Below are 56137 nucleotides of genomic sequence, written 5' to 3' on the forward strand. Positions count from 1 at the left end.
GACCAAGACCGGGTTGCCGACGGGCGACGGCCCGCAGGACTGGGGTGCCTCGCGCGCGCGGCTAATCCGTGCGGTCGAAGATGCGCTGCGCCGCCTGGGCACCGACCATATCGACCTGCTCCAGCTGCACGCCTTCGACGCCTCCACCCCGACCGAGGAAGTGATGGGCACGTTCGACCTGCTGATCGCTTCCGGCAAGGTGCGCTATGCCGGCGTATCTAACTATCCCGGCTGGCAGGTGATGAAGGCGCAGGCCCTCGCCGAGCGCCATGGCTGGCCGCGGCTGGTCGCCCACCAGGTCTATTACTCGCTGATCGGCCGCGCCTATGAGGCGGACCTGATGCCGCTCGCCGTCGACCAGGGCGTGGGCGCGCTGGTATGGAGCCCGCTCGGCTGGGGCCGGCTGACCGGGAAGATCGGCCGCGATCGCCCGATCCCGGAAGGCAGCCGCCTGCATGCGACCGAGCAGTTCGCGCCGCCGGTCGAGGCCGAGCATCTCTACCGCGTCGTCGATGTGCTGGAAGCGGTCGCCGCCGAGACCGGCAAGACCGTGCCGCAGATCGCGATCAACTGGCTGCTGCAGCGTCCGACCGTGTCTTCGGTGATCATCGGCGCCCGCGACGAGGCGCAGCTGCGCCAGAATCTCGGCGCCGTCGGTTGGGCGCTGAGCGCGGAGCAGATCGCCACGCTCGATCGCGCCAGCGACGTGCTGCCGCCCTATCCGCACACCCCCTATCGCCAGCAGGAGGGCTTTGCCCGCCTGGCACCGAGCCACGTATGAAGAACCAACTCGGCCTGCTGGCCCTCGCGGTCGGTGCGTTCGGCATCGGCGTCACCGAATTCGCGCCGATGGGGCTGCTGCCTGTCATTGCGAAGGATCTGCGGGTCTCCATCCCCGCGGCAGGGCTGCTGATCAGCGCCTATGCGCTGGGCGTAATGATCGGCGCGCCGCTGATGACGCTGACCACCGGACGGGTGCCGCGGCGGATGCTGCTGATCGGCCTCGCGGGCATCTTCACCGTAGGCAATCTACTCGCGGCGGTGTCCGACAGCTATGCGATGCTGCTCGTCGCCCGCGTGCTCACCTCGTTCAACCACGGCGCCTTTTTCGGGGTCGGATCGGTCGTGGCGGCGGGGCTGGTAGCGCCCGAGCGCCGGGCCAGCGCGGTCGCCTCGATGTTTATGGGGCTGACTCTTGCCAATGTGGTGGGTGTACCGCTCGCCACCTGGGCGGGCGAGCATCTCGGGTGGCGCGCGTCCTTCTGGGGCATCGCCGCCCTGGGCGTGCTGACGATGGCAGCACTCCGGCTGACCCTGCCCGCGCTTCCCGCGCCCGCAGGCGGCAACGTGCGCGCAGAGCTCCGGGTGCTCACCCGCAAGCAGGTACTGGGCGCGCTGGCGCTGACCGTGATCGGATCGAGCGCGATGTTCACCGTGTTCACCTATATCACGCCGATCCTGCGTGACGCGACGCATGCCTCGCTGGGCTTCATCACCGCGATGCTGGTGGTCTATGGTCTCGGGCTCACGGCGGGCAACTGGCTGGGCGGCCGCTTTGCCGATCGCTCGGTCGACCGGACCTTGCTGATCACGCTGGCGGGCCTGTCTGCCATCCTGATCGCCTTTGCCCTGCTGATGCCGCAGGCGGGACCGAGCGCGGTGCTGATCTTCCTGTGGGGAGTCGCGAGCTTCGCGCTGGTGCCGCCGCTGCAGGTGCGGGTGATGACCGCGGCAGCGGACGCCCCGAACCTCGCCTCGGCGGTTAATATCGGCGCATTCAATCTTGGTAACGCGTCCGGTGCCGCGCTGGGGGGCGGCGTGATCGCCGCGGGACTTGGCTATCCGGCCGTGGCGCTGGCAGGCGCCGCGACATCGCTGATGGGGCTAGTGGCGCTTTGGACGACCAGCCGCCATAAAGCTGCGCGGCAACCCGACTAGCAATGCGCTTCCCGAGCCGCCGTCGAGGAGGGATGAAGTTCAACGCTTCCTCACCAACGACGTTTGGCGCCGCTCGGCAGAAGTGCCAGCTTGATAACAGCAAGCAGCTTATGAGCAACGACGGCTATCGGGACGGCTCGACACACCTCGATCGATCCATATTGAGCGCGCTGCTGCCGGACGAATGGAAGGAATGGCAATGGCAGCTGTTCCAGGAGCTACCGTTGTAACGGAGGCTGGGAGCGGCATATGGTGGTCGGCAGATGCCATTGGAGATAGCCGGCAGCCTCCCCTTCGCGCCATACAGTCTGCGCCGGCCTTTGGCATGCTCGGTGAGCCGGCTGAACCGAGGGAACGGGGCGCAGCCGTCTACATGCAACGGATCGGTTGCCAATGCCACTTCGCTTGACCTCGCCCATTCTCCGATCAATCAGCGAAGAGATGACGACCAGCCTTTCCCTCGCTGATGCACGGCGGATTGCTCTAGCCGCGCAGGGGTTTGGATCGCGATACCCTTCGAAGGTGGGCGCGGCTCAGTTACGCCGAACTTTAGACCGCCTTGGGCTTTTCCAGATCGACAGCGTTAACGTGCTGACGCGCGCACACTATCTACCAGCCTTCTCACGGCTGGGCATTTACGATCGTGCACTCCTCGAGCGCGATGCATGGGGCCCCAAATGTGGCCGACGCCTTTTCGAGTATTGGGCGCATGAAGCTTCGCTCCTCCCGATAGGTCTGCATCCGCTGTTCCGGTGGCGGATGGCGAAAGCCGAACGCGGCGAGACCGGGTACACTGCGCTCAGGCGCTTTGCGAACGAGCGCAGCACCGAAGCTGATGCGGTGCTCGCGCGGATTGCTGCCGATGGCCCACTCGCCGCCGCCGACTTCGAGAACGGCTCAAGTCGGAGCGGCTGGTGGGAGTGGAGCCACACCAAGCACGCGCTGGAGTATCTTTTCTGGGCGGGGCGCATCACCACCGCAACGCGGCGTGGCAGTTTCGCGCGCCTGTACGATTTGACAGAGCGGGTGATCCCGGCGGACGTCCTCGCACTCCCCACACCGAGTGCGGCGACCGCGCAGCGCCTACTCATCGAGCGCAGCGCACGGGCGCTCGGTGTCGCCACGTCCGCGGATCTCCGCGACTACTTTCGGTTGAAACCCGCCGAGGGGGATCCGGCAATAGCGAGCTTGGTCGAGGAGGGTATCCTTGAACCGGTCAAGGTTGCGGGCTGGAGCCAGAAGGCCTGGCTGCATTGTGAAGCAGCGAATCCACGCCGAATTCGCGGTGCTGCGCTGCTGGCACCTTTTGACCCCCTCGTGTGGGAGCGCGGTCGGACAGAGCGGCTGTTCGGCTTCCGCTATCGTATCGAGATCTACGTACCGCAGCCACTTCGCACCCATGGCTATTACGTGCTGCCATTCCTGCTCGATGAAGCGCTGGTAGCGCGGGTGGATCTCAAAGCCGACCGCCAAGATGGCGTGCTGCGAGCGCAGAGGATCACGCTGGAGCGAGATGCGCCGCTCGAGACCCGCGAGCGCCTGGTCATTGAACTCGAACGAATGGCAGAGTGGCTCGGCCTTGGCGCCTTGTTGCTCGGCGAAACCGTCGTGGCTGAATAGGTCGGCGCGTGTCAGCCGCCGGTGCCCGACAATTTTTCGCGTAGCTGTTCTCCACAATCGGTTGACCGCCACCTTTACTGGAGTCGGAGCGCTTACGTCCGCTTTCGGTGAGCTCGATCGCCCTCTCAAATGTCCGGAAGTGGCCGTATTGCAGAACCGCCACTCGCGCGGCCGGACCGACAGCTTTTGGCGTTAGCTGACATACCGAACGCAGGACTGGAACGGCGTATTTTGGTCGGGAGCCGCCATGGCCGAAAATGGTGGAAACCGGACAGGCCGCTCAAACTCGGAGCTCTGATGCTACCCATTCAGCTACCGCCTCGATGAACGCGCGCACCGCGGGTGGAAGAAATGCGCGATCGGCGTACACCAACGCGACCTGCATTTCGGAGCCAATCACACCTTCGAGAACATGCTGAAGCTCGCCATTCTCCAGATGCGGCGCCACGAAGCTCAGCGGCAGGCATGCGATACCCAGTCCTCTGAGTGCTGCATCCCGCAGGAGCGCGATCTCATTGGCGTAAAAGGTGCCTTCGACAAGAAACTTGCCTCCAGAGATCAAGGGCCAATGCGTCTCAGGCAATTCGCCCCGCATAAAGCCTGGAAGGCAGCGGTGGTCGCTGAGGTCCCGGGGTGTACGCGGAATCCCATGCGCCCCCAAGTAAGTAGGGGAGGCGACGGCGATCACCGGATCGCGGAAAAGTGTTCGCGCGATCAAGCCAGGCTGGATTTGGCTGCTCGCGCGCAGGGCCACGTCGTACGCGCCGTGAAGCAAGTCCACAGCCTGGTTCGAGGTATGAACGTGGATACGGAGTTCAGGGTAGCGCTCGGCAAAATCGCAGATCATTGCATTGAAGCTGGGGCTCATGATCGGCGGCACCGACACCCTGAGCTCGCCGCGCATAACCTCGTCAGATGCCCGAACACTTTGTTCGGCAAGACGGACGGCCTCAAGCGCGATGGACGCTTGGCGGTAAAATCGCTCTCCTACCTCGGTGAGGGTCAGGCTGCGCGTGCTGCGACGAAGGAGGCGACTACCCAAGCGCTCCTCCAAACGCGCCAAGCGCCGGCTTAGGGTCGCGCGCGGCACCCGCAGTTCTGCCGCGGCACGCGACATGGACTTCGCTTCGACCGTCTTGGTGAACGCCACCAGCTCGGCGGTCTCAACGGGATCCTCCATTTGAATCAAATCCTGGCAGCTGATGTCAACTCTCGATGCATTGTTCCACTTAACGATCAAACGCAAATATGGGCGGCCCTGGCAGTGAGTGGCGGCCAAGCCACGCGGGCGCTTCATGCCGCAGTCGAGAGAACAAGCTTATGTCATCTGATGAGAAGAAACTGATCGCCGTCTTCGGCGCAACGGGGCAGCAGGGCGGCGGCGTGGTCCGCGCCTTGAAAGCACGCGGTGCTTTCGCGGTCCGCGCTGTGACGCGCGATGCGAGCAAGTACGATGGCCCCGCCGATCAGGTAGTCCAAGCGGACCTGGATCGCCCCGATACACTCGTCGAGGCGCTGAAGGGCGCGCACGGCGTCTTCCTTGTAACCAACTATTGGCAGGAAGGCACGGACGAGTTGCAGCAGGCGACCGCAGCGATCGACGCTGCCAAAGCCGCTGGCGTTGATCATTTCATCTGGTCAACGCTTCCCAATGTCGAGGCAATCAGCGGCGGCAAGTACAAACTTCCGCAGTTTAGCGGCAAAGCGAAGATCGATGCAGTTGTGAAAAGGGCCGGGTTTCCCCACCACAGCTTCGTCGTTCCACCGGCTTATTATCAAAACTTTTCGGGTCAGTTCGGGCCGCAGCCTCAGCAGGACGGAACGCTGGGCTGGACGCTGCCGATCGATCCCGCGGTCCGGTGCTTCCACCTGGGCGACATAGCTGAACTCGGCGACATCGTTGCAGGCGCTTTCGAACATCCCGACAAGGTTGGTAACGGTGCCTATCTGCCGCTCGTCGGAGACTTCCTGCGTTTCAACGACATTCTCAATGTTCTGCGCCAGCAGGGTCACGAGCTCTCCTTCACCCGGGTCCCTGGCGAGGTGTACGCCACGTTCTTCCCAGGAGCCGACGCACTTGCTGAGACCTTGGCCTATTACGAGGACTATACCTATCTCGGTCCGACCGCCTCCGATCAGCAGATCGCGCTTGCGAACGAGGTAGCTGGCAAGGCGCCCGCCACATTCGCGGAGTGGGCACGCGACAATTTCCGCATCGACGCGGCCCCGCAGCATTGATCGACAAGTTCTGAGACGTGCCGCCGCCCCACGACCGGGGCGGCGCGCAAACTCAGAAGCATCAGACGAATGACCGCTTCTGGGGCGGGAGCCGCTAGTGCGGCAAATCGATTCCCGGCACTGGCGCCGATCAGGAGATTGGAGCCGCTAATGGCCGCTTTCGGCTCAAGCTGTCGTTCCCAGCCGGTGATGGGAACGGCGTAACTTGGTCGACAGCCGTCGGTGGCGAATCTCGCATTCTGGTGGAGTGCGGACGGGCAGCAATGCGACGCAAGCGATATACCGGAGAGAGCCTAGTCGAGCTTGGCTGCTCGACAGAGCGGTGACCATCAGCCATGCAGCGCAGACCTGCGGAACAGCGAAGCCGAAAACAGCCAGGCGCCGCTCCAGATGGTTGAAAATACCCACGTAAAGTGCCCCTGCCGCTGCAGGACTGTCGCCACTGCTATCTGTGCAACGGCGGTCGCAAGCATCGCGACTGCCATGCCGCCGGGTCGGAACCGCGCACCCGCCGCGCAAGCCAGGGCAAGAAGCGGAACCAGGTCAAACCACAGGTTTATGTCGTCACTTTCATTCCCCACGATCCCCACCGCAGCATTGACCCAGAGCAGGAGCAGGCCCGCAGCCAGGGCGATCGCTGCACCACCGCGGTAAGCCCAGCTGCCATTTGCGCGAACGGCCATCTCGAAAGCCAAGCCGACGCCGCCCAGCATCACGATGGCGAATGCGAAGTCCGCCATCGTCCAGTTGACCTTGCTGGTGAACTGCATCGCCACGGCCGGCAGGATGATCAGCAGCACAATCGTGCCCCAGCCCACGATCCGCGCTGGTGCCAGTCGTGCCTTCCGACGTTGCTCGATTGCCTTGTTCATGATCTTGCCTCCACATTGCAGCAGCGCCAACGATGAGCGATCCCGTGATGAGCGGCATGAGAAGGATGTGAGTAATCTCTGAAATGAGCACCGACGCGCGACTGTTCGGGCCGTTCCGTCTGGAATGTGGTGATCGCAGGCTGCTGCGCGGGACCGAAGCGATCGATCTGCCTGCGCGCTACATGGATGCGCTGATCCTGCTCGTGAAAGCGGAAGGTGCCCTCGTCACCAAGGACAGTTTCATGCATGAGGTCTGGCGCGGCGTGCCGGTTACCGACGAAGCCCTCACGCAGGCTATCCGCACATTGCGCAAGGCATTAGGTGATAGCGCCGCTGCTCCACAGTTTATCGAGACCGTGCCGAAGCACGGCTATCGCTTCATTGCGCCGCTCGATCTGCCAGCACCTGCCCGGCAGCCAGAACCGACGGCCATGCTGGTCCGCGACAGCATCGTTGGCCGGACTTCAGCCGGCATTGCCGGTGCGCTGCTGGCAGGCGCCCTGGTAGGTTTGCTGTACGGGTTTGCGGGGGCTACTCACTCTGGCGCTGGCGGAACGGTGTCGCTGTTCCTGGTGATCGCCCTCGTGTCGGCCCTTTCAGCCGGAGCGGCGGGGGCCGGCATCGCCGTCGGGATTGCTTTGTCATACAACGTCCGCCCGCACGGCTGGCACTGGCGGGTGGCTGGCGCTGCGTTGGGCGGGGTCACACTCGGCGCGGTGGCCAACATGATCGGGAGAGATACGATCCGCCTGCTGTTCGGTCAGGCGATCGGCGAGTTTTCCGGTGCGCTGGAAGGTTTTGTCGTGGGCGCCGCAACGGGTCTGGCGCTTGTCCTGACGCAGCAGCGGATCAGATATTCCGCCGGCATGGCTGCTCTGCTGGGCGCTGCCGCGGGTCTCATCGTTATCCTGCTGGACGGACGGATGATGGCTGGCAGCCTCCAGACGCTCGTCAGCGCTTTCCCGTCATCACAGTTCCGCTTCGATGGACTTGGACGACTGCTCGGCGAGCGCGGGTTCGGCGCCAGCAGCCGAATGGTCACCGCTGCGTTCGAAGGCGCGGTGTTCGTCGTGGCTATGGTGCAGGCCATGAGTCACTCTCTTGGCAATGGCGGCTCTCGGCAAGCTCCGGATCTGCCCTGAAAGGCCACAATTGGGCGCAAGCCGCCCCGCTGCGCGAATCAGCGCGGCGACGACTGCCTCAACAAACGGTGATGCGCTCCTGCGATCGGCGGACATTCCTACGCCGGCGGAGAACTGCACCGCTAATGCCGACGCCAGCGATGATCAAAGCCCAGTGATCGGGTTCGGGGACGCCACTCGAGAAGCCTCCAACATATGCGCCACTGAGAAAGCCGGTCTGCTTGGTGATCGGGTCGCGCGTCCCGTATCCAAAATTGGAGTAGTAGGTCGGACCTTGTCCCAAGATGCTGTCGAGCGTGAGTGGCATGCCGTCGTCGGCCTGTCGGAGAACACCACCGATGGAGACCATTTGGTTTTTGCCTGCATTCCCACCGAAAGGCTCAGCCGCGTCGCCAACGGTCGCCTTCCCGGCCAGAAAAAAGGTAAAGACGAGTGACTCTTCACTCATGTTCGACCCAGGAAAGAACGAGAAGCCGCGATAGAGTTCAATGAATGGGGTGTACAAAGCATCGGACGACAGCGGGTACGCATAGCTCCCAAGCGTAACTGCCGCGCTTGAGAGGGATAAATCATAGATCGCATAGCCCTGTGAGGCTTCGAACAGCGCTGCCTTCGCGGGATCGAAGGTGAACGAGAAGCTGAAGGCGCTGCCGAGCGGAACCGAGCCGGTCAGCGGGAGCTTGCCTGAGACCTGCGACAGCGTACCGGATCCGCTATACGTCACGGGAGCCGCTGCGGCCCCGGATGCAGCTGCAATGAAACAGCTGGCTACCATCAAGATCGACGTGCGGCGCATGAAAACTCTCCCCTGTTTTCGAGATCTTAGCACCAGCATGCGTCCGTCAGCCCTGCGCTACAAGCACAGATGGGACGTTAAGATCGCCACGTTGAAGCATCGCCACGTTCCGTCCGAAATCGGGACAACTACTCCAGTCGAGCCCCGCGGCTAATGTCCGTGTCCAGGCACCGTTTTGCACCTCCGAACCATCGACTCTGGAGCGGCCACCAGTGCGGGGTCACGATTTCTGGGCGTTACCGCCGATCAAGCGATCAGCGTTGCGAATGGCCGCTTTCGGCTAAAGCGGTCGTCCCCACCCGCTGATGGGAATGGCTTAAGCTGGTCGGAAGCAGCCGTTCATCGACCGGTCGAGCGCGTTCCAAAGCGACAAGTGCCGGTTGACGCTCTTACCCAGCGATCGACTTGGCCGATTGGTAGCCGTGCGGGCTCAGCCCAGCGCCTGAGCCAGCGCGTCCGCCTCAAGCAGCGCCGGCCGGCCGAACAAATAGCCCTGCGCTTCGGCACAGCCCTCACGGAGCAGCAATTCCCGCTGGGCGTCGGTCTCCAAGCCTTCCGCCAGCACCGGGATCGAGAGGCTGCGGCCGAGCGCAAGGATCGCACGGATGATCGCCCGCGCCTGCTCGCTGCGCTCGGAGTCGGCGAGGAACGACTTGTCGATCTTGATCTTGTCGAACGGAAAGGAATGGAGCGTGTCCAGCGACGAATAGCCGGTGCCGAAATCGTCCATAGCCACCCGCACGCCCAATGCCTTGATCCGGCGCAGGCTGTGCAGCGCGCGGGTCTTGTCGGCAATCAGCGCGGTCTCGGTGATCTCCAGTTCGAGCCGGGTCGGCGCGAGGCCGGTTTCCACCAGGATCGCGGTAATCACCTCCGGCAAGTCCGGCTTGAGCAGCTGCACCGGTGAGAGGTTGACCGCTACCTTGTGCCCGCTCGGCCAGGCCGCCGCCTCCGTGCAGGCGGTGCGGAGCACCCATTCGCCGAGCCGGATGATCTCGCCGGTCTCCTCGGCAATGGGAATGAAGTCCATCGGCGGGATGCCGCCCAGCTTTGGATGCCCCCAGCGCAGCAGCGCTTCATAGCCGACCAGTTCGTCCGACTGGAGCGCGCGCTGCGGCTGGTAGAGCAGCCGCAATTCGCCACGCGCGGCGGCATAGCGCAGGTCGTTTGCGATCACCCGGCGGTGCCTCGCCTGCTCGTCCATGCCCGGCTCGTAATAGCAGATCCGCTCGGCGAAATCGCCCTTGGCGCGGTACATGGCGAGATCGGCATTGTTGAGCAGAGTCTCGCGGTCGCCGGCGTCGCTGGGGAACACCGCCACGCCCATGCTGGCGCCCACCGCCAGCGAACCATGCGCCGCGAAGCCGCCGAGCAGGCAGGCCTCGACGCGGGCGACGAATGCCTCCAGCTCCGCCGGGTTCTCGAAGCGCTTGGCGACGATGAACTCGTCGCCACCCATGCGCGCGGCGATTTCCTGGTCCTGCAGCACCGCCTGGAGCGCCGCGCCGATGTCGCGCAGCACCCGGTCGCCCTCGGCATGACCGAGCGAGTCGTTGATTTCCTTGAAGCGGTCGAGGTCGATGGCGATCACCGCCAGCCGCGTGCTCCCAGCCGCCGCCCGCGCCATCTCCGCATCGAGCCAGCTATGGAACTGTACGCGGTTGGGCAGACCGGTCAGCGCGTCGTGGAGCGCCATATGGGCGATCCGCGCCTCGGATCGGCGCCGCTCGCTGATATCCTCGAAGGTGGTAACCCAGCCGCCCCCGGGCAGCCGGCGGCTGTCGATCGAGAGGACGAAGTCGGCGTCATATTCGGCGACGATCCGAGGATCGCTGCCCTCCTCAAGCGCGGTGAGGATCCGGCGCCGCGCTTCCTCGAGCCGGGCGGCGGATACCGCCGCCCCGACCCGCGCCTCCAGCGCTTGGCGGCTCACCTCGACAAGGGTGGTGCCCGGCGGGCACGCGTCGGACGGCAGGCGCCAGAGCTTCAGGAAGCGATCGTTGCGCAGGATCAGCCGTTCTTCGGCGTCGAACAGGCACAGTCCTTGGTGCATGTTCTCCAGCGCCGCGTCGCGGTGGCGCTGTGCCTCGGCGATGCGGTCCTCGTCCAGCTTCGCCTGGGTCATGTCGCGAGTGATCTTGGCGAAGCCGAGCAGCCGCCCGTCCTCGCCGGCCATCCGCTCGATCGTCACATGCGCCCAGAAGCGGGAGCCGTCCTTGCGCAGCCGCCAGCCCTGGCCGGTGAACTTGCCCTGCGCGGCCGCCGTCGCAAGCGCAGCATCGGCTGCACCGCTGGCGCGTTCCTCGGGCGGGTAGAAGCGCGACAAATGGCTTCCCACGACCTCCGCCTCGGCATAGCCCTTCAGGCGTGCCGCGCCCGTGTTCCAGTTGGCCACCCGGCCCTGCGCATCGAGCATGTACAACGCGCAGTCCGAGATGCCCTTGGCGAGGATGCTGAACTGGCGCTCGCTGGCGGCGATCGCGGCGCGGGTCCGCCGTGCGATCCATGCGCTGCCGAGACAGACCGCGAGCAGCAGCACGGTGATGACCGCGAGCAGGATCGACATGGACCGCGGCGACAGGTTCACGCCTGCCCCGTCGCGCTGCCACGGGATGAGTTCGATCGCGGTCATGCCAGTGAAATGCAGGCTGACCACCGCCAGCGTCATCAGCAGCGCGGCTGCCGCGCCGGCCCAGGCGGTTGTGCGTCGCACGGCGAGGACCAGCCCGGGCACGAACAGCACCGCGCCGCAAAGGATCGACAGCAAGACATAGTTGAGATGCCATCGTATCCGAGCGGGCATGTCGATAGCTGCCATGCCGACATAGTGCATAAGGCCGATGCCCATTATCGCGACCATGCCAGCCGCGAGGAGGGTCACAACCGTGCTCGGGCGCGTCGCCAGTTGAAACGCGGTCAGTATCGCGCCGGCGACCAACAATAGCGACACCGCGGAAAGCTCAAAGTCGAAGCCAAACTGAAAGCCCGGATCATAGCCGAGCATCGCGATGAAATGCGTGGCCCAGATGCCGAAGGCTGTCGCCAGTGCGCCCGCAACCCTCCAAATCGCCCCGCGGCGCGGCGCGCTGGCGCACTGACGCAGCATTAGCACTGCCGTGACCGCAGTCAGCAGGCACATTGCTCCAGCCAGCCCAACGAGCCGCAGGTCATGTTTCTCGGAAATGCAAAAGGCTATCGCAAACATCAAAACCTCGTCGGTCGTCGCTCAGCCCTATCGTCAAGCCCTTAACATTTGTCTGCCTGAGGTTTTAGCGGTCGGCACGCGCTCCGTAGGTCGACTATTTCAAAGGTCGGGATGAATTCTGCTGGGTTTGCCGGAGGCGTTAACTCCTGAGAGGAAGCGGCTATGAGGAGCAAGGTTTTATCTGAAGTGCGCGCGCCCGCGGTGTGGGTGGTCCGACGCCCTTCATCGGCAGCTTCTGTCGTGAGCAGACGTTCGCGACGGTTGACCTGAACGACTGGACCTGGTCGGGAACGGCCAAAGGCGAGAAGGGCGGAGAAGCAGGCAGCGCAGAGCTAGGTCGTGAACTCATAAACGACCGCTGTCGGTAACCCGCCTGGACGTCCGAGATTGGTGGTTAGCTGCCGTTCCGGGGGGCTGCTCGCAACATCGCCCTGAACCACCCGAGAACAAGCCCGAGAACAAGCCCGACGAGTATGGATGCTGCGAGAAGCAGGCCGATCTACTGCCACGTCGGCCAAGCGTGCTGCTTAGCAACCACGAGGAGAGGTAGCAGAGAACGGCGCCGAGGAGGCTGAAGCCGTGGTCGCTCCGATTGGGGTGCCGTCCTTACACGCCCCCATCATGGCCTGAGCCGACGAGATCTGCAGTTTGTGGCAAGCGGCCTGCGGTTTCGGTGCCGGGCTTGTGCTTTCCCGCACCACGGTGCCGAAAGAACAAGAACAGGAAGCCGCCAGTGATGTGCTGCCCCCTGCCGCCAGCGCCTCACCCGCCAAGATGAGAGCCGGCCCCGCAGCACATCAGGCGCCGCTCACAGTACCGTCGGAGCACGAAGTGATACGGAACAATAAGCATCAGTGCATTCCTCGAGATCGACAGAAACAAAGGCGCCGGACCAACGCCTTAACTACCTGTCAACTTCCACTTTAGCGAAGTCGCTAATTATCGAATAAACCTTTTCATGGACCGTCTTGTCCGCTCCATACTCGTAAATCTCCGCCTTTGCTTCTGCGTTTGGGTTGAGCCAACGAATATAGTTAACGAATCCATTTTCATACAAAACCCTCCCAGCCTTCACGCGAAGCCTATATCTTTCCGGGTCTGAGGCGTATTCAGGATCAACGAATGTCACAGTTTCGGTGGTTTTGAGGCGATAATTGAAGTAGTATAAGACGACAACGCTGCTCGGGCACTCAAGGATTGTTGCCGTGCCATTCAGACCGCCGACAACAAGGGGCATTCCTGCTGGAGCGCTCGCTGCCAGCTTACACCCAAGTGGAGAAAGGTCGGCGTTGAACGGCACTGAAGCGATCGGCGTCCCGTTGTTCGTGAGGAAGAACGTGTTGGTGAATGTCTCCATCAACTCTTTTTTGGAGGGGAGGGAGCCCAGCGATCGAGCAAGTTGGAAGGTCTCACCCCTTGACGCAGGGAGCTTAAATCCGGCGATGGACCTTTCCTGGGCCTTCGATGGTAGTTTCGAGACAATGCGTGCCTGCGCGTTCGCCAAATAGGGCGCCGCGAACACCGCAAAACACACTATCGAACGGAATATCATATGCCTTACCCCATCACAAACTGCAATTGGTGGTCTCAGTGCGCCAGCAAACATCTTGATGAACGTCGCCGGAAGAAATGTATTCACCAGAAGTGCAATGCTGCTTTAGCCAATCGTTTCTAAGCTCGTCGTAGTTGGCGTCCCTGCTCGCCGTTACGTAATGTGTTCCACGAACTATCCAGCCTGAGCCACCGCAATTCAGGCAGCCCGCATACGATCTCCAGCTATATCCCTCGTTGGAGGACTCGAACGTTCTCCAGCCTTCGATGGGATGCCACTGGTTGGACTCAGTGAACATCTCCCAACTGCTGCTGGAAGCGTCCCAAGTGATGCTTTCATTTGCACCTATTAAGCAATTAGCCCTCGATATCGCGGTCAGCTCAAACAGCCCATAAGGCGCTGAATTGGTTGAGCCGCTATACCTACCTGTTTGAGCTTGCGCAGCTCCGGCCACGATGCCGAAGTATGCAATTGCAGCAATCCTGAGCATCATAGCCCTCGATCTCGCGATTGATTCTGATTCGCAGTAGCGAGTGTGGGTGAGGTTGTCTTCGTGGTCAACGCTGATTTGGCGCGGTGTACCCGCCACTGGAGGGTAAGCTCGCTTTGACGCTCCAAAACAAGCGCTGCCGTTCAACCGTTCGCCGCGCAAACAGCCGTCGCTTCCACCGCATATCCGAAATTAACCGGAAGCTGACGAGGAGGTGCAAGAAAAGGCGATGATCGCCGCCCTTTTTGCTGCTGCCACGTTAGGCTATACACAGCCGATCCGCGGGACGACCTCACCCGACAAGCCTCTATAACCCTTTGCGGATTCCGGATAATCTGATCGTCAGCCTTCGCAACGTGGTTCTGAAGCGATCTGTTTGCCGAAAGTCGACGATGCCGCTCAACACCCGGCGACCATCCACCCGAGGCTTGCCGTCACTCTTGGGAAACGGATCTGCATTCAGTGGAGAGGGCCGCCGCGCGAGTAGAGAGACCGAGGCGGCCGACAGGGTCAGAAGTGCCTTCATTGCGATCTATTTGTAGCGCCAGACCAACGTCCGATATTGGGCGCTTCCGGTCATTTGGTGCTGTCGGGGCCGGAATGGCGGAAAGTGGTGGAACGCGGACGTGACCGCTTTTGGGCGGGCACGCGCGATAGATGCCGTCCCGAAAACGATGGAGAAACGGGAAACGCTCGACTTCCAGGTAATCCGGTCAGCGGTTCAGCGTAGATGCCAACCACGAACCCAGCAGCGCGAAATAGGCCGGAGCATCCGGAGCTGCATTGGCGGCTAAACGAGCGTCGACCTGCCGCGCAGGCGGCACGTTCAGCATCATGGCGTGGTCCGCGCCATCGATGATGCGAACGGTCGCATGTGGAAATTCGGCCGCACGTGCTCGCAGCGCCGCGAGCGAGGTCGCGACCGGCACCCAGGGGTCCGCCTGCCCGAAGACGATCAGTGTCGGCACGCGCGACCCGGCCAATGCGCGCAGCGGATCGTTGCTGATCTGCTGTCGCCATTCTGGATCATCGATGTTTCCCTTGATCCATGTGTCGGCATACCAGGATTCGCCGCGGATGCCGGCTTCGGCGCGCTCGGCATCAGCCCGTGACCCGCGACCGCGCACATAGTCGTCAACCGCCGTGCGTGCTGCGACGGCTCGGTCGATCGTCGCTTGCGGCTTTCCCTGAATGCGCAGGATGTTGGCGACCGCGTAATTCATCTGCACGTCTGCCGCCGCCATCGGACCGGAAACGGCGACCGCGAAGGCGGCGCGCTGCTCTTTGGAGGCCGCCAGAATGGTAAGCCAGCCACCTTGCGACAGGCCCCAAAAGCCGATCCGAGCCGGGTCGATGTCGCGCTCCTTTCGCAGCCGCGCGAACGCGGCCACGGCATCTTCCGCGAGCAGGTCAAAGTCGCCCGCGTTCGCTCCACCGCTGGTCGAGGTACCCGAACCGCGCCGATCGTAGAGCAGGACGGCAGTGCCGAGGCGCGGCATGATCTCGGTGAGATGCTGGTAGAGCGGGCTGCTGCGCAGCGGCGCCTGTGCACCATGAAGGGCGATCACGGCGGCCCGCGGCTTGATGCCGTGCGGAACGTACAAAGTACCGGCAAGCTCCGCGCCGCGATTCTCGATCACGATCGAGCGCTGCTCGACGGGGTTGTCGGTCGGAACAGCCCAAGGCGGCATGCCTCGAACCTGCGCCGCAGTGATCGGAACTGCCGTGGTCACAGCCATTATCGCTGCCGCACCCATTATCGTCCATCGTATCTGCGGCATCCAGACCTCCTTCGGCTACTTTTGCCGCATTTGAGCGGTGTATAGCCGGGACAACCCCAGCCATGGAACGGCAAACGAAGTGCCGCGATTGTTCTCGGAATCGATCGAATGCTGGGACTCTCCGCCAGTGGTTCCCAAATCGCCAAACGTGGAAAGCCGCTCAAAGCCGTAGCAGCATATTCCAGCGATCCAGGCCGGGACCGTATCCGTCCGGTACGATCCCTTCCACCACGAACCCGAAACGCTGGTAGAAGCCTTGCGTATGCTGGCTTGTGTCGAGCCGCACCTGCTCAACGCCAAGAGTGGCTCGAGCGGACTTCAAGCGTGCAGCGGTGAGCAGGCTACCTAAGCCGATCCCGTGCAAGCCTTTTGCAACCATACCCCAGCAGAGCCCCGCACTGGAACCCTTTGGGTCAACGGCAAGTCCGCCACAGGCTACAATCTGACCGTGCCGCTCAATGACCTGATATGACCAGGCGACGGCCTTGGTATCGAGAAAGCCGGTAAAATCATCCCGTTCTGCCCGATCGAAATATCTCGGAACGTTCCCGTCAAACACCGTCAAGCAGCCGCTTCGATCCTGCGCCATGTAATCGCGGATGATGTCGGTAGTCGGATGTTCTGGCATACGCATGACTATCGGAATGGATGCTCCCCGGGGCCTAGCGCAATGTCACGGGTATTGCGCTCACCGTCTTCTCGCAAAGGAACCGTTTTTGGGATCAGTGCCCACGGCGTTCAATTCGGAAGCCGTTCAGTCCGTTCGCTTTCCCAAAAAATGTTCCCGATTGCTCTTTCCCGAAATAGCGCCTCAGGCATGAGAAATCGGGACTGACCCCGCTCCACAACCGGCAGCTTTTGGGATCGCGTTTCTAAGATCTGAACGTCTGTAACTGGGCGGTTTCGGACGTTCCAGATTTATGAGTCTACGACCTAGCAATTGCGCTCAGGTGGCGGAGGGACGTGATACCCAATAGCACGAGGCATCCGCTGCAGGCCGACGCCCGCTTTCGCGCTTTCACGACTAAGAGCCGCCTGGCGAATTTTGACCCGATGGGTCTCGTCTGCGTCCGTGTTGCCGGTCAGGTGAGAAGGCGAGCAACGAACGCTGCAGCCGCGCCAAGTCCGTCCTGATCCACTGAGTGTCCGAGACCGGGTGAAACATGCGCTGTGACGGGCACCCCTGCATCACGTAGTGCGTCCGAGGCCAGGTCGAGAGACCGGAATGGCACCACCTCGTCGGCCGTCCCATGGATCAGGAGCACAGGAGGTTTGTTGGTGATCTCGGCTTCTAGGCTCCCGGGGTCAACGAGCATCCCGGAGATTCCGATGATCCCGGCAATCTGTTTGTGGCGCCGAAGCCCCACGTGCAGCGCCATCATCGCGCCTTGGCTGAAGCCAACGATCAGCAGCCTGTCGTCCGCTAGACCGTTTGCCTCAAGCTCGCTTGAGAGAAATCTATCCAAAGCAGGAGCCGCACCAGCGACACCCCTCGCGCGCTCGGCCGCTGAGGAAGACCCGATGGCCCACCACTGATGGGCATCCGCCATCCGCGGTATCAACGACGGAGCGTTTGGAGCAACAAACGCGATCGTGGGCAGCGCCGGCTGGATCATCCTGGCGAGCGAGATCAGATCATCGCCATTCGACCCATATCCGTGGAGCAGTACGATTAAGCCGGTTGCCCGGCCGCCGGTGAGAGGAGCAAGCCTAGGGCCATCGAGCAACTGGTTCGGGTGTGTGGTCATGGCTGAAGCCTAGGCCCACCGGCGTTGGCTCGCCACCCCGGCGCTAGTCTGTCTCAACAAGGCGATTCCTCTCGCCACTGATCGGATCCGTGAATCGTAAATGGACTGCTGATTCAAACTCCTCGTTGGCCTCAGACCCGGGAACAAAGCAGGATCCAAGCATGCTGGACCTGCCGACGAAGCTGATTGAATGGCGATGCGAGCTTGAGGCTCGCTGTACCGCCAGGAACGTGGCGCGATCGTACGAGATCACCGTCAGCAAGGATCTCTTCGGGCGATGGGTGGTCGACCTAGCTTGGGGACGCATCGGGGCGGTCGGAGCGCGCCTCCGGGTCTCCTTCGAGTCACCCGACGCCGCCCGGCAGTTCGTAGAGAAAACGCTTGCTCGGCGCGCCAGCGCACCTCGGAGGATTGGGGCCGAGTATCAACTGGTGCGTTGGCCAAAATCATCAAACCCTACCGTCGGCGCTAGCAGGGCTGAAGCGCGCCGGGCAGAGTAGCGGCAGCAGACGGACCACACTCGCGCCAAGTTGCTGTGTCGCCACGTGTTCTCTGACTGAGGGAATGAGTCCCCAAGGCAGTTTGCCTGCTGCCTTGATCGACCATTCCCACCTGCGGCTGACGGCTACGCTCGAGCGGGAGCATCTGTTCGGCTTGGACGTTTGCAGGAGATGCTGACGCAGCCTCAAATTGCCGTCCCGAATTTGGGTTCTTGGGACCGCGTTGATGCCCTCTGAATGGCTGGACCTTGGTATACGGATGTCGGTTGCCACAGCCGCGGGAGCAATGCTCGGGTTTGAGCGGTCGCGGCAGAACCGAGCAATCATGGGTTTCAGGACGCTCAGTCTCGTAGCCCTGGCCAGTTGCCTCGCGGTGCTCGCCATCGTTCATAGCGGCCTGCCTCAGGTGAATGCAGACGCAGCCGGACGCGTGATCCAAGGCGTGCTTTCTGGCGTCGGCTTTATCGGCGCGGGCGCCTTGATCCACGGCGCTAAGGGCAGCGAGGTCCATGGACTGGCCACCGCCGCGAGCATCTGGGTGTCGGCGGCTTTGGGGGCGGCCGCTGCGCTGGCGATCTGGCCGCTGATACTTGGTGGGCTGGCCCTAGCGCTGTTAGTGCTGCTGATCGGTCCTCCGCTCGAACGGCGCATCCGCGACCATGCCCGAGCTTCCGCCGGTGAGGGGGACCGCCAAGACGTGGAACGGCGACCGTGATGTTGTGGATGTGAGGGCAGGGATGACAGGCGAACTGACGAACTGGATCCATCTGCTGACGCGCGCGGTGGAGGTCACCGGCACGGCGATCATCGCTGTGGGCGCGTTCGGCGCGCTTGGGCTGTTCCTGTTCCGTTTGCTGACCCATGCCGGTCCGCGTGACACGCTGGTAGCCAGCTTTCGCTCCGGCCTCGGCCGATCGATCCTGCTCGGCCTCGAGTTCCTCGTTGCCGCCGACATCATCAACACCGTAGCGATTGAGCCGACGCTGGCCAGCCTTGCGGTGCTGGCCGGAATCGTGCTCATCCGAACGTTCCTAAGTTTCTCGTTAGAGGTCGAAATCGACGGCCGCTGGCCCTGGCAGAAGGGCCGCGCGCACCGAACGGACGCGCCTTCGCACTAAGCGTCGCGAGAACAAATGATTGCGCAACTATAGCCCCTGATCCTGATGCCGGTTAGGCTCAGCAAAGCTTCACTCGATGACCTCGATGCGCGCAGTTCTTCAAGCAGCCAGATGCGGCCCGAAGCGACCTTCTGCCATACCGCGGAGTGCTGAAGACATTAGTATTGGGTCATTCACCTGCTAAAACACGTGAAAAGCCAGCGTCTAAGCCTGAGATTAGATCGTCGACATGCTCCAGGCCCACCGAAAGGCGAATAAGGTTGTCCTTGATACCGGCACGTTTACGACCTTCTTCTCCGAGATCCCGGTGAGTCATCGTTGTAGGGTGAGCAACTAGGCTTTCAACGCCGCCCAGGGACTCCGCGAGAATGAACGTCTGAATGCCTTCAAGGAAACGACGTACCTGGTCACGACCGCCGTCCAGCTCAAAGCTCAGCATCGCCCCAGGTCCATCCTGCTGTGCGGCTACGATCGCGCGATCCGGGTGATCCGCCAAACCGGGATAGTGAACACGACGCACCTGTGGTTGGTCTTGCAAGTACGCCGCCACGGCGGCGGCGGTACGCTGCTGGCGCTCCAAGCGGGCGAAAATCGTCCGCAGCCCTCGTAGGGTCAACCACGCGTCATAGGGGCTGCCGGTAAGGCCGGCAGTGTTGGCCCAATCCGCTAGCCGCCTACACGCGTCGTGGTCGGCAGCGATCACCGCGCCACCGACAACGTCCGAGTGGCCGTTCAGGAACTTTGTGGTCGAATGGACGACGTAATCCGCACCCAAGCTGATCGGCCGTTGCAGTGCCGGGGAGAGGAAAGTGTTGTCGACCGCCACCCGGGCCCCGGCAGAGTGAGCCGCCGCGCACATTGCCCGAACGTCCACGACCCGCATCAGCGGATTGCTGGGTGTCTCTACAAACACCAGCGCGGGCTGAGCAGCTAGCGCCTGACGGACAGCGTCGATGTCCGTCTGGTCGACAACAGCTAGGCGAAACTGGCCCTTATCAGCCCGCGCGCGCATCAGGCGGTAGGTACCGCCGTAGCAGTTATGCGGCGCAATCAGGAGATCGTCGGGCCCGAGTTCAGAGAGAACGAGATCGATGGCAGCCATGCCGCTTCCGGTGACAACGGCGCCGGCTCCGCCTTCAAAACCGGCGAGTGCATCTGCGAGCATCGCTCGTGTCGGATTTCCTGACCGGCCATAGTCGAATGTGCGCGGCTGATCGAACCCGGCGAAGGTGAATGTCGTGCTCGAGTGCAGCGGCGGCACGACGGCACCAAAGGCGGTGTCCGTGGCAACCCCGAAGGTCGCGGCAAGGGTCTCGCGGTGCGGATGATCGGTCATCGTGCAGAGCTCGCCGCTTGAGACGGGGCCAGGCTGCCCTTCATTTGCATCTCCTCGGATGAACTGGCTCCGAGCACCATCCACACGGCCATCACGATCATCATGATGTTCTCGAGCAGAGATACAAAGCCCAACGGTACATTGGTCGAGCCGCCGACGCACGCGCACTTCAGCTCGCGGCGATCGATATACACAGCCTTGATGACCGAGACAGCGCCTATGGTTCCGATGAACAGTGCGATCGGCACAGATACCCAGGTCAATACGCCAGCGACCATCAGGAGCCCGGCGAAGGCTTCAGCGAAGGGGTAGATGTATCCATAGGGAACCCAACGCTTGGCGAGCAGGTCGTAATTCAAGAACATGGTCGCGAAGCTCTCGACGTTCTGCAGCTTCAACATGGCCAGGACGACCATCGAGAAGGCGATGAACCACTCTGCAGCCAAGGCGGTTAGGAGATGCGCCGTAGCCACGTAAGCGGCCGCCATGGCCATGAGCGCGGTGATAGAGAACAGCGCAATGACGGACCGGTAGCTCACCGCCTTTGGGTCATGCACCTTCTTGCCGAGGAAGCGGCGCAGGTCGTCATACCCGCCGACGCGTTCGCCACCGATGAAAATCTGCGGCGTGGTCGTTACCAATTGGGCCGCTTTGAACGCGTCGGTCTCCTCGCGGGACGTGAGGGGGTGGTCTGTGACCTCGTACCCAGCGCGCCGAAGTAGATGCTTCGCTTTCAGTCCGTATGGGCAGGTATGCGCGCTGAACACCATTCGATGCAGGTCCGCGCGCTTTGTCGTGTCGTCGGCGCCTTCCGCTCTGACCATGGCTGTGCTCCTGTTGATTAGCCAGGCAGCCGTATAACTTCCGTACCGTGGTACGGAGTCAAGCCTCAAAAACAACGTGATCATGGCTGTCGGGGCGCCGCCTGCTTCGCTTACTACCGGCTTTGGCGCGCCCGCTCATAACCCTTCGGACTGATGCCGAATTCCTGCCGAAACGCATAGATAAACGCCGACGGAGACGCGTAGCCAAGCGAGAAGGCTACCTCGGTCACGTCTCCGGTTCCGTCGAGCATCTCCACGGCACGGAACAGGCGAACACGGCGCTGCCAGGAGCGGAAGCTCACACCCGTCTCGGCCTCGAAACGGCGGGATAGCGTTCGCGGCGACATGTGAAGCTCCTTACTCCAGGCGACCAGCGAACGTGAGTCGCCTGGGTCGTCGTGGAGTGTCTCACACAGTTTCAGGAGGGGCGCACTGGTAGGCCATGGCAGCGAGCGCGGAAGCGGTGTCACACGTGCGAGTTGATCGAGGATCAGACGAGTAACCCGATCGGAATAGTCGCTCACTTCCCCGGCTTGATCCAGATCCGCAGCCTCCATCACCAACGCGCGCAGAAGAGGCGACACCTGGAAGACGAGCGGGGAGGCCATAGTCTCGCAGACCACGTCGCGCGCGATCCACAAGCTCCGATATTCAGCGCCGAGGACGGAGCCGACCTGGTGCCGAACACCCGGCGGCAACCAGGCAGCTTGCTCTGGCGAGATGAGGAAGGATTGCGTGTCCAGCACGACCGATAGCGTGCCTGCGGTTGCATACACCATCTGCGCCCAAGCGTGATGGTGCGCGGGGAAACGGCTGTAGCCGGGAATGGTCTGTGCACGGACGGTGAGCGGCGCAGGCGGCCGTGCATGGTCGGGGGCATGCACATCGGCCCACTCGTTCTTTCGCTGCGTCATTGGCAGCTATTCTACATCATTCGTCTTCTTCTCGAAAGAATGCGCTTTGCAGATGGGCTAACGGTGAGCTGCGGCAGGAACAGAACCTCCCGCATCGCTTCTCCGCGAGGTACCGTGACCTACACCGACGATTATGGCCTGACGCTCTCTACCGATTCCGACGAAGCAGCATCTGCGTATCGGGATGGCGTACGGCTGATGCTGTCAGCCTGGCAAGGTGCGAGCGAGCGCTTGGAGGCGGCGATCGAGGCGGATCCAGAATTTGCTCTTGCCCATGCCGCACGCGCTCGGCTGCTGGCCATCTCGGCGCAGCCGTCCGCCGCCACCCAAGCAATCGAGCGCGCGCGGGCGCTGGTGGCGGTCCGAGGTACGGAACGCGAGCTCAGCCATGTGGATGTACTCGCTCACGCTGTGACCGGCTTGTCCAAGGAAGCGTTGGCGCGCGCGCTCGATCATCTCGATCGCTGGGCGAGAGACACGCTCATCCTTTCGCTGCCGCTCGGTGCTTTCGGTCTGTACGCCTTCTCGGGAATGGCGAAGCACAACCAGGCGCGGGTCGATTTGGTCGAGCGGCACGCCGGCCAATTCGATGCCGACGACTGGTGGTTTTTGACCTACCACGGTTGGGCACTTGCCGAGAACGGCGAGGTCGCGCGCGGTCGGACCATGCTGGAGCGTGCGGTCGAGCGCCGGCGCGAGAATGCCAACGGCGCGCACGCGCTGTCTCACGCCATGTACGAGGGCGGGGCCGGGGACGATGCCGAAGCTTTCATCGCCGGCTGGCTTCCCGAGTATGACCGGAGCGGCATCTTACACGGGCACATCGCCTGGCACTCGGCACTGGTTGCGCTGGAGCGCGGCGATGTCGAGGCGGCGCTCCAAACCTACGATGCGCACGTGCAACCGTCGGTGTCCCAGGGCATGCCGATCAACGTCGTCAGCGACGCGGCGTCGCTCCTCTGGAGGATCGGCCTTTACGGGCATCCAGTTCCAGCGGGCGCTTGGGACACGATCAGCCGCTATGCCGGCGAGAAATTCCCCAAGGCGGGGCACGCCTTCGTCGACACCCACATGATGATGGTTGAAGCCATGGCAGGAGACCCCTCGGGACTTCACGCGCGCATTGCAGCTGTCGACAAGCTGGTAGCGGACGGATCGCTCGGCGCAGGCCTCGTAGTGCCGACGGTCGGACGCGCCTTGTCGGCGTTTGCCGAGGCGGACTACGTGCGCGCCATAGCGCTTTTAGAGCCCGTAGCTCCGGAAGTGGTTCGGATCGGCGGCTCAGGAGCGCAGCGCGAGGTCATCGAGGACACGCTGCTGCTCGCCTATATGCGGGTCGGCGATACGGCCAAGGCGCGTGCGCTGCTTGACCGCAGGCTCCACCGGCGACCGTCACCGCGGGACGCAAGCTGGCGCGAGGGGCTCGCCGCATGAGCACCCGGACGTTCAACGGGAATGTGGCGCGGCTGACGATCGCCCAAGCCCTTGCAGGTGCGAATTCGGCAGTGGTCTACGCAACAGCAGCCGTCATCGGCCACGGCCTCGCCCCCGATCCTGCCTTGGCTACCCTGCCGGTCTCCATCTTCGTGGTGGGGATGGCAGCATGTATCCCGCCGGTCGGCATGATCGCTCGGCGCTTCGGACGCCCTGCTGCTTTCCTAACGGGTACCGCGTGCGGCGTGCTCGTCGGATTGCTCTGCGCGCTCGCGGTCGTGATCGGATCCTTCTGGCTCTTCTGCCTCGGTACCCTCTTCGGCGGGGCTTATGCGGCCGTGGTTCTGTCCTTTCGCTTTGCGGCGGCCGATTGCGTAGCGCCGAAGCAGCGCCCGCTCGCGCTGTCGATCGTCATGGGCGGTGGGGTAGCCGCCGGCATCCTCGGGCCCCAATTGGTCACCGCAACGATGCGGCTTTGGCCGGAGCATCTCTTTGCAGCGACCTTTCTCGCTCAGGCTACAGTAGCAGCCGCCTCCGCAGTCGTTCTCTTGGGCGTGCGCTTACCTAAGCCCACCGCTCAGGAAACCACTGGCGGCCGCCCCTTACCCCTCATTGCTCGCCAGCCGCAGTTCATCGTGGCGGTGCTGTGCGGCGCGGTTTCCTACGCACTCATGAATTTCCTCATGACGGCCGCCCCGCTTGCGATGCGCATGTGCGGTCATTCCCAAGAGAACTCGAATCTGGGAATCCAGTGGCACCTGATCGCTATGTATGGGCCCAGCTTCCTGACCGGTCGTCTCATCACCTGCTTCGGCGCGCCTCGCGTGGTATTCACCGGGCTCTTGCTCATCGGTCTGGCTGCACTCGCCGGCCTGCGCGGGATCGCCGTCGCCGACTTCTGGCTGATGCTGGTGCTGCTGGGGGTCGGCTGGAACTTCGGCTTTGTCGGGGCCTCGGCCATGATCTTGGAATGCCATGCCCCTGAGGAGAAGGCGCGGGTTCAATCTCTCAACGACTTCATCGTCTTCGGCACCATGGCCGTAGGCTCCTTCTCGTCGGGCGAATTGCTGACGCTGTACGGCTGGAAGGCGGTGCTCACCGTCTCCCTTGTCCCTTTGTTTCTGGCGCTGGTGGTCCTGGCAATCCGCCTCGGTCGCTCTGCGCCGGTGGCTGCGGCTGCCTGACCCGCACAACCGAAAGGAGTTCACCATGTTCATCGGGTTTATCCCGTTCCTTGTAGCGGCCGTCGGGGCTCTTCTGTCCCTCGTCGACGAGCGCAAGGGTCGCGTCGTTTGGGGAGTGGCCGGCGTCCTGCTGGTCGCCTGGACGTGCTTCCACGGCTCGCATCACGCCGAGCAGCTCGCAAGGCTGGGGTCCTGGTGATGGCCTGGTCACGGCAGCTAGATATACTGGCACTCGCCGGCGTCAGCGCCTGCCTATGCGTGGCGTTCGGATACCAGCTGGTGCTCGGGGAGCTACCCTGCGCTTTTTGCAACCTTCAGCGCTTGGGTTTCCTGATCTTCGGAGCTGGCCTGTTCCTCAACCTGCGCCACGGCACCAACGCCTGGAACTATGTGCTGAGTGCCTTTGGCGCGCTGGCGGGCAGTTTGACGGCCCTGCTGCAGATGTTCGTCCACGCGCCAGCAGGCACTCGTCCGACGGGTAGCGCATTCCTCGGCTTCCATATGTACGCGTGGGCGTATGTGGCTCTGACCTGCGCCATCTTCTATGCGCTCCTGAGTTTAGCGTTTATCGCGGCGGCTCGGTGGCAGCGAACCACAAGTGACCGCAGCGTGTGGCGCGCAGGCAGTGCCGTCGTGTCCGCGGTCTTCCTGATCCTGGTGGCGGGCAATCTCACCTCGACGTTCCTGCAGAACGGCTTCGGCCCATTCATGGGAGGCGGCCAGCAGCATTACCGAATGCTCTACGACGGCGACGTGATGGCCAAGCCGTGCACCGCCTCCGACCATCCCGAACTCTTCCAGCGACATGTGCGAGACTGACAATGACCAACCTGAGTGGAAAGACGGCGCTGATTACCGGCGGCTCCAGCGGCATCGGCCTGGCGAGCGCCAAGACGTTGCGAGATCACGGCGCGCGCGTCGCGATCGTCGGTCGAGACGTCGCACGTCTCGAGGCCGCACGGGGGGTGCTGGGCGAGGATCTGCTGACAATTTGCGCAGATGTGGCCTCGCTGGCCCACCTGCAGCAGGTTCGCGAAGAGGTGGAGACAGCCTTTGGTGGCTTGGACATCCTCTTCGCCAATGCTGGCGTCGCGCTGGGCACCCCGATCACCACGACTGACGAAGCCACCTACGACCGGATCATGGACGTGAACGTGAAGGGGGTCTTTTTCACGGTGCAGGCCCTGCTGCCGATCTTGCGCGACGGCAGCACCATCATCCTCAACACGTCTTGGCTCAACCAGGTGGGAACGCCGGGGCGCGCGGTGCTGTCAGCGTCAAAGGCGGCGGTGCGCTCATTCGCGCGGACCCTCGCCGCCGAGCTTGTTGATCGTCGGATCCGCGTCAACGCCGTCAGCCCGGGCTCGATTGAGACGCGGATTCACCGCGGCAAGAATCAGAGCGAGGAGGAGTTCCGTGCCTATGCCGAGCGCGTTGGGGCACAAGTGCCTTTAGGCCGCATGGGCCGTCCGGAAGAGATCGCGTCGGCCGTTCTGTTCCTGGCCAGCGACGCCTCAAGCTACATGCTCGGCGCAGAGATCGTGGTCGATGGCGGCCGTGCGGAGTTGTAACCCATGCGATTGAATGATGATCTGAGCGTGCGGACCCTGGTGCACGCTGACCGCCTGGATTGGGCGCCGAGCCCGGCACCTGGCGTGGACCGACGCATGTTGTTCCGTATTGGTGAAGAGAAGGCGCGCGCGACGTCCATCGTCCGCTACGCTCCCGGCAGTGCTTTTGCGCGACACGCTCATGCAGGCGGAGAAGAGTTCCTGGTGCTGGCCGGCACATTCCAGGACGAGACCGGCGACTTCCCCGTTGGCACCTATGTCCGTAATCCGCCCGGCAGCGCGCATGCGCCGGCGAGCGCCGACGGCTGCGTGATCCTCGTCAAGCTGTGGCAGTTCGCGGCGCACGACGACGTCCAGGTAGTTCGTCGTTCGGTGGAGGGGGAGGTGGCCCCGGCCCGTCCCGGTGTCGATGAGGCTCGTATCCTGTTCAACGGGGCAGGGGAGCGCGTCATGCTGGAGCAGTGGCAGGCAGGCGCGACGGTTGAGGTCGCGAATGAGCGAGGCCTTGAGCTGCTGGTGCTTGGTGGTGGGTTCGACGATGGTACTGACCGGCTAAAGCCTTGGAGCTGGTTGCGAATGCCTGCTGGCACCCCGCTCATGGCGGCGGTCGGGCCAGAAGGCGCGCAGGTCTGGTACAAGGCAGCACCTCTGCTGCACGATGACGTCGTGCCCTTCGAGCAGTCCCCGGATGCGGAGCGTGATCGATGAGCGGCGCTCGCGTAAAGCCATGGCAGGACGGCGATCCGGCGCCTGCAGAACTGGTCGCCGGCATCCAGGCACGGCGGCCCGGAGGCGAGATGATCGGAATTGATCGCGTGCTGCTGCGCAGTGTGCCGCTCGCTACCGGGTGGAACGGGCTGCTTGGCCGCGTACGCGCCGAGTTCACGCTTGACCTTGCTCTGCGCGAGCTGATCATGTGCCGCGTCGCCGTGCTGAACGGCGCGGAGTTCGAGTGGAACGTCCATCGTCCGGCGTATTTGGCAGCCGGGGGCACGGAGGCGAAATGCGCGGCGCTACTGGAGGACGGCATCGCACCGATCTTCGACCCTGCAGAAGCGGCGCTCCTCACGCTCACCGATCAGTCTACGCGGCATGTGGCTGTGGGCGCAGAAGTTATCGAGACGCTCAAGCACCTGTTTGGCGAGGAGCAGACAGTCGAGGCGGTCGCGACGGTCGCGGCCTACAACATGGTCTCGCGCTTCCTCGTCGCACTGGCGATCTGAGAGCGACCCGTGCCGGACATCTTGTGCAAAACCGTCGCCGTGATCGGCGCTGGCCTATCAGGACTGCAGGCTGCCCATCTGCTGGCGGAGGCCGGTATCGACCATGTACTGATCGAGGCGCGAAACCGCGTCGGTGGCCGAATTCTCTCCGTCGGCGAGAACCAGGCGGCGGATGGCCCCTACGATCTTGGCCCCTCCTGGTACTGGCCGACCATTCAGCCACCCATGGCGGCACTGGTGGACGAGCTGGGCCTCAGCGCTTTCCAGCAATATGCCGAAGGCGACATGCTGTTCGAGCGGGCTGCGGGCCAAGTACCCCAGCGCTTTTCCGGTTATGCGCAAGTGCCTGCCCCCATGCGGCTGGTCGGCGGCACGGGGGCGTTGGTGCGAGCCTTGCTCCCCCGATTGCAGCCTGGAACATTGATGCTCGGCACCCGGGTTCGTGCGCTTCGTCTTGCGTCTGATGGCATCGAGCTTGGGCTGGCGCGGGGTGGTGGGCACACGAGTTTGTGCGCTGAGCACGTGATTGTCACCGTCCCGCCGCGTCTTCTCGCGAATGCGGTTCAGTTCGAACCGCCACTCGATCCTTCCGTGGCGCGCCGCTGGCGAGAGACACCGACGTGGATGGCGCCGCATGCGAAGTTCGTTGCACTTTACGACCGGCCATTTTGGCGTCATGCGGGCCTGTCGGGCGACGCACAGAGCGCGGTGGGCCCCTTGGCCGAGATCCATGACGCTTCAACGGCCGAGGGAAAGGCCGCTCTGTTTGGTTTTGTCGGGGTGCCTGCCGATCGGCGAGCGCTCGCCGGCGAAGCGGCGCTCAAGCGCGCCTGCCTTGATCAACTCGTTCGGCTGTTCGGCGAGGAAGCTCGCGCAGCCCGCGCGCTCTTGCTCAAGGACTGGGCTGCGGATCCCCTTACCGCAACTGCCGAAGACCCAATCTCCGCCGGTCATCCGACGTCCCATGAGGAACCTTGGGTCAGTGACCGTTGGCGCACCCGAGTGACTCTCGCTGGGAGCGAGACCAGCCCGATCAATAGCGGCTATTTGGCTGGTGCCGTGGCTGCCGCCAACCGCGCCGTACAGGAACTCCTGGTGCGTTTGACACCCGCTGCGACAACTACCCACCCGACGGAGAATCCAGAATGCGCCTGATCAAGATCGCTCGCGCCGCAGCGTTGTGCTCCACGGGCGTGGTGCTGCTTGCGCAGACACCCGCACTCGCGGAGGATCCCCTTGTCGTGCCAGGCTACGGTGCGCTTATTCCGCAGGAGGAGGTCTCCAACCTCCCTGACCCGTCGCTTCACTACCGCGTGGCGTTCGAGGTCACTCGAGCTGCGGGAGACGCTGCACAGGTGAATCCTGCGCTCGATCGCGTCGCTCGCTTCGTCAACCTCCTCGGTAGAGCGGGCGTTCGCCCTGCGCCGGGTGACATCGAGATTGTTATCCATGGTCCTGCAACGGCGTCGATACTGAAGGATGGCGCTCATCGGGTGAGATTCGGTCGTGATAACCCGAATACAGCCTTGATTGCTGCGCTGCGCAGAGCAGGGGTATCGATCCACATCTGCAGCTATGCGCTCGCCAACCAGAAGATCGCCCGCGGCGACGTGGCGGAAGGCGTGATCGTTGACCTAGCCGCGATGGTCACGCTTGCTAACTTGCAGCTCCAGGGTTGGGCGGTGATCACGGGTTGAAGCGCAAACCGTACCCGCGCGGATGGAGTTGATTGCTGCCCCGAAGGCGCCACCAACCCCGAGGGTCGTGGCGTGCATGCTCAGGGACGGGAGCATTCGGCCTAGACCGTGGCAGCCACTGCGGATTTGCGTACGGGAGGGCTTCATGAGGCCCTCGATTTTCATGAGGCAGCGAGCGGCGCACCGGGTCGGACAAGCCCCAGCAGACGGATGACGCCGAGGCTGATTGCCCCCACGACGAGGAGGGAGAGGACTACCGCGGTGCTCACGCGCCCGCCGGCGTGGGCCACCGTGCGGACATCGACGCCTCGCCGGAGCGCAGACATCGAGACGACGGTGAGCAGCGTCGCGGCCTCATTCGCCGCGGCCAGCGCCGCATGCGGTATAAGGCCGAAGGACCGCAAGGCCCATCAGGCCTACGGCCGTCGCGCTCCGGCGCCATCAGGTCAGCCAAGGAACGGTGACCGCTATCGAAATCGGCTTCCGCTTTGCTCAGCAAAACGCCATTCCGTCGCTGCGGCCGACCTGGCCGCAGAATGGAGGTGATTTTCATAGACACACAATCTGCAATCGCGATCGCGATGCTCTGCATCGCCTTCGCGGGCCTCGTGATTAAGATCATCGAGGCAGCCCGTAAGTAGCGGGTGCGGGGGCAGGCTCTGGCAGGCCTGCCCCCAATACGCAGAAAGGGCGTGTCGCTGGCACGACACGCCCTTGGAGATGATTTCATAGACTCAATCTGCTCCACCGATATAGGCGGACAACTCGTCACGGTCAATGAAGGGCTGGAGTGCGTCACGGGCTCGCAACCCATCGGCACTGCTAGTGAAGGCGAAAACGCGCGCCTTTGCCATCCATTCACTCCCGCTAAAGTCGGCGAGGCACAGGGCCGTCAAACGCTCCGCGATCCAAAGCGCATCTTCAGCCGCCTCCTTCTTCCTCGCATTGGTCTCTGCGAGCTCGCGCATTCAGCACACTCCCCTCGTTGGGAAGACAGGCCCTCGAACGGCCATTTTCGACGCATCATACGGCCTCTGCAGCTCTACAATTTCTTCATAGGTGCCGGTCAGCCACCGATCCACATCTGCAGGTTCGAGGATCGTTATCATCGCCTTGGGATGGATAGGCTCGACGAGCTCATTTGCGTCGCACCTCACCATCGTGAACCCAGGACCCACAGCTGTTCTCTGCCAGAAACCAGCGACGGCGAATGTAGACTGGTCGATGACGGTGAACCACATCTCACCCTTTAGCGGCTTCTTGCCGTCGCCCAGGTCGTGCCGCTCAGGGGTGAATTCTGCGAACGCGGTGAGAGGCACAATGCAGCGGTTCTCCGGCTTTTCTGCGAGCCGGCGCCATTGGGGCAGTTTGAGGTTTCTGACGTTCGTCATCGGGAAAGCCGCCTGACCTCCCAGGACGTCCCACGTCATCACGTCCCAAGCGCGCTGGCCGCCTTCCTCGCGAATCACGTAGTTCCGCGACCTCGGTCTGAGCTCGACGGGGTTGAAGGTGTTCTCACGGGGGCGCTCGGAAAACAGCTTGCTGGTCGCTCCGAAAAGCGTTTCCGGTTCACCGCTGTAGCGGGCTCGATTGCACATGGCCTCACGCTACCACTCAGATCCGCCTGCGCAACAGGTCGCGGAAGTGCCCGCCCGTTCCGTTTCCGTTCCATCAATCCACAGCTACGTGTTCCCCCGCCTTGACCAATCGGGCCCCGCAAAGGAACATAAAGGGAACGAGTAGAGTCTTAGAACACGATGTCCGCCGCCCTCGAGTCCCTCGCGCCCAGCATAGCGCACCTCCGCACGATCGCGACCCCCGCGACCGATTACCGGGTGCTGCCGTTCGGCGTGGACGCGATCGACAGTCGGCTCGGGGCAGGGGGGCTGCGCGCCGGCGCCCTTCACGAAGCGTCAGCGCGTAGCGTCGCCATGGTCGACGATGCTGCCACCACGCTGTTCCTCGCCGGCATCGCCGCGCGCGAGGCCGCGGAGGCGGGTGGCCCTGTGCTGTGGGCGAGCTGCCGCAGCGACTTATACGCGCCAGGCCTGGCCCAAGCAGGCCTGCCGTCTTCCAGCGTGATCTATGCGCAGCCGCGAGACGACGCCGCGCTCTTGGCCGTCATCGAGGACGCGGTGCGGGACGGCACCCCGTCTGTGGTCGTGGCCGAGGCAACCCGGGTGTCGATGGTCGCGACGCGACGCCTGCAGCTGGTCGCGGCCGAGGCAGACATGCCGGTGCTGCTGCTGCGCCGCCGGCGCGGGCGCGACCAGGATCCGCTCGACGAGCCGTCGGCTGCATGGACACGGTGGCGCATCGGCGCTGCCCCGTCCGAGCGGCTGAGCGTCGCCGGCGTGGGGCGGCCGCGGTGGTCGGTCGAGCTGGCGCGGCAACGTGGTGGGGCATCCTTCTCCCTTATTGTGGAGGGTAGCGATGAGACGGGTCGTCTCGCTGTTCCTGCCGAACTTGGCCATCGAGCGGCTGAGACGGTTGGAACGGCCCGCATCGCGGCCGCCTGAACGGCCGCCGCTTCAGCTGCCTGTAGACGACGATCCCGGCGCCTGCTCCGTGCCACGACGCGGCGGGTGGCGACCTGGTGCCCGCTGGGCGCGCGACGCTGCGCCCTCGCGCGAGGATGTCCAAGCGCAGATCGAGGCACTGCCGGCGCACGCACAACCGCCGATGCGAGAGCTCGGGCGGCGATCGGAGCCTGCGAGCCACCCCTACAAGGCTCCGCGTACCGAGAGCACCGCGGAAGGATTGCGTTTTCATATTGAAAGCACATCCAATCCGCCGCTCGCACTGATCGGAAAAGTCGGCCGACGCGAGGAGGTGGTGGCTGCATGCCCCGGTGCCCGCGCGCTCGGTATCCAAACTGGCATGGCTGCCACCCATGCACGCGCACTTGTGTCTGATCTCGACTTTCGCCCTGCAGAGCCGGAGGCGGATGCCGCACTTCTCGATCGGCTAGCGCTGCTCGCCGTGCGGCGCTGGTCGCCCACAGCGGCCGTGACGCCGACGGACGGCCTCTGGATTGATCTGACCGGTTGCGACCACCTGCACGGCGGCGAGGAACGCTTCTGCAGGCGGTTGCTGGCGTTCTGCCGCCGCGCCGGCTTCACAGCCCGCGTAGCCGTGGCAGAGACCCTCGGCGCCGCGCATGCGCTGGCTCGCTTCGGCAGAGACGATCTCACTCGGGTTGAGCCTGGCAGGACGGCCGACGCGCTGGCGCCACTACCGATCGCAGCGCTGCGCCTATCCGCGACTGCACAGGCTGCAGCTCGGAAGTTCGGCTTCGAGCGGGTTGCGGATCTTCTGCCCGTAGCTCGGGGGCCGCTCGCTCGTCGCATCGGTCTGCCGGCGATCACGCGCCTCGATCAGGCGCTCGGCGCCGTGGCTGAGCCCATCACCCCCCGCGAAGACGCGGAGGTGCCCTTTGTAGAGCGCCGCCTGCTGGAGCCGATCGGCACGGCCGAGGCAATCGAGCAGGTGATGGGCGATCTGCTGGGCGACCTGGCTCAGGTGCTGCAGGAGCGGGGGCTCGGGGCCCGATCGCTGCGGCTGACGGGTCTCCGCGTCGACGGCGGCGAGCAGGTGGTCGCGATCGGCACGTCCCGGCCCACGCGGGAGGTTTCACACCTTCTCCGCCTGCTGAAGCTCCGCATCGATCGGATCGAACCCGGCATGGGGCTCGAACAGTTCTGGCTTGTCGCTCCGCACACGGAGCCGCTCGATGCCGTCGACCTGGGCGCGGTGCTCGCTGGGGACACGATGGTCCGCGACCCTTCGCGCCTCGTGGACGTCATCGCCGGCAGGATCGGTCCCAGCTCGGTTTTCCGCATAGCACCGGTCGAGAGCCATGTGCCTGAGCGGGCGGCTGCGCAGGTCGATGCTAACGAGCAGCCGGGGGAGTGGCCGGGATGGCGGCGTCCGATCCGCCTGTTCGCGCGGCCCGAACCGCTCTTCAACGTGCTGGCGCTGCTGCCGGACCAGCCTCCGCGCCGGTTCGAGTGGCGCGGCAAGCGCTATACGATCATCGGCGGCGATGGGCCCGAGCGCGTTCACGGCGAGTGGTGGCGCCGCGATGCGGAGACTTGGGCGGTGCGCGACTATTACCGTGTCGAGGATGAGGATGGCGGTCGCTACTGGGTCTTCCGCCGCGGTGACGGCTTCCACGACAACACCGGGGATCTGTCCTGGTGGATCCATGGTGTGTTCGGATGAGCCACTATGTCGAGCTGCAGGTGCTCACCCACTTCTCACTGCTGCGCGGTGCGTCGAGCCCCGACGAGCTGTTCGCCGCCGCGGCGCTGCTTGGCTACCCGGCGATCGGCATCAGCGACATCGGCACCGTTGCCGGCGTGGTGCGAGCATGGGAGGCGCAGAAGGCGACGGGGGTTCGCTCGATCGCGGGCACGCGCGTGGACCTGTCCTGCGGCCGCCGGCTGCTTCTCTACCCGACCGACCGCCCTGCCTGGTCTCGCATCACGCGGCTGCTGACCGTCGGCAAGAAGCGGGCAGGGAAGGGCGGTTGCCTTCTCCACTGGCACGACCTCGGGCCATGGTCCGAAGGCACCATTGCCGTCCTGCTCCCGCACGAAGCGGACGAGGAGAACCTCGCCGCTCTCCGAGATCTGAAGGCAGTCTACGGCCGCCGCGGCTACATGGCGCTGTTCCAGCGCCGGCGCCCCGGGGACGCGGTGCGGATCGATGCACTTGCCAGGCAGGCGGGCGGCGCCGGCGTGCGCGCCGTGGTGACCGGCGACGTGCTCTACCATGCCCCCGACGCTCGCTTGCTGCAGGACGTGGTGACGGCCGTGCGCGAAAAATGCACGGTAGATGAGCTGGGTTATCGCCGCGAGGTGAATGCCGATCGCGCGCTGAAGACGCCCGACGAGATGGTCCGACGCTTCCGCGCGTACCCAGATGCGCTGCAGGCCAGCGTGGATATCGCGAACGCCTGCACCTTTGACTTGGGCGAGCTGGCCTACCAGTACCCGCATGAGCGGCTGATCGACGGCCTCACCGCTCAGGAGGCGCTCCAGCAGCTGGCCACCGATGCTGTGAACCAGATGTTCAACGGCGACGTGCCGCAGGCCTATACCGACCAGATCGCGCACGAGATGAAGCTGATCGAGGAGTTGGGCTACGCGCCCTACTTCCTGACGGTTTACGCGATTGTCCGCGAGGCCCGCCGGCGGGGCATCCTCTGCCAGGGCCGGGGCTCGGCCGCCAACTCCTGCGTCTGCTTCGTGCTCGGCGTCACCTCGATCGATCCAATCAAGCACGAGCTGCTGTTCGAGCGCTTCGTCTCCGGCGAGCGGCGAGAGCCGCCGGATATCGACGTCGACTTCGAGCATGAGCGGCGCGAGGAGATCATCCAGTGGATCTACGAGACCTATGGCCGTGATCGGTCCGCCCTGACTGCCGTAGTCACCCGCTACCGCGCGCGCGGCGCCGTGCGCGACGTCGGCAAGGCGCTGGGCTTGCCGGAGGACCTCACCTCCTCGCTCGCGGGCCTGGTCTGGGGCTGGTCGGCCGAAGGCGTGGGAGAGAAGCAGGTCGAGGAGCTGAACCTCGATATCGGCGATCGGCGGCTGCGGCTGACGCTCGAGCTCGCGCGAAAGCTAATCGGCGTGCCGCGGCACATGAGCCAGCACCCGGGTGGCTTCGTCCTGACCCATGATCGTCTCGATGATCTGGTGCCGATTGAGCCTGCGGCCATGGAGGATCGCCAGATCATCGAATGGGACAAAGACGACATCGACGCACTCAAGTTCATGAAGGTGGACATTTTAGGTCTGGGCATGCTCGGCTGCATGAACCGCGCCTTCAACCTGCTCGAGGCGGAGAAGGGGCTGCACGTCGAGATGAAGGATCTGCAGGAGGATGATCCTGCAGTGTTCGCCATGATCCAGAAGGCGGACACCCTCGGCACCTTCCAGATCGAATCCCGCGCGCAGATGTCGATGCTCCCACGGATGAAGCCGCAGCGCTTCTACGATCTGGTCATTCAGGTGGCGATCGTGCGGCCAGGTCCTATCCAGGGCGACATGGTGCATCCCTATCTGCGCCGGCGCGAAGGACTGGAGAAGCCGGAGTATCCGCGCCCCGAGCTGCGCGCGGTGCTGGAGAAGACGCTCGGCGTACCGCTGTTCCAGGAACAGGCGATGCGCGTGGCGATCGTCGGCGCCGGCTTCACGGCGGCCGAGGCCGACCAGCTGCGCCGCGCAATGGCGACCTTCAAGTTCACCGGCGGCGTGTCGCACTTCAGCGAGAAGCTGATCGATGGCATGGTCGAGCGGGGCTACCCGCGCGAGTTCGCTGAGCGGACGTTCCGTCAGCTCGAGGGCTTTGGCTCTTATGGTTTTCCCGAGAGCCACGCGGCGTCGTTCGCGAAGGTCTCCTACGCTTCGGCGTGGATGAAGCACCATCACCCGGATGTGTTCTGCGCGGCACTAATGAATGCGCAGCCCATGGGCTTCTACGCCCCAGCGCAGATCGTGCGGGATGCGCGCGAGCACGGCGTTGAGGTTCGGCCGCCATGCATCAACGCGAGCCGCTGGGACTGCACGCTGGAGAAGACCGGAGGCCGCTATCTCGCAGTGCGCCTCGGCCTGCGCCAGATCCGCGGACTGTCCAATGCCGATGGCGCGAAGATCGTAGCGGCGCGCGGAGCGGTGCCTTTCACCAGCGTCGAGGAGGTCTGGCGGCGATCAGGCGTGCAGCGCGCCTCGATCGAGAAGCTGGCGGAGGGTGACGCTTTCCACGCCTTCGGCGCCGATCGCCGTCAGGGCCTTTGGAAGGTGAGGGGGCTGGGCGAGGCACCACTGCCGCTCTTTGCCGCTGCCGATCGCGCGGCCGAGCGCTTCAGCGCGGAAGGACTGGAGCCCGACGTGGCCCTACGGCCGCTCACCGACGGGCGGGAGGTGATCGAGGATTATCGCTCGCTGCAGCTCTCCCTCCGCGCACACCCGCTGACCTTCGTGCGCGACGAATTGCGCCGGCGGGGCGTCACAAAATGCGCGGATCTCGCGAACATTCGCGACGGCCGTCACGTCGAGGTCGCCGGCATTGTCCTAGTCCGCCAGAAGCCAGGTTCGGCGAAGGGGGTCTTGTTCATAACAATCGAAGACGAAACCAATATCGCTAACGGAATCCTCTGGCCCGACCGTTTCGAGGCCCAACGCCGCACCATTATGTCGGCGTCAATGGTGGGTCTAAAGGGCAGGGTGCAGAAGGAAGGTGATGTGATTCACATCATCTGCGACCGCATCATCGACCACGGGGATCTTCTACACCGGGTTGGCGAAATGTCATTCCCCCATCGCACAGGACGCGGCGACGAGGGCCGGCATCCCGGCGCGCCTGATCGCGGTGACAAGGGATGGAGCCCCGAGCCTCGCAACCAGTATTGGCCTCCACATGCGGACGGCATGGATCCGGAGGAAGTGGTGCGGTTCAAGTCGCATGACTTCCATTGATCGATGGCGAAGCTCGCCAGGCATCAGCGCGTCGTTATCGCGCTGTCGGTGCATATCCTTAGAAGCGGCGTGACCAGGTGCGCGAACTCGCGCGTAGATCTGCCGGAGATCCGCTTGGCGCTGCGATGCCTGCTGCCCCATTGCCCTGAGAAGTGGCCGCTGACCTGCTACTGGGATGCCGCGGGGCAGGAGAACGAGATCGGGCGGTCCCAAGGCGTGACTGCTGCGTTCAACGGCATTGTGCGGCAGCTGCGGCGCGCCGGATGCTATGAGGAGGTGAGCCCGCATGATCTCCGCTAGAGCCGCTCCAGATGCCCGCTAGAGTCGAAGGCCCTTACCAGACCCTGGAGGCGTGGGCGCAGGATCGTGCGGATATGCGCATTGTCTGCGACTGTGGGCGAACGATCAACGTGCCGGCAGACAAGATCCTCAGCCGGTTCCGTAAGGACAGCAGCATTCAGCAAGCCGTTATTCGCCTGCGTTGCACCACGTGCAGGCGGAGGGGACATGCGACCATCTCACCTATTCCCGTTCTCAGGCGGTAAGACGACTTGCCCGTGCCGGCGCGGAACATTCACATGAAGGGGATCGAACGCCGCGTTAGTTTGTTGACGTGCGCCGCTTGTGGCTTTCGCGCGGGATCGAGATGTCTACCAAGGAACCTGTGGTCGCCGTGGCTCTTCTCACAGAGCTTGAACTGGAGCGGCTCGGCAAGACATTCACCAGGTTCTGCCCCGTGACCGAAACAGCCTCCTTTGATGATCTTCTCATTGCGATCGACGTCGCCGATCGCGGGCAATGCGAAGCCAATCGCAAAGATGCTTAGTCCAGATCCAGCGCCGTGATGACAATCCCGTCGCGCTGAACGGTATCTACCTCGAGAATCCGCGCAGCGGCTCGCGCGATGCGCGCTTCTGTCTTAGGCTCCAGTGGGTCGAGGTCGCCCAAGCCATTGCCGAGAAGCTTCATCCTGGCGCTGCTGTGGAGCGAAATCTGGATAGGGCCACCGGAAATTAGGCCGTGAGCGAGTAGCTGGCCGTCCGAGACAGTCGAGCGTTCGAGAGCGATCTGGTTCATAAGCTGTCCAAATTGAAGCGGCAGCCTTGATGGGACCGTCAGTCAGCGCTGTGCTCATGCCGGGAGCGCCGATGGCGAGCGTATACACCAATACGTGGCGATCAGCGTATCTGAACCTAAGGACATAAGAAGGCGGGGAGTGTATGGTGTGCCGATGGCTGAGCCGAAGCCCACAACGACAGACGACATCCGCAACCTGCTTGCGCACCTGTTAGCCGGCGCGGCGGGTGAGGATGAAGCGCACTGGCTGAAGCTGATTGGGCCGGTAATCGCCCTGCCCGTCATCGACGCTCCCCGATCTAATTGGCGGATTGAGCCCAAGGGTAAGCCAGGGGAGGTGGAGGCAATCGAGAAAGCCGCCGAAGTGGTGCGCTTGGCCTACCCGTATGTGCCGTCACCTTGAGCCGGAGAGCTCAATCGCTGAGGGACAGGCGGCGGAAACGCGCCGGGCGAGCCTCAGCTCTGCTCGGCGCGATGCGTACCGCTCGTCGGGTTAGCGGTTCAGATACTCGCGTACGTCGTCAGCCCGATCGCCCACGGCGTTCACTGCCTCGACAAGCTTTTCCTTCGATACCCCGAAAGACTCCATCCAGTCTCGAACCTCGTAGTCCTCGCTGAGCGAGATCCGCTGGCGGTCCTGGCCACCAACCTGCGTCTTATCGTCTGCCATGACTTCTCCTTTCGGAGCAGCACCGCTCAAGCTCGTTGAGAGATCACTGCCTGGAAATCCCGGACTTGCAGCCCTTACTCGGCTGATGTGCTGTCCGGTTCATCAGTCCGCTTCCGCGTTTGGTAGTATGCACCTCCAACGAGGGCGGCTACACCCGCCGCGCCTGCAATTAGCCCACGATTTCTTCTGAGAAATCCTTTGGAAGGTCGTTTGGATTGCGCCTGTTGAGGGCGAGCTTTCTTGTTCGGCTTCTGTGTCATGCGGCGTGAACCGTCGTGTCGCCTACTAGTTGCTCACCTTGTCCCTAGATTACGTCGCACGAGCGAGACCGCGACCTAGGCTGTAGACCCATAAAATTTGGAACGACCAAAACCGCCCAACTGCCGCCGTTGCCTACGTGCGGCAGGCTGCTTAGGCCGAGAGCATGAATTACATGTTTCTCGCTGCCGCGATCATCGGTGAAGTGATCGCCACCTCGTTTCTCAAGCAGTCGGAAGGCTTCACGCGCCCTGTCCCCACGCTGATTATGACCGTAGGCTATGTGTGCACCTTCTACTGCCTGTCGCTCGCTCTGCGCACCATCCCAACTGGCATCGCTTATGCTATCTGGTCCGGGGTAGGCATCGTTCTGGTCGCCACAATCGCATGGGTCGTTCAGGGACAGAAGCTGGATGCAGCCGCGCTCGCCGGCATGGCCTTGATAGTTTGCGGAGTGCTCGTGATGAACTTGTTTTCTTCTGCGGGCGCACACTGATCCGGACGAGAGGTGATAGGGTCCGCTTTCCACCATCTTCCGCCGTGGCAGATCCCGTCCAGCTTTGTTGCCGGCGCAAAGTCGCGCTAAAAGCTGCCGGTTTGCTCAGAAGAGGGGTGCCGCCCCCTTCGAAAGGATTTCTCCAAGTCGAATTAGGGCCCGTTTGCGCGCGGGAGGGAGCGGCAAGGCCCAGATAGGTGCGGAACTCGCGGCTGTCCACGGTAGTTGGATCGTGCCCATCGAAAAAGACGTTGATGAAAACGTTGCTCTCAAAGCGAAGGTTGTTGTGACCTGATTTAGGTTAGTTAGAAAAAAGATCGGTACATCAAACGTCTATCAACACTAGCGTGAACCGATCTCGCAGTTGCACCATTTTTCGTTGACAATAGGCGGGCTTCTAGAGAGTGCTCCAAGGCCGGCGTTAACCGGCTTTTAACGAAGTAGGGGATCATATGCGCACTCATGTACTCGCGTTGCTCGCTGCGACCACAGCGGTTGTAGCTCCCGCCGCCGCGTCGGCCGCCACCACCATCAACGGCAGCTTCGCTGGCGCGCTCTTCGGCGTCACCAGCAGCACGGCGACGATTGGCGCCGGCAGCACGTTCTCGTCCGCCATCGGCGCCGTCTCCAACACGAGCGGCGACCTGTCGCCAATCGGGTTCTTCACCTCTTTCAACCTTTCCCCCGTGACGGCGACCGCAGGCTCGAGCCTGTCGTTCTCGAGCGCCTTCGGTTCGTACGCCGGTAAGGTAGTCTCGGTCGCGACCGACACCAACGTCGTGAACCTCTATGCCCTCGGGACCTTCACCCCGACCGGCTCGCTCAGCGGCTATGCTGCTGGTGCGTCGTCGCTTACCTTCGCCTTCACCCAGACCGGCGGCGCAAACGCCGCCGTTTCGGGCGGCTTCACCTTCGCCTCGCCCCCGTCGGGCGTACCTGAGCCGGCAGCTTGGGGCATGATGATCGCGGGCGCCGGTATGGCTGGCGCGGCTGTACGTCGTCGTCGCAGCTCGACTGTTGCTGCTGCCTGAACCAGCACAACCGTCGTAGGGAAGGGCGGCCCTTTATTTGGGCCGCCCTTTTTTGTGTGATCCGCCCGCAGCGCTTCGGCGAGGCGACTTGATAAGGTCAGCTGAGATTTAAGAGGGCGCAAGCGGGTTGGAAGCCGTTGGTCCGCTCCCGCCCAATTTCGGCCGTTCGGGCCAGTCTGCCCGCTTCCCAGAAGCCGACGATCGTTCATCTCAAACTCAGACGTCCGCTGGCGCCCTACTAAGCTGCCGCTTAACCTTTTGGTGGTCGCCGCAGAATAATTGACTGGACCCAACCCACAGAAGGTCTAGCGTCCGATTAAATGTGGCCGTTGAGGGGTAATCTTAACCAGTGTTCGGGAGGCGGCGGCTGTAACTGCCTTCCAGCAGGTGGTCGCATTGCGGTTGGTCTCAAGTATGACGATGAAGCTCGGACCGAAAGCTCGGCAGGCCAGCTCAGCCTGATCAGGCTGCGGCCCCGACCCGGAACAATCGAGTGGTCGCGAAGTCAATGAACGCTCGGAGCCGTGAAGATACAAGGCGGCCCGATGGCCACACAAGAGAAAACCGCCCCTGCGAGCACACTTCCCTCTCTAAGAGAAGGAGAAGGCTACCAGTCTGAACCGCATCCTCCGCCAGGAAGTCGGGCATGTATGCCATGCCCAGGCCTTCGATCGCCGCGGCGCGCACGCCTTCCATGTTGCTACACGCCAGAACCGTTCGCGGATGGCGGTCGGGTGCAATTGGCCAAGGCTGCAGATGCCCCGAAGCGGGATTACGAAATCGCACGCCATAGTGGATCAACAAGTCGTCGACCGACGCTGGGGTACCGTGCGCTTCTAAATAGGTCGGTGATGCGCATAGCACGAACGAGAACGTGCCAAGGGTGCGCGCGACTAGCGAGGAGTCGGCGAGCTCTCCGCTCCTGATCGCTACGTCTATTCCCTCGCCGATCAGATCGACGTGCCGATCGTTGCAGTTCAGGTCGAGTTCGACGTGGGGATAGGTGGCGCTAAATGCGGCCAGATGCGGCACCAAAAACCGATAGCCTATTGTTGGGACGCTGACCCTCAGCACGCCGTGCGGCAGGGCGCGGGTGTCAGATACCGCAATCTCCGCGTCGCCCAGATCGTCGATGATCCGCCGGCAGCGCTCAAGGAAAACTGCGCCTTCGGCGGTCAGGCCTACCCTGCGAGTTGTGCGATGCAGAAGGCGGACACCCAGAGCAGCCTCTAATTTTGCAACGTTCTTACCTACCGCAGACGGCGACAGGCCGAGTACGCGTGCTGCGCCGACGAAACTTTGTGCCTCGGCAGTGCGGACGAAGCTGGTGATGCGAGGCAGATTGTCCATCACACCTGATTAGAGCGCTGAAGGATATGGTCAACTTCCAGTGGGGCTGATTATCGCCGTCGGTGCGGCGGCTAGAGCGAGGGGAGGAGGTATCCCGCGCATGAACACACAGCTGCATCGTTCGACCCGTACCGATGTCGCCCTGGCGGCAGTGTGCGTAGCCGCTCTTATCCTGCCGATGAGCTTCTCCGGTGGGGCAGTTGTAACGCCTGCAATCGGGCGATCGCTGGGCGGCAATTTGTCGGGGCTCGCGTGGATTACAAATGCCTTCATGCTGCCGTTCGGCGGCTTGCTTATGACAGCAGGCGCTCTGGCCGACCGTTGGGGCCGCAAGCGGGTGTTCATGGTCGGCGTCGGCCTGTTTGCGGTCGCCTCATTGATGTTTACACTAGCCCCCACTTTAGCGTGGATCGATTTGCTGCGAGCAGCGCAAGGCGTCGGGGCTGCCGCTGCCTTGGCCGGCGGGACGGCTGCCTTGGCGCAAGAGGTCTCCGGCTCGTCTCGCGCGCGGGCCTTCAGCCTGCTCGGTACCACCTTCGGGGTCGGCTTGGCGTTCGGGCCGCTCGTTGCAGGCGTGCTCATGAATGCAGCTGGTTGGCGCGCGGTCCTCGCAGCCCCGGCGGGAGTGGCGGCGCTTGCACTGCTGCTCGGTTCGAAGTCGCTGCGCGAAACCCGCGCCGCAGCGTCGGGCCCCATGGACTGGGCGGGAGCCGCGACCTTCACCCTGGCGCTGGTTTGCCTCACAGTTTTCATTCTTCAAGGTGCCGGCTGGGGTTGGACTAGCCCGCCAGCGGTATTGCTGTTTGCTGCCGCAATTTTTGGCTTTGCGCTTTTTGTGCACGTCGAACGGCACAGCGCCGCGCCCATACTAGATCTGTCCCTACTGTCTTATCCTCGATTCCTGGGTGTGCAGTTGCTTCCGATCGCGACTTGCTACTGCTTTGTCGTTCTGTTGGTGCTTTTACCGCTTCAGTTCATCGGTGTGGGAGGCCAGAGCGAGATCTGTGCGGGCATCACGATGCTTGGGCTCTCGACACCGCTCATGTTCGCGCCAACGCTGGCAGTATGGGCAGCGCGTCGGTACTCGGCCGGCACGATATCGGCTATCGGACTGCTGGCGGCGAGCCTCGGGCTGCTCTGGCTCTCCGGTTGTGGCCCCGGGTCCGGCGCGACGCCGTTGCCGGCGATGCTGTTGATCGGTACGGGCGCCGGGCTGCCGTGGGGGCTGATGGATGGCTTGTCGATCGCGGTAGTACCACCCGATCGCGCCGGTATGGCCGCAGGGGTATTCGGCACGATCAGGGTCGCTGGCGAGGGGATCGCACTCGCGAGCGTGACAGCGGGGTTGGCTACGCTCGTGCGCTGGCGCCTGGACACGCTCGCGATTGGCCCACAACAGGCCCGCCCATCTCTTGCAGAGCACTTGGCAATCGGCGACCTTACCGGGGCAGCCCGGCTCGGCGTGTCGATGGGTACGCTGAGAGACGAATACGCTGCGAGCTTCGCGGTTCTCCTGTACGTCCTGGCTGCCGTAACCTGCCTGTCCGCAGTGCTGGTATTCTTTACCTTGCGGCGAGTTGACCCTCACGGCAAAGGATGAACTGCCTTTGCGATCATCGGGCTTAACCGGAGCGAGGCGGGGCAGGGGAAGCCGGCAGCTGGACGCTCACTGCTGATATTCCGTCTTCTCACGCTCCCACTAGGTATCAATCATCGCTAACCTAACGGCCTCAGTAGAGCGCGAAATGGCTTCGGCGTCGGTGCGCCAGTTGCAAACGGAGACGCGCATGCAACGCTTTCCCCGCCACGTTGTACCGCTGAAGAAGGCTGTTCCTCCCGCCGCGACCCGGGCGATGACGGCGTCGGTGCGGCGGTCATGCGCGGCATCTCCTGCGCCGGTTGCCGGGTCGAGAAAACGGACTAGTCCCTGATTGATCGTCGGCAGCCATTCGATCTGCGCACCAGGAAGCGCCCCGATGCCGGTAACTAGCGCTCGGGCATGGTTGCAGCTTCGTTCGATCAGGTTAGCGAGGCCTTCCCGCCCCAATTCTCGCAAGGCGGCATAGGTCGGAACTGCGCGCCCGCGGCGAGACCATTCCGGGTTCCATTCGAGCTGGTCGCGAGCCTGATCAACCGATTGCGCATAGCTCGCCTGATATGAAAAGGCGGCGCGCTGCGCCTCGGCGTCCTTGACGATCGCATAGCCGCAGTCGAATGGCGTGTTGAGCCATTTGTGCCCGTCGTTCGTCCATGAATCGGCCAGCTCGACCCCCGCGGCCAGATGGCGATAGGCAGGGCAGGCACGGACCCAAAGGCCGAAAGCGCCGTCTACGTGTACCCATGCTCCATGCCTTTTAGCTATCGGAATCAGCTCGGCGAAGGCGTCGAACGCGCCTATGTTGAGATCGCCAGCCTGTAAGACCAAGATCGTCGGTGTGCTGGAACCGTCCAGCGCCGCCTCCAGCGCTTCCCGCACGATTCGGCCCTGCGGATCACAAGGCAGCACATCCATGCAGCCGGTGCCGAGACCGAGCAGGCGTAAGGCGCGATCGATCGATCCGTGTCTCTCGCTGCCGGTCAGGACCCGCAGGAGCGGGGCGCCGGTCAATCCATCGCGTTCGACGTTCCATCCGGCTTGCTGCAGCAGCCGATGTCGGGCTGCGGCGAGGCAAGTAACATGTGCTGCCTGAGTACCTGTGACAAAGGCGAAGCCCGCGTTGCAGGGAAGGCCAAACAGATCCTTTAGCCAAGCACCCGTCGCCTCCTCAATGATCGCCTCGGCGGGGCTGCATGCATGAATCGCTGCGTTTTGATCCCACGCCGAGACGAGCCAATCTGCCGCAAGCGCGGAGGGCAAAGTACCGCCGATGACCCAACCGAAGAAGCGGCTCCCACTACTGCCGACCAGGCCACCATCTGTATCACGCACGAGTTCGTCGATCACCTGGCTGGCGGGCACGCCTTGATCCGCCAGTGATCTGCCAAGCCGCGTCCGCAAATCCTCCCTGGTAGCCGTTGCTCCAATTGGACGGGTGTCGAGTTCTTCCAGCCATTTTCCCGCGTGGTGATAAGCTGCCTTCAATGCGGACCTGCTAGCTTCATCCATCATGCCACCTTTCCCTTCGCTGCCGGAAAGCTCCATTAGCGATTGAAGCTGCGAAGATGGTTCGTTACTCGTCAAACTATGCGGGATGGTCCGAACTTCGCTCTTGTGGCCGCCTTGATCGGGGATCCAGCCCGTGCCGACATGCTGGCGCAACTGATGGACGGTCGGGCGTTGACAGTGGGTGAACTGGCGCGATCTGCCAATATCGGCCTGCCGACGGCTAGTAGTCATGTTACCAAGCTCGAAACGGCAGGATTGCTTATTTCTGTACGGCAGGGGCGCAACCGTTATGTCCGCCTATCGGGCGCCGATGTGGCGCATACGCTTGAAAGTTTGATGCTGCTTGCAGAACGCACGGGCCATCGACGGGTTCGAACTGGGCCTCGCGACCCCGCCTTGCGAGCTGCTCGCAGCTGCTATGACCACCTGGCGGGCGCCAGAGGCATCCAAATGCTTGAAAGCTTGTGCCAGCGCAGATTTATTTTGCGCGAAAATGATCGCTTGGTTCTTCAGGATGAAGGCCGCGCATTTTTGACGGTGTTTGGTATCGACCCTCGCTTGTTTGTAGACGAGACTGTGTGCGTAGCCTGCTTGGATTGGAGCGAACGCAAGGACCATCTTGCGGGCCGTTTAGGATCGGCCTGTCTCGAGCACGTTCTCAATCTGGGCTGGGCGAGGCGCGCTCTCGACAGTAGAGCCATTCACTTCCATGCCAAAGGCGCGCAAGAGTTTGACGCCGCGTTTCCTGTGACCGGTGGTGAGCAGATTCGCCACCACCGCATCCAAAATGAGGATGTGGGAAGAGAGCATGTTGCAGCGGAACCCGCCGATTAGGAATACTCCCGCTTTTGACCTCCATTCGAGTGCGAAATCCTCGTAGCGACAGGGGTTGTTCGGAGCCGTCTTCCTAGCGCAGCGATGCCCCTGCTGCGCCCCTAACCTCCAGCTGCCTGTCCCTCGACCCGCTGCGCACGCAGCGAGCTCGGCCACACCAGCAATGCAGCTCGTGCTATCGGGCAAGGCGTCGAGGGCAGGCTCGGCACGAGAAAGCGGATAGGCAGCTTCCGCCCAAGCAAACTCTACCTCGGCAATCTGTCGAGAAGAGCGATACGCTCATGATCCTTCGCGCGGCCGAACCTTTCGAACATTGCTCGCAATTCCCCGATCTCGGGAACGAATACGGTGGCAGACTCCACGCGGATTTGCTGACGGGTCGCCGGCTTCATGGGACGCCAGACTCCATCCAGCTCTCGCAGCATGAAGTTTGCCATGAACTCCACGACCAACGGGCACTCCGTCCACTGGCCGAAAGCTTCGGATCGAAAGCGGGGATGATCCGACGGGGACGCTTTCCTGATTCCGACACGCGAAAAGATACGACGTGCGTCGGAAACGCTCACCATCACGTCCACGTCAGAAACCGTGATAGGGTGCGCGCCGTGGATCGCTGCAGCAGCGCCAGAGATAATCCACCATGGATCGCGAGCCTCCGTCATCAGGGATGCTGTGGCAATGACGGTTTTTCGCAAAGCGGCAGACAACGGCGGCATCGGTTTGCGGATGCCGGAAAGCCATAGGCGTCGCAAGCATTGTTCCCGTGATACCTCGAGCTTCGCTGCTCATGTCGGCTCTCCACCATTTTTAGACATTCAGGCGCGCCGTGGAAGGCGCCCGTTTATGAGTTTACGGCCTAGTGCGCGGCTAACGCCTTTCCGAGGATCCGTCTTCAGGCTGCGTATCCATATGACGGTCAAGGGAAGGCTTCCGCGTCGCCATCCGTTCCCAGGTGTCCGCGGCTTGCAAGTGCTTCTGGCGGACGTTGATGAGCGGCGTTGCCTCCGCAGCCTCACGGTGCTCGCGCGCACGGTCTTTTACAGTAAGCTGGGCTCTCGATCATGACTTCCCCTCGTTCGGGGGCGTACAACGTCACGGCTGATCGAATGTTGCAGCGAAATACCCGCCGGCTTGAACATTATCTCTGCAGGTTCGCCGGACAAACACAGGCAAAAAAATGGCGCCCCACCGCGGAGCGCCTACTAAGTTTGGGTCGTGCCGTACTAATACCATCGCGCCGTATCGGTTCAACTGCCTGCGACAATTCGATACAAAGTTATCAGAGCGAAACACCCACAAAAACCATGAAGAATGCAACAAGGCCGGCGACCACTTTGCCCCCGCCGAAAGTGCGGGCAGCCACGCCTCGGCGCTGCTTAGCCCAGGTCTTGTCTCTCGCTGTCCGTAGAGCGAGCGCCCCGTCGACGCACAGAACCGAACCGACGATGAAGAGCGCGATGCTGAACGCTTTGACGAAGCCGGCAACCCCGTGGCCGGTCAGGAGGTAGAAGCCGAGCAACGCCATGGTGAAAAGCGCGTAGAGGCTCATCCCCACGTCCAGGACGCTGTAGATCCTATAGAGCCGCTGGCGGCCGAGCGGATTGCGCGCGATGACGATCGGACGCTTGCAAGTGAGGCAGCCCCTGACCTTGTGGCGCTTGAGGTTCTGGAACAGGATATTCCTGCAGTACGGGCAATGTGCTGCCTGGATCTGAGCCGGCGCATTCATCCGTCGATCCTTCCGACGTAGTAGACCTCGATAACGGACAGGCCGCGTCGAACGCCTTCGATCGTAACCTCTTCGGCGTCGTTGCATTCTGAGAGGGCTTCTCCGGTGAGGCGCCAGTGCATGCCGCCATGGTCGCAGATCATGCGGCCGCGCGGCGTCGTGGTCATCTTGCCGGAGAGGCGCATCGGGGGATCAGACGCCATCGTCAATCTCCACGGGTTTGTTGAACACGCTGAAGCACTCGGGCGCACAGTGCACAAGCCGCCGCCCCCGGCACACAGCCTGCAGGCCATCGATCATCACAGGCGCGTGGCCAAGGCGGCGGCACGGGCTGTTCGTCCTGTCTCGCCACCCACATGGTACTGCCAGCGGCTCCGGCGCGATCTCGACATACTGCGCCTCCAGATCCTCTGGATCAATCGACGGCTCGGTTTCGGCGAAGAGGTCAGCCTGCAGCTTCATTGCACACCTCACATAGAGGAAAGGGGAGGGGCACCATCCAGATGCTCACCTCGCCCTTTCCCTCTCTCCTCACTGCTGCCCCGGCACCGGCGCCGCAGGCGCTGCTGACGGCGCGAGGCGGGCCTTCGCGTCCGTGGTGAGCTTCCGGTAGGCATCGAGCAGGGCGAGCGACGTGATCTTGCCCATGTCCGTGCTGGTGTAGCTTCCGCCGAGCGCGCCGACACCGGCATTGAGGAGCACGCCGCCGCCGATGATCGAGAGATCCTTCTTGCGGACCTGGCCGCTGGCGATCGCGCGCTGAATGCCGGTGGAGACTTCCACGAGCGCCAGCATGACCTGCGCTTCCAGCTTCTTGCTCTTGAACCCCATCCCGCCGCCGAACATGCCGGCGACACCGCCGCCATAGCCGCCGGCATTCCCGTCCGAGTAGACAACGGTTGCGGTGAGGAGATAGTCCGCGGCGCGGAGCGTGTTCGTCTTCGCGCCGGCAGTGGTCGAGCCTGCCATCTCGCGCTCACGCTGAAGGGCGTCGAAGCCTTCGCCGCGGTCGACGATCAGGAAGCAGTTTGAGTTGGCCGCGAGCAGCTTCAGGAGCGGGATCGGGTCAACCCGGGCCTGGCCGCCGTTCTGCTGGGCCTCCGCCATTCGCATCATTGCGGCGATCTGCGGAGGGAGTCCGTCCGTGGGCGATGCTGCACTGCGCTTCTCCACGATCGCCATCGTGCCGAACGGCTGCACGCACTTCGGCACCTCGGAAGTCTCGTCGACACCGGTGCCACCCTTGCCCAATTTCTGGCCGTTGGCGGTGCCGATCGAAATGGCCAATGCAGCTGCGGTCAATAGAACCTTGTACATGTCATTCCTCCTGTTTGCTTGATCTTGAGAAGCGTGGCGCATGTCAGCGCCGCCAAATTTGCCCTAGGCGAACCGACACGAAAAATATTGCGACGAGGGAAGCGAGCATGCGGGCGTTGAACGACGCCCCAGCTGGTGCAACGACAAACCAAATCAGCGCCAAAAGCGCCGCCATGCAAATCGCCACCCAGATATACGCATCATATTCTCCAGCAGCCATTCTGCCGGCACCTGCGAGATCAGCCAGAGTTGGGCGTATTTCTCTTCTGGTTTTCCAACCTCCGCTTTGTCCTGCGTCGTATAAAGCGTGAATCAGCTTGTCCCGTGCATCAGGCGGCAGGTCGAGGCCAACCTGGCTGCAGACTTTCCGGACGTCACGGGTGATGCGTTCGTATCTCGGGCGATCGATCGACACTGAGTGCCATGTTTGCCCTGTGAAAGAATGCGCGTTCGCCATTACATTTCTCCTGCCATGCGGTGTGGTGCGTCACTGGTGAGGACTGTTCGGATCTCGAGCGCCGACGCATCATCGTCGCAGATCCAGTTTTGAAAGAGAGGCTGCCATCGTGCGCGCCCCTGGCACGCGGCACTCAGGCGAGCCTTCGCCACTTCGTTGTCGCGTGCTGCGAGGAAGGCGATGCGGCCGTCAGGGAGCTCGCGCTCGGCAATGCCCGGAGAGATGACCACTGCGGGAGAGGCCTTGCGTTTCAGCGCCGGCTCCGCGGCGGGCTCTGACCCGTCCGCGTCAGATGGTGGGCTTGAGCGCGTAGGCCCCTCTTCAGCTTCTGCCTCGCCTTCTTCCTCTCCCTCTCCATCTCCATCGTCCTGGGCCGGCTGAAGGTCAGGATCCAAAGCCGTCTCAGCTTCCTGCGCTGCAAGCTCCTCCTCATCAGGCGCCTCGATCTGTGCCTCCTCGAGATCACTGCCCTTGGGAGCATAGCTGCGCGGCTCGAGGCCGAGGCGCTGCGCCAAGGTTTGACCGTCAGGGACATGGGCTGCTGCGAGTTGAGCGCCGATCGCGGCGAGCGTTGCGCTGGGTACGCCGCTCGAAAACAGCTTGCCGAAAGGGCTGACGCCGGCAAACTGGACCCACGCACGATGGAAGTTGTCGACCTTGTAGACAGGCAAGGCCTCAGTGATTTTCGTGCGGTCGATCTGCCCGTCCGCCGGGATGATGACGAACGCTTCGATCTCGTTGAATGCCTTGTCGTGGTCGTGGGCCTTCAACCAGGCACGCAACACCTCTCGCTGGCGCCGTGCCTGGGCGACGGGGTTCGGGATCTGCACCGGCCTGCGCCGGCCCTCATACCAGACAACCCACTCGTCATGCTTGTTACGCGACATTCGCCCCGAGTAGTTTTTCACCTCAACCACGGAGGCTTTACGCGAGAGGCGTGACAGGATGATGTGATCAAACTGCGCATATCCACCGATACCGTCGGGGAGACGGAGATCGTGGATCACAACGTTGTCCTTGCTCGCATGAAAGAGGCGATCAAGAATGTGCGCCGTTTCCTTCTCGCCGATTATCCCGCGCCGGTGGGCGAGCATTTTTTTTCGCACCCGATCTGGTGGGTTACGCGCCATCGCACTGGCGATCAGCGCATTCGCTTCAATCAACTCATCCAGTCTTGTCGACGCTTTGGATATCATCCCATTCCCCCTATGAAATTCTGATCAGCGTTAGAGTTCAAGCCCAAGGTTCTTCTCTGGAACCGGCGGCCCCTTCGCCCCCTTGGCGGCGTCGCCGAGGCCTAGGTCGTCGCTCTTCTTGCTCATCCCCATGTCGTCGCCGCCTTTGGCGTAGCGAGCGGCATCCTTCTCATCGAAGCGGGGCAGGGGAGGCAGCGACGCCAGATCGCTGGTGTTGAGGCTGAAGCGCATGGAGGGGCCGCTGGTGCTCTTCGAGCCGCTGCCGGCGCTCGGCGTGCCGCTGCTTCCCGGGCCATCGATGTTGATGCGCCCAACCGTCTCCATGGCCGAGGTCTTGATGCCGGTGTTTCGATCGAGCTGGCGCGAGACCTTCTCCTGGTCGTTCACCACGACGGTCAGGTCGGAGCGCACGCGGGTCACGCCGACGTTGAAGAGCTGCTGATTGGTGAGGTTCTTCTCGGCGCTCGACAGCGCCATGATGCCCTTATCGGCGGTCACGCCCTGGGCCATGTGCATGTTGAGCGAGTAGCCAAGGTCGAGGCGCGAGAGCATCGCATCGCCGTGCTGAAGCGTCAGCACCTGCTTGTTGGCCGTCTCGACCGTCACCCCCTTGCTGTCGATCGACGTCACGCGGGCGAGGGCGGATCGATCAAGCTCGCGGTTTTTGTCCTTGTCGGTCCACCGGATCGTCTCCCCCTCATGGATCTTGATCGCTTTGGGGATCGACAGCTCGAGGCGGTTGAGCTTGTTGGTGGGATCGATCTTCTGCGGGTCGATCTTGATCTTACACCCATGGAAGTCGAGTTCGACTTTCCCGCGCGGCGTCACCCCTAGGACGGTGAAGGTGCCCCTTTCGAGACCTAGCTCCGGCACCTTACCGGTGACGTCGAGGATCTGTCCCTTCTCGTAGTTCTTGGCGTAGCGCAGCTCTTCGGTCGTGAGGTTCACGCGCTCCCGCACGGTGACGCTGAGGCCTTCGCCCTTCAGCGTTCCTTCCACGGCCAAGCCTTCCTGGATGCGGTTGTTGATCGTGGCGCGGGAATCCCGTCCTGAAGCGAACACAGCCGTTGCGGCACGCTCCTCCGGCGACAGAGCAAGCCAGCGCTCCGCCGCGTGCAGCGCAGGGTTCTCATTCGTGACCACCTTGTCACCCAGGACCCTAAGCGCCGTGCTGGCCTTGCCGGTGTTCGCCAGAGTGGCGACGGTCCGCAGCTGGTCCGTCTTCTGTCGGAGGTTTTCGTTCATCCAGGTGATGGTGATCCCGCCGGCTTGGGTCAGCGAGAATGCCTTGCCGGCGTTGATCGAGCCGAGCTGCTTGCGATCGCCGACCAGGACGAGCTTGTCGGCGCCGAGCGCCTCGGTGATGTTGATCAGCTTCACCATGTCGTCGGTGGACACCATCGACGCCTCATCGACGGCCAGGATCGTGTTCTTCATCTCCGCGCGTTTGGCGACGGCTTCAGGGCTGGTCTTGTCGGTGAGGAAGCGCTCGTTTTGCCAGATGAAGGAGGCGATGGTCTGCGCCTCGATGCCCGCTCCCTCCTTCAGGTCGCCAACCATTTTGGTTTGAAAGGCGAGGCCGTGCAGGCGCTTGCCGCCGGTCTCCGCGACGCGGGCCGCTCCCTCAAAGGTTTGAGCAACCGCCTGCAGCATCGTCGATTTGCCCGAGCCGGCGACACCCTGAATGGCGACGATTTCGTCGCTGCTGGAGACGATCAGGGTAGCGGCGGCGAGTTGGCCCGGGTTGAGGTCATGCTTGGATGCTGCCTGCACCCGGTCTGGCGCTGCCTCTGCGCTGATGACCGGCGTTGCCTGGCCCTTCGTCGCTTCGATGCGATCGAGGATGTGCTGCTCCGCCTGCAGCGCCTCCCGGGTGGTCACCATGGTCCAGCTGGTCTCTCCCTCGCGGGGGACGCCGGGGATAATCCGCCCCTGCTCCACGAGCTTCTCAATGCGCTCGGAGACGTGCTGGATGGTCACCCCTTTGAGCCCGAGATCGAGCGCAGTCTTCGACAGCCGGTTCACGTCGAAGGCAGCTTCTCGCTGCGAGTGGATGCGGATTGCGGAGGCGACAGCAAACTGCGCGCGGGCGGCCTCTGGCGATGCAGCGACGCGGGCCACGCCTTTGTCCACCAGCGGATCCGGCGTACTGGTCAGGTTGCTCACGAACTCGCGTGCGCCGCGCACCACTTCGGCCATGAAAGCGTAGGTACGCTGAAGCGGGTTGGCATTCTCCGGGGCCGCGGACGCGCGCATCGCGGCAGCGATCATCTCCTTACCATCGAAGCCGTAGCTGGCCGCCTTCTCCCGCCAATCCGCGATCATCTTGTCGCGGTCCTCGAGTGATAGCTTTGGATCCCGAGTGTTGACCGTCACCCGGTCCAGGCCCTTCGGCGAGGAGATCCCCAAGGCCGCCGCCGCCTTCAGGATCTCGGCTCGACGCTGGCTATTCACCTCCATCACATCTTTCGGCACGCCAACCACCTCGAAGGTGCCGTGCTTGCCGCGCGTCTCGATCTGATAGCCGAGCTTCTCCATCTCGGCGCGCAGGAAGGCGTGGTAGATCGACCCGATGACGGTGTTGTTCGACCAGATCTTGTCGGCATGCAGCGCCTGCCACTTGCCCTCAGGCCCCTTGGTCAGGTTGGCGACCAGTGCGTGGACGTGGAGCTGCGGATCCAGCGCACGGGAGGTGTCGTGCTGGACCAGGGCGTATACCAGATTCCCTGTCTTCACCGGCACCTTCTTGCCGTCGACGTCCTTGCGCGTTTCGGCGAGATTCTTCTCGATCCACGCCATGGTGGCGCGCACCGCTTTCGTGTGCGCGCCGTCCTCCCCCAAGATGCGCTTATCGCCGGCAACCAGTGCCATGATCGACACAGACTTCGGCGCGGAGAAGGTCAGGTCATAACCTGGCCTGCGCCCTTGATAATCGGCCACCTTCTCGCCGGATGCGAGCTGGCCATTGAGGATTTTTCCGAGGTCGGATTTGGTGACTTCGCCCGAGACGCCGGCCTCTTCGGCCGACGCCCCGCCCCACTCGCTGTAATCGGCCGCGTTCTCGCCGGCGTAGTAGTCGGCAGAGGCAAAGTCGTCCTTGCCGTAATAGTCGGCGGCGCCCCCTGCGGACCCGATGGAAGCGATGGAATGCATGGCTTACATCCCCATCCCGTCATCACCGGGACCGAAGTCCTGGCGCATCTCCCTGATAGTCTGATCCTCCACCTCTACTGGTCGTGGCGCGGCCAAGTCGTCATGCCGGTTCAGGCTCGCATGTGCGCCCTCTGGGACTCGCTCCTGGCCGCTAATCCGCTCCGCCTCGGCATTGCCGCCACCATCACTCTTCACCGGCTCTGCGCGCGGTGCAGAGGGGTCCGCTCTGTTCTGCGCTTCACGGTTGACCAGGGCCTCTTCCTCGGTGGCTTCCGACGGTTGTGAGAGGATCCCCGCCGCAAGCGCTGCGGCTCCGTTTGCAGGGCCGGCGATATCCTCTACCAGCTCGGGCGACCCGTCTCTGCCGCCACCCTCTTCGCCATCCGCACTTCCACCCATTCTTCCGCGAACACTTGCTGCCGGCGGAGCCGGCGGGCGCTTCACGAAGCCGGGTGCAACCGTGGGGTAATCCTCCCACTGGAGCTGGATGCGAGCCGCGGGAAATCCGTCAGGGAATTTGACGAAGCCGTGCATCGAAGGAAGGTTCGTGATGTCGTCAGGAATGACGAGTGGTTCGATCTGTTTGCGAGGGGTCAGCGTCGAGGCGTCGCGGGTGTTGTTATAGCCGTAGCTATAGGCCTCATCCATCTGCCGAACCTCGCGGCTGCCGATGTACCGGCTGCACTGTTCGGCGGTCTCAAGATCAGCTGCAGCGAGGATCAGTTTAGTCCGCGCAAGCGACGACAGGTTGCGCGCGTTTTCCTCTCCGTAGACGGCAACCAGCTTGTCGAAAGAGTGGAGGCCAAGGATCATCGCGCCGCCGAAGTTTCGGGCGGTCTGAAGGCCGCTCTCGATGGCCGGGAGACGGTGCAGAGCGCCAAGCTCGTCGAACATGAACCAGGTGCGCAGTGAGCGGGTGCGCGGCATCTCCATGAGAGCGTAGATCGCCAGATTGCTCCACAGGGTGAGGAGCGCGCGGTTCATCTCCAAGTGGGTGTAGTTTGAGGTGATGAAGAGGATCGCTCCCGGCTTCTTGTCGCGCGTGATCCAATCCTTGATCGAGAAGGGCTCGCCCTGGTCGGGCAAGAAGCGGAGGACCTGCGCGTTGGTGTTGAAAACGGCTCGGATCGACTCTGCCATTCGGGCCGCCTCCGGGGCCGTGAGCGGATCTGCGATCGTCTTGGCTAGGTGCTTGTGGACCGCCTTCAGATCGGCGGTCATCAGGTGCTCTGAAAGGGCTCGGTTGCTGGTCTGCTTCTTCTCGATCAGCTTCATGCACATTTCGATGAACAGGGTGCGCGCAGCCATGGCCCAGAAGGGATCTGCGGACCCGCCGTCGGACGGGATCAGCGCCGATGCTGCAGCGGTGAATTCCGAGTAGGAACGGCAGTCGTTGAAGATGGTCCAGGATGGGCAGCGAGCGTCGAGCGGGTTCAGGATGGTGTCCCGCTCGGGGTCGTAGAATGCCTCGACATATGCACCTGTCAGGTCGAACACGACGGCGTTGTCTTGCCGGTCCTGCATCTGCTTGATGAGCTTGCGCAGCGCCGTTGTTTTACCGGCGCCGGTGGTGCCGATCAGCATCGTGTGGGACTGCTCTAGTCGGTGCGGATAAGGGATCCCCGCGAGCGTGTAAGGGTGGTGGATTCCAGCAGCCTTCCGAGCCCCGAACGGCATCCGCAAAACCTGTTGCGGTGAGTGGCTCGGAAAAACGTTGGCGGCCTCTTTCTGGAACTCGATTTGGTTGTGCTGGACGATCTCAGCGTAGAGCACATCTTTAGTCACCAGCATGGCGCCGCGCTCGTGCCGCTCCTCAAGGATGTTCTTGCCGCGTCGGCGGGAGAAATCGACGTACCAGACAGCGGCCGGCACGGTCACGAAGGTAGCGATGAACAGGCAGCCAATCAGGCCCCGGACAGCCTTGTGCCAAGCGAGCGCCACCTCGGGCACATAGGGCACATACCCCATATGGGTTTGGCGCACTGAGCCATCGGGGAGCAGGAGGTTCACCTGCTTCATCGGGTCGAGCGAAACCCAGCCCCAAAGGGTCGACAGGATCCGCATGCAGATGAGCTGGATGTTGTTCTCATCGAGCGTGAGCGAGAGCACGATCGTGTAGGCCAGGGCGAAGAGAACCAGCCACATGATCACCGGCATTTTCGCGCCGGAGAGCCACATCAGAACCTCATGGCTGAGGAGCTGACTGCCGCGGGTAAAGTTGCCCGAATTGCGCTTTACGTCGCCGCGCGCGGAATGGTGCTGGACGGTGACGGGGCGGCCGTCGCTACGGATGTCAACGCGCGCCATGATAGCGCTCCATTCGGTTGTTCACCTCGGCGAGAATTCCGTCACGAAACTCGGGATGATTTTCTTGAAGGATCGCATCCATGGCGAGCTGCGCGTACTCGCAGACCCGCCGCAGTCTCAGATCGCTAGCGGTGAGGAGCTGCTGGCCGAGGAGGTACTGATCGACTGCCCGGCGAATAACTTCGCCAGTTGAGCAGCCAAGGCGGCGGGCCGCGGCATCAACTAGGGTCACTTGTTCCGCGCTAAGGCGGATTGTGCTTGGTCGGTAAGTCACTCGATCAACCTCCGGGCAAAGGAGGCTGATGGGTGTTAAGTAGGCCCTATTGTTGTACCGGCTGCGGGCGGTACATGCAATGGCAACCCGCGGGTCATGCAAGAAAACGTATTCGCGGCGACTACCGATAACCTATTGAATTTGCGCGCCTATTTGTCGGTATTCGCCGCGCTTACAATTTGGCACCGCCGCGCATACGCGCTACGCTCACGCTA

At 63.1% G+C, this 56137-nt stretch carries 55 protein-coding genes (1 of these 55 only partly in view); 28 read left to right on the forward strand and 27 right to left on the reverse strand.

The annotated features are described in order from the left end of the window. The 4 genes from V7E00_RS18010 to V7E00_RS18025 form a co-directional block, all read left to right on the forward strand. Positions 1-781 carry the 3' portion of an aldo/keto reductase gene (locus tag V7E00_RS18010; RefSeq protein ID WP_333574030.1) on the forward strand. The gene continues 254 nt to the left of window position 1, outside the view, so the window shows 781 of its 1035 coding nt (coding positions 255-1035); the start codon falls outside the window, past its left edge; it ends in the stop codon at positions 779-781. After that, positions 778-1938 (forward strand): MFS transporter, encoded by a 1161-nt coding sequence (locus tag V7E00_RS18015; protein WP_333574031.1) that lies wholly within the window; start codon positions 778-780, stop codon positions 1936-1938. The genes V7E00_RS18010 and V7E00_RS18015 overlap by 4 nt, the downstream gene beginning before the upstream one ends. 32 nt (positions 1939-1970) lie before the next feature. Then, positions 1971-2168, forward strand: a complete 198-nt coding sequence (locus V7E00_RS18020; protein WP_333574032.1) for a hypothetical protein — start codon at positions 1971-1973, stop codon at positions 2166-2168. Positions 2169-2460: 292 nt separating this feature from the next. Next, positions 2461-3558, forward strand: a complete 1098-nt coding sequence (locus V7E00_RS18025) for a winged helix-turn-helix domain-containing protein (protein ID WP_333574162.1) — start codon at positions 2461-2463, stop codon at positions 3556-3558. Between the two features lie 280 nt (positions 3559-3838). On the opposite strand, the gene V7E00_RS18030 is transcribed toward V7E00_RS18025, so the two are convergent. Continuing rightward, positions 3839-4855: a LysR family transcriptional regulator gene (locus tag V7E00_RS18030; RefSeq protein WP_333574033.1), complete on the reverse strand. Its 1017-nt coding sequence runs from the start codon at positions 4853-4855 to the stop codon at positions 3839-3841. 23 nt (positions 4856-4878) lie between these two features. Here V7E00_RS18030 and V7E00_RS18035 point away from each other — a divergent pair, with 23 nt between their 5' ends. Next, positions 4879-5796: an NmrA/HSCARG family protein gene (locus V7E00_RS18035; RefSeq protein ID WP_333574034.1), complete on the forward strand. Its 918-nt coding sequence runs from the start codon at positions 4879-4881 to the stop codon at positions 5794-5796. Between the two features lie 329 nt (positions 5797-6125). On the opposite strand, the gene V7E00_RS18040 is transcribed toward V7E00_RS18035, so the two are convergent. Further along, positions 6126-6668 carry a hypothetical protein gene (locus tag V7E00_RS18040; protein ID WP_333574035.1) on the reverse strand — a complete coding sequence of 181 codons (543 nt, stop codon included), beginning with the start codon at positions 6666-6668 and terminating at the stop codon, positions 6126-6128. A gap of 83 nt (positions 6669-6751) precedes the next feature. Between V7E00_RS18040 and V7E00_RS18045 the strand changes: the two genes are divergently transcribed. Next, entirely contained in the window at positions 6752-7810 is a 1059-nt protein-coding gene (locus V7E00_RS18045; RefSeq protein WP_333574036.1) for a winged helix-turn-helix domain-containing protein, read from the forward strand. Positions 7811-7868: 58 nt separating this feature from the next. On the opposite strand, the gene V7E00_RS18050 is transcribed toward V7E00_RS18045, so the two are convergent. The 6 genes from V7E00_RS18050 to V7E00_RS18075 all read right to left on the reverse strand — a co-directional run bounded on the left by V7E00_RS18050 (position 7869) and on the right by V7E00_RS18075 (position 17382). Continuing rightward, positions 7869-8606: a PEP-CTERM sorting domain-containing protein gene (locus V7E00_RS18050; protein ID WP_333574037.1), complete on the reverse strand. Its 738-nt coding sequence runs from the start codon at positions 8604-8606 to the stop codon at positions 7869-7871. Positions 8607-9036: 430 nt separating this feature from the next. Next, the gene (locus tag V7E00_RS18055; RefSeq protein WP_333574038.1) at positions 9037-11745 is read right to left on the reverse strand and encodes a bifunctional diguanylate cyclase/phosphodiesterase; all 2709 of its coding nucleotides are present in this window, start codon (positions 11743-11745) and stop codon (positions 9037-9039) included. Between the two features lie 970 nt (positions 11746-12715). Then, on the reverse strand, positions 12716-13450 hold the full coding sequence (locus tag V7E00_RS18060) for a hypothetical protein (protein ID WP_333574039.1): 735 nt from the start codon (positions 13448-13450) through the stop codon (positions 12716-12718). 1116 nt (positions 13451-14566) lie between these two features. Beyond that, on the reverse strand, positions 14567-15610 hold the full coding sequence (locus tag V7E00_RS18065) for an alpha/beta hydrolase family protein (protein WP_333574040.1): 1044 nt from the start codon (positions 15608-15610) through the stop codon (positions 14567-14569). A 184-nt stretch (positions 15611-15794) separates the two neighbouring features. Then, positions 15795-16268: a GNAT family N-acetyltransferase gene (locus V7E00_RS18070; protein WP_333574041.1), complete on the reverse strand. Its 474-nt coding sequence runs from the start codon at positions 16266-16268 to the stop codon at positions 15795-15797. A 448-nt stretch (positions 16269-16716) separates the two neighbouring features. Continuing rightward, the gene (locus V7E00_RS18075; protein WP_333574042.1) at positions 16717-17382 is read right to left on the reverse strand and encodes an alpha/beta hydrolase; all 666 of its coding nucleotides are present in this window, start codon (positions 17380-17382) and stop codon (positions 16717-16719) included. A 161-nt stretch (positions 17383-17543) separates the two neighbouring features. On the opposite strand from V7E00_RS18075, the gene V7E00_RS18080 reads away from it, so the two are divergent. The 3 genes from V7E00_RS18080 to V7E00_RS18090 all read left to right on the forward strand — a co-directional run bounded on the left by V7E00_RS18080 (position 17544) and on the right by V7E00_RS18090 (position 19000). Further along, a complete protein-coding gene (locus V7E00_RS18080) occupies positions 17544-17882 on the forward strand; it encodes a WGR domain-containing protein (RefSeq protein ID WP_333574043.1) in 339 nt (112 codons plus the stop codon). Positions 17883-18141: 259 nt separating this feature from the next. Continuing rightward, a complete protein-coding gene (locus V7E00_RS18085) occupies positions 18142-18597 on the forward strand; it encodes an MgtC/SapB family protein (protein WP_333574163.1) in 456 nt (151 codons plus the stop codon). Positions 18598-18619: 22 nt separating this feature from the next. Then, positions 18620-19000 (forward strand): DUF1622 domain-containing protein, encoded by a 381-nt coding sequence (locus V7E00_RS18090; RefSeq protein WP_333574044.1) that lies wholly within the window; start codon positions 18620-18622, stop codon positions 18998-19000. A gap of 169 nt (positions 19001-19169) precedes the next feature. Here V7E00_RS18090 and metB read toward each other — a convergent pair whose 3' ends face one another. The 3 genes from metB to V7E00_RS18105 all read right to left on the reverse strand — a co-directional run bounded on the left by metB (position 19170) and on the right by V7E00_RS18105 (position 22074). Further along, positions 19170-20336, reverse strand: coding sequence for a cystathionine gamma-synthase (metB, locus tag V7E00_RS18095; protein ID WP_333574045.1), 1167 nt, complete (start codon positions 20334-20336; stop codon positions 19170-19172). After that, positions 20333-21160, reverse strand: a complete 828-nt coding sequence (locus V7E00_RS18100; RefSeq protein WP_333574046.1) for a glutaredoxin — start codon at positions 21158-21160, stop codon at positions 20333-20335. The genes metB and V7E00_RS18100 overlap by 4 nt, the downstream gene beginning before the upstream one ends. A gap of 113 nt (positions 21161-21273) precedes the next feature. After that, on the reverse strand, positions 21274-22074 hold the full coding sequence (locus V7E00_RS18105; protein WP_333574047.1) for an AraC family transcriptional regulator: 801 nt from the start codon (positions 22072-22074) through the stop codon (positions 21274-21276). A 114-nt stretch (positions 22075-22188) separates the two neighbouring features. On the opposite strand from V7E00_RS18105, the gene V7E00_RS18110 reads away from it, so the two are divergent. From V7E00_RS18110 to V7E00_RS18150, 9 genes are read left to right on the forward strand one after another with little or no spacing between them, the layout of a single operon-like run. After that, entirely contained in the window at positions 22189-23508 is a 1320-nt protein-coding gene (locus V7E00_RS18110) for a tetratricopeptide repeat protein (protein WP_333574048.1), read from the forward strand. Then, complete coding sequence (locus V7E00_RS18115) at positions 23505-24692, forward strand: MFS transporter (RefSeq protein ID WP_333574049.1); 1188 nt, start codon at positions 23505-23507, stop codon at positions 24690-24692. The genes V7E00_RS18110 and V7E00_RS18115 overlap by 4 nt, the downstream gene beginning before the upstream one ends. A gap of 25 nt (positions 24693-24717) precedes the next feature. Beyond that, complete coding sequence (locus tag V7E00_RS18120; protein ID WP_333574050.1) at positions 24718-24891, forward strand: hypothetical protein; 174 nt, start codon at positions 24718-24720, stop codon at positions 24889-24891. After that, complete coding sequence (locus V7E00_RS18125; RefSeq protein ID WP_333574051.1) at positions 24891-25511, forward strand: disulfide bond formation protein B; 621 nt, start codon at positions 24891-24893, stop codon at positions 25509-25511. The genes V7E00_RS18120 and V7E00_RS18125 overlap by 1 nt, the downstream gene beginning before the upstream one ends. Before the next feature lie 2 nt (positions 25512-25513). Beyond that, positions 25514-26263, forward strand: a complete 750-nt coding sequence (locus V7E00_RS18130; protein WP_333574052.1) for an SDR family oxidoreductase — start codon at positions 25514-25516, stop codon at positions 26261-26263. Positions 26264-26266: 3 nt separating this feature from the next. Continuing rightward, positions 26267-26971, forward strand: a complete 705-nt coding sequence (locus tag V7E00_RS18135; protein WP_333574053.1) for a cupin domain-containing protein — start codon at positions 26267-26269, stop codon at positions 26969-26971. Further along, complete coding sequence (locus tag V7E00_RS18140) at positions 26968-27486, forward strand: carboxymuconolactone decarboxylase family protein (protein ID WP_333574054.1); 519 nt, start codon at positions 26968-26970, stop codon at positions 27484-27486. Before V7E00_RS18135 ends, V7E00_RS18140 begins: the two co-directional genes overlap by 4 nt. Positions 27487-27495: 9 nt before the next feature. After that, positions 27496-28641 (forward strand): flavin monoamine oxidase family protein, encoded by a 1146-nt coding sequence (locus V7E00_RS18145; RefSeq protein WP_333574055.1) that lies wholly within the window; start codon positions 27496-27498, stop codon positions 28639-28641. Continuing rightward, entirely contained in the window at positions 28632-29183 is a 552-nt protein-coding gene (locus tag V7E00_RS18150) for a DsrE family protein (protein WP_333574056.1), read from the forward strand. Before V7E00_RS18145 ends, V7E00_RS18150 begins: the two co-directional genes overlap by 10 nt. A gap of 734 nt (positions 29184-29917) precedes the next feature. Here V7E00_RS18150 and V7E00_RS18155 read toward each other — a convergent pair. Further along, a complete protein-coding gene (locus V7E00_RS18155) occupies positions 29918-30151 on the reverse strand; it encodes a hypothetical protein (RefSeq protein ID WP_333574057.1) in 234 nt (77 codons plus the stop codon). Next, positions 30152-30781 (reverse strand): SOS response-associated peptidase family protein, encoded by a 630-nt coding sequence (locus V7E00_RS18160; protein ID WP_333574058.1) that lies wholly within the window; start codon positions 30779-30781, stop codon positions 30152-30154. It lies immediately after the preceding gene. 159 nt (positions 30782-30940) lie between these two features. Here V7E00_RS18160 and V7E00_RS18165 point away from each other — a divergent pair, with 159 nt between their 5' ends. From V7E00_RS18165 to V7E00_RS18185, 5 genes are all read left to right on the forward strand, one after another. Continuing rightward, complete coding sequence (locus tag V7E00_RS18165) at positions 30941-31702, forward strand: ImuA family protein (protein ID WP_333574059.1); 762 nt, start codon at positions 30941-30943, stop codon at positions 31700-31702. A 163-nt stretch (positions 31703-31865) separates the two neighbouring features. Continuing rightward, a complete protein-coding gene (locus V7E00_RS18170; RefSeq protein WP_333574164.1) occupies positions 31866-33407 on the forward strand; it encodes a Y-family DNA polymerase in 1542 nt (513 codons plus the stop codon). After that, a complete protein-coding gene (locus tag V7E00_RS18175; RefSeq protein WP_333574060.1) occupies positions 33404-36667 on the forward strand; it encodes an error-prone DNA polymerase in 3264 nt (1087 codons plus the stop codon). Before V7E00_RS18170 ends, V7E00_RS18175 begins: the two co-directional genes overlap by 4 nt. A gap of 3 nt (positions 36668-36670) precedes the next feature. Beyond that, the gene (locus tag V7E00_RS18180) at positions 36671-36967 is read left to right on the forward strand and encodes a hypothetical protein (RefSeq protein WP_333574061.1); all 297 of its coding nucleotides are present in this window, start codon (positions 36671-36673) and stop codon (positions 36965-36967) included. Positions 36968-37280: 313 nt separating this feature from the next. Then, positions 37281-37493, forward strand: a complete 213-nt coding sequence (locus V7E00_RS18185) for a hypothetical protein (RefSeq protein WP_333574062.1) — start codon at positions 37281-37283, stop codon at positions 37491-37493. Here the strand turns inward: V7E00_RS18185 and V7E00_RS18190 are convergent. Further along, positions 37490-37744, reverse strand: a complete 255-nt coding sequence (locus V7E00_RS18190) for a hypothetical protein (protein ID WP_333574063.1) — start codon at positions 37742-37744, stop codon at positions 37490-37492. The genes V7E00_RS18185 and V7E00_RS18190 overlap by 4 nt on opposite strands. Positions 37745-37898: 154 nt before the next feature. On the opposite strand from V7E00_RS18190, the gene V7E00_RS18195 reads away from it, so the two are divergent. Then, the gene (locus tag V7E00_RS18195) at positions 37899-38147 is read left to right on the forward strand and encodes a hypothetical protein (protein WP_333574064.1); all 249 of its coding nucleotides are present in this window, start codon (positions 37899-37901) and stop codon (positions 38145-38147) included. Between the two features lie 90 nt (positions 38148-38237). Here the strand turns inward: V7E00_RS18195 and V7E00_RS18200 are convergent, their stop codons facing one another. Next, the gene (locus V7E00_RS18200) at positions 38238-38414 is read right to left on the reverse strand and encodes a DUF3606 domain-containing protein (protein WP_121079690.1); all 177 of its coding nucleotides are present in this window, start codon (positions 38412-38414) and stop codon (positions 38238-38240) included. Between the two features lie 424 nt (positions 38415-38838). Between V7E00_RS18200 and V7E00_RS18205 the strand changes: the two genes are divergently transcribed. Both V7E00_RS18205 and V7E00_RS18210 read left to right on the forward strand, forming a co-directional pair. Further along, positions 38839-39168 carry a DMT family transporter gene (locus tag V7E00_RS18205; protein ID WP_333574065.1) on the forward strand — a complete coding sequence of 110 codons (330 nt, stop codon included), beginning with the start codon at positions 38839-38841 and terminating at the stop codon, positions 39166-39168. A 452-nt stretch (positions 39169-39620) separates the two neighbouring features. After that, positions 39621-40199 carry a PEPxxWA-CTERM sorting domain-containing protein gene (locus tag V7E00_RS18210; RefSeq protein WP_333574066.1) on the forward strand — a complete coding sequence of 193 codons (579 nt, stop codon included), beginning with the start codon at positions 39621-39623 and terminating at the stop codon, positions 40197-40199. Positions 40200-40661: 462 nt separating this feature from the next. On the opposite strand, the gene V7E00_RS18215 is transcribed toward V7E00_RS18210, so the two are convergent. Then, on the reverse strand, positions 40662-41549 hold the full coding sequence (locus V7E00_RS18215) for a LysR family transcriptional regulator (RefSeq protein WP_333574067.1): 888 nt from the start codon (positions 41547-41549) through the stop codon (positions 40662-40664). Between the two features lie 100 nt (positions 41550-41649). On the opposite strand from V7E00_RS18215, the gene V7E00_RS18220 reads away from it, so the two are divergent. Then, positions 41650-43149: an MFS transporter gene (locus V7E00_RS18220; protein WP_333574068.1), complete on the forward strand. Its 1500-nt coding sequence runs from the start codon at positions 41650-41652 to the stop codon at positions 43147-43149. A gap of 99 nt (positions 43150-43248) precedes the next feature. On the opposite strand, the gene V7E00_RS18225 is transcribed toward V7E00_RS18220, so the two are convergent. Further along, positions 43249-44658, reverse strand: coding sequence for a pyridoxal phosphate-dependent decarboxylase family protein (locus V7E00_RS18225; protein ID WP_333574069.1), 1410 nt, complete (start codon positions 44656-44658; stop codon positions 43249-43251). Positions 44659-44760: 102 nt separating this feature from the next. On the opposite strand from V7E00_RS18225, the gene V7E00_RS18230 reads away from it, so the two are divergent. After that, positions 44761-45489 carry an ArsR/SmtB family transcription factor gene (locus V7E00_RS18230; RefSeq protein WP_333574070.1) on the forward strand — a complete coding sequence of 243 codons (729 nt, stop codon included), beginning with the start codon at positions 44761-44763 and terminating at the stop codon, positions 45487-45489. A 245-nt stretch (positions 45490-45734) separates the two neighbouring features. On the opposite strand, the gene V7E00_RS18235 is transcribed toward V7E00_RS18230, so the two are convergent. The 10 genes from V7E00_RS18235 to V7E00_RS18280 all read right to left on the reverse strand — a co-directional run bounded on the left by V7E00_RS18235 (position 45735) and on the right by V7E00_RS18280 (position 55922). Next, complete coding sequence (locus V7E00_RS18235; RefSeq protein ID WP_333574071.1) at positions 45735-46241, reverse strand: hypothetical protein; 507 nt, start codon at positions 46239-46241, stop codon at positions 45735-45737. 527 nt (positions 46242-46768) lie between these two features. Further along, positions 46769-47218, reverse strand: coding sequence for a hypothetical protein (locus V7E00_RS18240; RefSeq protein WP_333574072.1), 450 nt, complete (start codon positions 47216-47218; stop codon positions 46769-46771). After that, complete coding sequence (locus V7E00_RS18245; RefSeq protein WP_333574073.1) at positions 47215-47421, reverse strand: DUF5818 domain-containing protein; 207 nt, start codon at positions 47419-47421, stop codon at positions 47215-47217. The genes V7E00_RS18240 and V7E00_RS18245 overlap by 4 nt, the downstream gene beginning before the upstream one ends. Then, the gene (locus tag V7E00_RS18250; protein ID WP_333574074.1) at positions 47411-47680 is read right to left on the reverse strand and encodes a hypothetical protein; all 270 of its coding nucleotides are present in this window, start codon (positions 47678-47680) and stop codon (positions 47411-47413) included. The genes V7E00_RS18245 and V7E00_RS18250 overlap by 11 nt, the downstream gene beginning before the upstream one ends. A 69-nt stretch (positions 47681-47749) precedes the next feature. After that, entirely contained in the window at positions 47750-48535 is a 786-nt protein-coding gene (locus V7E00_RS18255; RefSeq protein ID WP_333574075.1) for a CsgG/HfaB family protein, read from the reverse strand. 43 nt (positions 48536-48578) lie between these two features. Continuing rightward, positions 48579-48992, reverse strand: a complete 414-nt coding sequence (locus V7E00_RS18260; protein WP_333574076.1) for a hypothetical protein — start codon at positions 48990-48992, stop codon at positions 48579-48581. After that, on the reverse strand, positions 48992-50188 hold the full coding sequence (locus V7E00_RS18265; protein WP_333574077.1) for a nuclease-related domain-containing protein: 1197 nt from the start codon (positions 50186-50188) through the stop codon (positions 48992-48994). The genes V7E00_RS18260 and V7E00_RS18265 overlap by 1 nt, the downstream gene beginning before the upstream one ends. Before the next feature lie 30 nt (positions 50189-50218). Then, on the reverse strand, positions 50219-53341 hold the full coding sequence (gene mobF, locus V7E00_RS18270) for a MobF family relaxase (RefSeq protein ID WP_333574078.1): 3123 nt from the start codon (positions 53339-53341) through the stop codon (positions 50219-50221). Positions 53342-53344: 3 nt separating this feature from the next. Beyond that, entirely contained in the window at positions 53345-55648 is a 2304-nt protein-coding gene (locus V7E00_RS18275; RefSeq protein WP_333574079.1) for a type IV secretion system DNA-binding domain-containing protein, read from the reverse strand. Continuing rightward, positions 55635-55922 carry a ribbon-helix-helix domain-containing protein gene (locus tag V7E00_RS18280; protein WP_333574080.1) on the reverse strand — a complete coding sequence of 96 codons (288 nt, stop codon included), beginning with the start codon at positions 55920-55922 and terminating at the stop codon, positions 55635-55637. Before V7E00_RS18280 ends, V7E00_RS18275 begins: the two co-directional genes overlap by 14 nt. Between the last annotated feature and the right edge of the window lie 215 nt (positions 55923-56137).

This window comes from Sphingomonas sp. (genome assembly GCF_036731925.1).
In the GTDB taxonomy this organism is placed as follows: domain Bacteria; phylum Pseudomonadota; class Alphaproteobacteria; order Sphingomonadales; family Sphingomonadaceae; genus Sphingomonas.

Bases quoted from the DNA above. Each gene is read 5' to 3' on its own strand.
- V7E00_RS18015 (WP_333574031.1), top strand. From the start codon at position 778: ATGAAGAACCAACTCGGCCTGCTGGCCCTCGCGGTCGGTGCGTTCGGC.
- V7E00_RS18020 (WP_333574032.1), top strand. From the start codon at position 1,971: ATGAAGTTCAACGCTTCCTCACCAACGACGTTTGGCGCCGCTCGGCAG.
- V7E00_RS18030 (WP_333574033.1), bottom strand. From the start codon at position 4,855: ATGAAGCGCCCGCGTGGCTTGGCCGCCACTCACTGCCAGGGCCGCCCA.
- V7E00_RS18035 (WP_333574034.1), top strand. From the start codon at position 4,879: ATGTCATCTGATGAGAAGAAACTGATCGCCGTCTTCGGCGCAACGGGG.
- V7E00_RS18040 (WP_333574035.1), bottom strand. From the start codon at position 6,668: ATGAACAAGGCAATCGAGCAACGTCGGAAGGCACGACTGGCACCAGCG.
- V7E00_RS18045 (WP_333574036.1), top strand. From the start codon at position 6,752: ATGAGCACCGACGCGCGACTGTTCGGGCCGTTCCGTCTGGAATGTGGT.
- V7E00_RS18050 (WP_333574037.1), bottom strand. From the start codon at position 8,606: ATGCGCCGCACGTCGATCTTGATGGTAGCCAGCTGTTTCATTGCAGCT.
- V7E00_RS18055 (WP_333574038.1), bottom strand. From the start codon at position 11,745: ATGTGCCTGCTGACTGCGGTCACGGCAGTGCTAATGCTGCGTCAGTGC.
- V7E00_RS18065 (WP_333574040.1), bottom strand. From the start codon at position 15,610: ATGGGTGCGGCAGCGATAATGGCTGTGACCACGGCAGTTCCGATCACT.
- V7E00_RS18070 (WP_333574041.1), bottom strand. From the start codon at position 16,268: ATGCGTATGCCAGAACATCCGACTACCGACATCATCCGCGATTACATG.
- V7E00_RS18075 (WP_333574042.1), bottom strand. From the start codon at position 17,382: ATGACCACACACCCGAACCAGTTGCTCGATGGCCCTAGGCTTGCTCCT.
- V7E00_RS18080 (WP_333574043.1), top strand. From the start codon at position 17,544: ATGCTGGACCTGCCGACGAAGCTGATTGAATGGCGATGCGAGCTTGAG.
- V7E00_RS18085 (WP_333574163.1), top strand. From the start codon at position 18,142: ATGTCGGTTGCCACAGCCGCGGGAGCAATGCTCGGGTTTGAGCGGTCG.
- V7E00_RS18090 (WP_333574044.1), top strand. From the start codon at position 18,620: ATGACAGGCGAACTGACGAACTGGATCCATCTGCTGACGCGCGCGGTG.
- metB (WP_333574045.1), bottom strand. From the start codon at position 20,336: ATGACCGATCATCCGCACCGCGAGACCCTTGCCGCGACCTTCGGGGTT.
- V7E00_RS18100 (WP_333574046.1), bottom strand. From the start codon at position 21,160: ATGGTCAGAGCGGAAGGCGCCGACGACACGACAAAGCGCGCGGACCTG.
- V7E00_RS18105 (WP_333574047.1), bottom strand. From the start codon at position 22,074: ATGACGCAGCGAAAGAACGAGTGGGCCGATGTGCATGCCCCCGACCAT.
- V7E00_RS18115 (WP_333574049.1), top strand. From the start codon at position 23,505: ATGAGCACCCGGACGTTCAACGGGAATGTGGCGCGGCTGACGATCGCC.
- V7E00_RS18120 (WP_333574050.1), top strand. From the start codon at position 24,718: ATGTTCATCGGGTTTATCCCGTTCCTTGTAGCGGCCGTCGGGGCTCTT.
- V7E00_RS18125 (WP_333574051.1), top strand. From the start codon at position 24,891: ATGGCCTGGTCACGGCAGCTAGATATACTGGCACTCGCCGGCGTCAGC.
- V7E00_RS18130 (WP_333574052.1), top strand. From the start codon at position 25,514: ATGACCAACCTGAGTGGAAAGACGGCGCTGATTACCGGCGGCTCCAGC.
- V7E00_RS18135 (WP_333574053.1), top strand. From the start codon at position 26,267: ATGCGATTGAATGATGATCTGAGCGTGCGGACCCTGGTGCACGCTGAC.
- V7E00_RS18140 (WP_333574054.1), top strand. From the start codon at position 26,968: ATGAGCGGCGCTCGCGTAAAGCCATGGCAGGACGGCGATCCGGCGCCT.
- V7E00_RS18150 (WP_333574056.1), top strand. From the start codon at position 28,632: ATGCGCCTGATCAAGATCGCTCGCGCCGCAGCGTTGTGCTCCACGGGC.
- V7E00_RS18155 (WP_333574057.1), bottom strand. From the start codon at position 30,151: ATGCGCGAGCTCGCAGAGACCAATGCGAGGAAGAAGGAGGCGGCTGAA.
- V7E00_RS18160 (WP_333574058.1), bottom strand. From the start codon at position 30,781: ATGTGCAATCGAGCCCGCTACAGCGGTGAACCGGAAACGCTTTTCGGA.
- V7E00_RS18165 (WP_333574059.1), top strand. From the start codon at position 30,941: ATGTCCGCCGCCCTCGAGTCCCTCGCGCCCAGCATAGCGCACCTCCGC.
- V7E00_RS18170 (WP_333574164.1), top strand. From the start codon at position 31,866: ATGCGAGAGCTCGGGCGGCGATCGGAGCCTGCGAGCCACCCCTACAAG.
- V7E00_RS18175 (WP_333574060.1), top strand. From the start codon at position 33,404: ATGAGCCACTATGTCGAGCTGCAGGTGCTCACCCACTTCTCACTGCTG.
- V7E00_RS18180 (WP_333574061.1), top strand. From the start codon at position 36,671: ATGGCGAAGCTCGCCAGGCATCAGCGCGTCGTTATCGCGCTGTCGGTG.
- V7E00_RS18190 (WP_333574063.1), bottom strand. From the start codon at position 37,744: ATGAACCAGATCGCTCTCGAACGCTCGACTGTCTCGGACGGCCAGCTA.
- V7E00_RS18195 (WP_333574064.1), top strand. From the start codon at position 37,899: ATGGCTGAGCCGAAGCCCACAACGACAGACGACATCCGCAACCTGCTT.
- V7E00_RS18200 (WP_121079690.1), bottom strand. From the start codon at position 38,414: ATGGCAGACGATAAGACGCAGGTTGGTGGCCAGGACCGCCAGCGGATC.
- V7E00_RS18205 (WP_333574065.1), top strand. From the start codon at position 38,839: ATGAATTACATGTTTCTCGCTGCCGCGATCATCGGTGAAGTGATCGCC.
- V7E00_RS18210 (WP_333574066.1), top strand. From the start codon at position 39,621: ATGCGCACTCATGTACTCGCGTTGCTCGCTGCGACCACAGCGGTTGTA.
- V7E00_RS18215 (WP_333574067.1), bottom strand. From the start codon at position 41,549: ATGGACAATCTGCCTCGCATCACCAGCTTCGTCCGCACTGCCGAGGCA.
- V7E00_RS18220 (WP_333574068.1), top strand. From the start codon at position 41,650: ATGAACACACAGCTGCATCGTTCGACCCGTACCGATGTCGCCCTGGCG.
- V7E00_RS18225 (WP_333574069.1), bottom strand. From the start codon at position 44,658: ATGATGGATGAAGCTAGCAGGTCCGCATTGAAGGCAGCTTATCACCAC.
- V7E00_RS18240 (WP_333574072.1), bottom strand. From the start codon at position 47,218: ATGAATGCGCCGGCTCAGATCCAGGCAGCACATTGCCCGTACTGCAGG.
- V7E00_RS18245 (WP_333574073.1), bottom strand. From the start codon at position 47,421: ATGGCGTCTGATCCCCCGATGCGCCTCTCCGGCAAGATGACCACGACG.
- V7E00_RS18250 (WP_333574074.1), bottom strand. From the start codon at position 47,680: ATGAAGCTGCAGGCTGACCTCTTCGCCGAAACCGAGCCGTCGATTGAT.
- V7E00_RS18255 (WP_333574075.1), bottom strand. From the start codon at position 48,535: ATGTACAAGGTTCTATTGACCGCAGCTGCATTGGCCATTTCGATCGGC.
- V7E00_RS18260 (WP_333574076.1), bottom strand. From the start codon at position 48,992: ATGGCGAACGCGCATTCTTTCACAGGGCAAACATGGCACTCAGTGTCG.
- V7E00_RS18265 (WP_333574077.1), bottom strand. From the start codon at position 50,188: ATGATATCCAAAGCGTCGACAAGACTGGATGAGTTGATTGAAGCGAAT.
- mobF (WP_333574078.1), bottom strand. From the start codon at position 53,341: ATGCATTCCATCGCTTCCATCGGGTCCGCAGGGGGCGCCGCCGACTAT.
- V7E00_RS18275 (WP_333574079.1), bottom strand. From the start codon at position 55,648: ATGGCGCGCGTTGACATCCGTAGCGACGGCCGCCCCGTCACCGTCCAG.